The organism is Lysobacter auxotrophicus (genome assembly GCF_027924565.1).
Taxonomy (GTDB): domain Bacteria; phylum Pseudomonadota; class Gammaproteobacteria; order Xanthomonadales; family Xanthomonadaceae; genus Lysobacter_J; species Lysobacter_J auxotrophicus.
Genome location: NZ_AP027041.1, coordinates 3066676 through 3119403, shown reverse-complemented (window position 1 = coordinate 3119403; position 52728 = coordinate 3066676). Strand labels below are relative to the sequence as shown.

General features: G+C 66.2%; 72 protein-coding genes (2 of these 72 cut by a window edge). 50 read left to right on the top strand and 22 right to left on the bottom strand.

Annotation, left to right across the window (positions count from 1 at the left end; all coding sequences use genetic code 11):
* Window positions 1–905, bottom strand: the 5' portion of a protein-coding gene (miaB, locus tag LA521A_RS14190) for a tRNA (N6-isopentenyl adenosine(37)-C2)-methylthiotransferase MiaB (protein ID WP_281782103.1). Its footprint begins 415 nt before the window's first position; only the first 905 of its 1320 coding nucleotides appear in the window; the start codon lies at window positions 903–905; the stop codon falls past the left edge of the window.
* A gap of 255 nt (window positions 906–1160) precedes the next feature.
* Here miaB and LA521A_RS14185 point away from each other — a divergent pair, with 255 nt between their 5' ends.
* The 7 genes from LA521A_RS14185 (at window position 1161) to LA521A_RS14155 (ending at window position 7305) form a co-directional block, all read left to right on the top strand.
* Window positions 1161–1955 carry a lytic transglycosylase domain-containing protein gene (locus tag LA521A_RS14185; RefSeq protein ID WP_425494525.1) on the top strand — a complete coding sequence of 265 codons (795 nt, stop codon included), beginning with the start codon at window positions 1161–1163 and terminating at the stop codon, window positions 1953–1955.
* A gap of 123 nt (window positions 1956–2078) precedes the next feature.
* Entirely contained in the window at window positions 2079–3023 is a 945-nt protein-coding gene (locus LA521A_RS14180) for a lytic transglycosylase domain-containing protein (protein ID WP_281779518.1), read from the top strand.
* 192 nt (window positions 3024–3215) lie between these two features.
* Window positions 3216–3839 (top strand): ubiquinol-cytochrome c reductase iron-sulfur subunit, encoded by a 624-nt coding sequence (gene petA, locus LA521A_RS14175; protein WP_281779517.1) that lies wholly within the window; start codon window positions 3216–3218, stop codon window positions 3837–3839.
* A gap of 3 nt (window positions 3840–3842) precedes the next feature.
* Window positions 3843–5102 (top strand): cytochrome b, encoded by a 1260-nt coding sequence (locus tag LA521A_RS14170; RefSeq protein WP_281779516.1) that lies wholly within the window; start codon window positions 3843–3845, stop codon window positions 5100–5102.
* Window positions 5103–5139: 37 nt separating this feature from the next.
* On the top strand, window positions 5140–5901 hold the full coding sequence (locus LA521A_RS14165; RefSeq protein ID WP_281782102.1) for a cytochrome c1: 762 nt from the start codon (window positions 5140–5142) through the stop codon (window positions 5899–5901).
* Between the two features lie 149 nt (window positions 5902–6050).
* Complete coding sequence (locus LA521A_RS14160) at window positions 6051–6686, top strand: glutathione S-transferase N-terminal domain-containing protein (RefSeq protein ID WP_281779515.1); 636 nt, start codon at window positions 6051–6053, stop codon at window positions 6684–6686.
* Window positions 6687–6834: 148 nt separating this feature from the next.
* Window positions 6835–7305, top strand: a complete 471-nt coding sequence (locus tag LA521A_RS14155; protein ID WP_281779514.1) for a ClpXP protease specificity-enhancing factor — start codon at window positions 6835–6837, stop codon at window positions 7303–7305.
* A 385-nt stretch (window positions 7306–7690) separates the two neighbouring features.
* Here the strand turns inward: LA521A_RS14155 and LA521A_RS14150 are convergent, their stop codons facing one another.
* Window positions 7691–8011 (bottom strand): DUF3301 domain-containing protein, encoded by a 321-nt coding sequence (locus LA521A_RS14150; RefSeq protein WP_281779513.1) that lies wholly within the window; start codon window positions 8009–8011, stop codon window positions 7691–7693.
* Between the two features lie 107 nt (window positions 8012–8118).
* Here LA521A_RS14150 and LA521A_RS14145 point away from each other — a divergent pair, with 107 nt between their 5' ends.
* A complete protein-coding gene (locus LA521A_RS14145; protein ID WP_281779512.1) occupies window positions 8119–8916 on the top strand; it encodes an FHA domain-containing protein in 798 nt (265 codons plus the stop codon).
* Window positions 8917–8936: 20 nt separating this feature from the next.
* Here the strand turns inward: LA521A_RS14145 and nadC are convergent, their stop codons facing one another.
* Complete coding sequence (gene nadC / locus LA521A_RS14140; protein WP_281779511.1) at window positions 8937–9803, bottom strand: carboxylating nicotinate-nucleotide diphosphorylase; 867 nt, start codon at window positions 9801–9803, stop codon at window positions 8937–8939.
* Window positions 9800–10069, bottom strand: coding sequence for a Trm112 family protein (locus tag LA521A_RS14135; RefSeq protein ID WP_281779510.1), 270 nt, complete (start codon window positions 10067–10069; stop codon window positions 9800–9802). The genes nadC and LA521A_RS14135 overlap by 4 nt, the downstream gene beginning before the upstream one ends.
* Before the next feature lie 64 nt (window positions 10070–10133).
* Between LA521A_RS14135 and purE the strand changes: the two genes are divergently transcribed.
* Together purE and LA521A_RS14125 are read left to right on the top strand one after the other, a co-directional pair.
* Window positions 10134–10634, top strand: a complete 501-nt coding sequence (gene purE / locus LA521A_RS14130; protein WP_281779509.1) for a 5-(carboxyamino)imidazole ribonucleotide mutase — start codon at window positions 10134–10136, stop codon at window positions 10632–10634.
* Window positions 10631–11770 (top strand): 5-(carboxyamino)imidazole ribonucleotide synthase, encoded by a 1140-nt coding sequence (locus LA521A_RS14125; protein WP_281779508.1) that lies wholly within the window; start codon window positions 10631–10633, stop codon window positions 11768–11770. The genes purE and LA521A_RS14125 overlap by 4 nt, the downstream gene beginning before the upstream one ends.
* A 215-nt stretch (window positions 11771–11985) precedes the next feature.
* On the opposite strand, the gene LA521A_RS14120 is transcribed toward LA521A_RS14125, so the two are convergent.
* A complete protein-coding gene (locus tag LA521A_RS14120; protein WP_281779507.1) occupies window positions 11986–12564 on the bottom strand; it encodes a superoxide dismutase in 579 nt (192 codons plus the stop codon).
* 158 nt (window positions 12565–12722) lie between these two features.
* Between LA521A_RS14120 and grxD the strand changes: the two genes are divergently transcribed.
* The 5 genes from grxD (at window position 12723) to ppnN (ending at window position 19362) form a co-directional block, all read left to right on the top strand.
* Window positions 12723–13043 carry a Grx4 family monothiol glutaredoxin gene (gene grxD / locus LA521A_RS14115; RefSeq protein WP_115842448.1) on the top strand — a complete coding sequence of 107 codons (321 nt, stop codon included), beginning with the start codon at window positions 12723–12725 and terminating at the stop codon, window positions 13041–13043.
* Entirely contained in the window at window positions 13040–13783 is a 744-nt protein-coding gene (locus LA521A_RS14110) for an SDR family NAD(P)-dependent oxidoreductase (protein ID WP_281779506.1), read from the top strand. Before grxD ends, LA521A_RS14110 begins: the two co-directional genes overlap by 4 nt.
* Window positions 13784–13790: 7 nt before the next feature.
* Window positions 13791–14387, top strand: coding sequence for a YhgN family NAAT transporter (locus tag LA521A_RS14105; protein WP_281779505.1), 597 nt, complete (start codon window positions 13791–13793; stop codon window positions 14385–14387).
* A gap of 290 nt (window positions 14388–14677) precedes the next feature.
* On the top strand, window positions 14678–17863 hold the full coding sequence (locus LA521A_RS14100; protein ID WP_281779504.1) for a TonB-dependent receptor: 3186 nt from the start codon (window positions 14678–14680) through the stop codon (window positions 17861–17863).
* Window positions 17864–17976: 113 nt separating this feature from the next.
* Window positions 17977–19362 (top strand): nucleotide 5'-monophosphate nucleosidase PpnN, encoded by a 1386-nt coding sequence (gene ppnN, locus LA521A_RS14095; RefSeq protein WP_281779503.1) that lies wholly within the window; start codon window positions 17977–17979, stop codon window positions 19360–19362.
* A gap of 69 nt (window positions 19363–19431) precedes the next feature.
* Here ppnN and LA521A_RS14090 read toward each other — a convergent pair whose 3' ends face one another.
* A complete protein-coding gene (locus LA521A_RS14090; RefSeq protein ID WP_281779502.1) occupies window positions 19432–20454 on the bottom strand; it encodes a sensor histidine kinase in 1023 nt (340 codons plus the stop codon).
* Window positions 20455–20671: 217 nt separating this feature from the next.
* Between LA521A_RS14090 and LA521A_RS14085 the strand changes: the two genes are divergently transcribed.
* From LA521A_RS14085 to LA521A_RS14060, 6 genes are read left to right on the top strand one after another with little or no spacing between them, the layout of a single operon-like run.
* Window positions 20672–21208, top strand: a complete 537-nt coding sequence (locus tag LA521A_RS14085) for a GspH/FimT family pseudopilin (RefSeq protein WP_281779501.1) — start codon at window positions 20672–20674, stop codon at window positions 21206–21208.
* A complete protein-coding gene (gene pilV / locus LA521A_RS14080; RefSeq protein ID WP_281779500.1) occupies window positions 21205–21711 on the top strand; it encodes a type IV pilus modification protein PilV in 507 nt (168 codons plus the stop codon). The genes LA521A_RS14085 and pilV overlap by 4 nt, the downstream gene beginning before the upstream one ends.
* A complete protein-coding gene (locus tag LA521A_RS14075) occupies window positions 21708–23003 on the top strand; it encodes a PilW family protein (protein WP_281779499.1) in 1296 nt (431 codons plus the stop codon). The genes pilV and LA521A_RS14075 overlap by 4 nt, the downstream gene beginning before the upstream one ends.
* A 10-nt stretch (window positions 23004–23013) precedes the next feature.
* The gene (locus LA521A_RS14070; protein ID WP_281779498.1) at window positions 23014–23514 is read left to right on the top strand and encodes a pilus assembly PilX family protein; all 501 of its coding nucleotides are present in this window, start codon (window positions 23014–23016) and stop codon (window positions 23512–23514) included.
* A 12-nt stretch (window positions 23515–23526) separates the two neighbouring features.
* Complete coding sequence (locus LA521A_RS14065) at window positions 23527–27303, top strand: pilus assembly protein (protein ID WP_281779497.1); 3777 nt, start codon at window positions 23527–23529, stop codon at window positions 27301–27303.
* Window positions 27300–27752 (top strand): type IV pilin protein, encoded by a 453-nt coding sequence (locus LA521A_RS14060; protein ID WP_281779496.1) that lies wholly within the window; start codon window positions 27300–27302, stop codon window positions 27750–27752. The genes LA521A_RS14065 and LA521A_RS14060 overlap by 4 nt, the downstream gene beginning before the upstream one ends.
* A gap of 406 nt (window positions 27753–28158) precedes the next feature.
* Here LA521A_RS14060 and LA521A_RS14055 read toward each other — a convergent pair whose 3' ends face one another.
* The 6 genes from LA521A_RS14055 to LA521A_RS14030 all read right to left on the bottom strand — a co-directional run bounded on the left by LA521A_RS14055 (window position 28159) and on the right by LA521A_RS14030 (window position 32346).
* Window positions 28159–28419, bottom strand: coding sequence for a hypothetical protein (locus tag LA521A_RS14055; protein WP_281779495.1), 261 nt, complete (start codon window positions 28417–28419; stop codon window positions 28159–28161).
* Between the two features lie 861 nt (window positions 28420–29280).
* A complete protein-coding gene (locus tag LA521A_RS14050; RefSeq protein WP_281779494.1) occupies window positions 29281–29664 on the bottom strand; it encodes a hypothetical protein in 384 nt (127 codons plus the stop codon).
* Window positions 29665–29794: 130 nt separating this feature from the next.
* On the bottom strand, window positions 29795–30775 hold the full coding sequence (locus LA521A_RS14045) for a tyrosine-type recombinase/integrase (RefSeq protein WP_281779493.1): 981 nt from the start codon (window positions 30773–30775) through the stop codon (window positions 29795–29797).
* Window positions 30759–30989, bottom strand: coding sequence for a DUF4224 domain-containing protein (locus LA521A_RS14040; RefSeq protein WP_281779492.1), 231 nt, complete (start codon window positions 30987–30989; stop codon window positions 30759–30761). Before LA521A_RS14040 ends, LA521A_RS14045 begins: the two co-directional genes overlap by 17 nt.
* Window positions 30986–31840 (bottom strand): DNA adenine methylase, encoded by an 855-nt coding sequence (locus LA521A_RS14035; protein ID WP_281779491.1) that lies wholly within the window; start codon window positions 31838–31840, stop codon window positions 30986–30988. The genes LA521A_RS14040 and LA521A_RS14035 overlap by 4 nt, the downstream gene beginning before the upstream one ends.
* Window positions 31837–32346 carry a hypothetical protein gene (locus LA521A_RS14030; RefSeq protein ID WP_281779490.1) on the bottom strand — a complete coding sequence of 170 codons (510 nt, stop codon included), beginning with the start codon at window positions 32344–32346 and terminating at the stop codon, window positions 31837–31839. Before LA521A_RS14030 ends, LA521A_RS14035 begins: the two co-directional genes overlap by 4 nt.
* Before the next feature lie 149 nt (window positions 32347–32495).
* Between LA521A_RS14030 and LA521A_RS14025 the strand changes: the two genes are divergently transcribed.
* The gene (locus tag LA521A_RS14025) at window positions 32496–32717 is read left to right on the top strand and encodes a hypothetical protein (protein WP_281779489.1); all 222 of its coding nucleotides are present in this window, start codon (window positions 32496–32498) and stop codon (window positions 32715–32717) included.
* Between the two features lie 12 nt (window positions 32718–32729).
* Here LA521A_RS14025 and LA521A_RS14020 read toward each other — a convergent pair whose 3' ends face one another.
* The 3 genes from LA521A_RS14020 to LA521A_RS14010 all read right to left on the bottom strand — a co-directional run bounded on the left by LA521A_RS14020 (window position 32730) and on the right by LA521A_RS14010 (window position 33899).
* Window positions 32730–32930 carry a hypothetical protein gene (locus tag LA521A_RS14020; protein WP_281779488.1) on the bottom strand — a complete coding sequence of 67 codons (201 nt, stop codon included), beginning with the start codon at window positions 32928–32930 and terminating at the stop codon, window positions 32730–32732.
* Window positions 32931–33090: 160 nt separating this feature from the next.
* Entirely contained in the window at window positions 33091–33714 is a 624-nt protein-coding gene (locus tag LA521A_RS14015; RefSeq protein WP_281779487.1) for a hypothetical protein, read from the bottom strand.
* Entirely contained in the window at window positions 33711–33899 is a 189-nt protein-coding gene (locus tag LA521A_RS14010; protein ID WP_281779486.1) for a hypothetical protein, read from the bottom strand. Before LA521A_RS14010 ends, LA521A_RS14015 begins: the two co-directional genes overlap by 4 nt.
* Window positions 33900–33976: 77 nt before the next feature.
* On the opposite strand from LA521A_RS14010, the gene LA521A_RS14005 reads away from it, so the two are divergent.
* Complete coding sequence (locus tag LA521A_RS14005) at window positions 33977–34192, top strand: hypothetical protein (protein WP_281779485.1); 216 nt, start codon at window positions 33977–33979, stop codon at window positions 34190–34192.
* A 126-nt stretch (window positions 34193–34318) separates the two neighbouring features.
* Here LA521A_RS14005 and LA521A_RS14000 read toward each other — a convergent pair whose 3' ends face one another.
* The 5 genes from LA521A_RS14000 to LA521A_RS13980 form a co-directional block, all read right to left on the bottom strand.
* On the bottom strand, window positions 34319–34540 hold the full coding sequence (locus LA521A_RS14000; protein WP_281779484.1) for a hypothetical protein: 222 nt from the start codon (window positions 34538–34540) through the stop codon (window positions 34319–34321).
* 121 nt (window positions 34541–34661) lie between these two features.
* The gene (locus LA521A_RS13995) at window positions 34662–34961 is read right to left on the bottom strand and encodes a hypothetical protein (protein WP_281779483.1); all 300 of its coding nucleotides are present in this window, start codon (window positions 34959–34961) and stop codon (window positions 34662–34664) included.
* A gap of 2 nt (window positions 34962–34963) precedes the next feature.
* Window positions 34964–35140: a hypothetical protein gene (locus tag LA521A_RS13990; RefSeq protein WP_281779482.1), complete on the bottom strand. Its 177-nt coding sequence runs from the start codon at window positions 35138–35140 to the stop codon at window positions 34964–34966.
* The gene (locus tag LA521A_RS13985) at window positions 35137–35352 is read right to left on the bottom strand and encodes a hypothetical protein (RefSeq protein WP_281779481.1); all 216 of its coding nucleotides are present in this window, start codon (window positions 35350–35352) and stop codon (window positions 35137–35139) included. The genes LA521A_RS13990 and LA521A_RS13985 overlap by 4 nt, the downstream gene beginning before the upstream one ends.
* Window positions 35349–35723, bottom strand: coding sequence for a hypothetical protein (locus LA521A_RS13980; RefSeq protein WP_281779480.1), 375 nt, complete (start codon window positions 35721–35723; stop codon window positions 35349–35351). The genes LA521A_RS13985 and LA521A_RS13980 overlap by 4 nt, the downstream gene beginning before the upstream one ends.
* A gap of 150 nt (window positions 35724–35873) precedes the next feature.
* Between LA521A_RS13980 and LA521A_RS13975 the strand changes: the two genes are divergently transcribed.
* Entirely contained in the window at window positions 35874–36434 is a 561-nt protein-coding gene (locus LA521A_RS13975; protein WP_281779479.1) for a DUF4410 domain-containing protein, read from the top strand.
* Here LA521A_RS13975 and LA521A_RS13970 read toward each other — a convergent pair whose 3' ends face one another.
* Together LA521A_RS13970 and LA521A_RS13965 are read right to left on the bottom strand one after the other, a co-directional pair.
* Window positions 36435–36776, bottom strand: a complete 342-nt coding sequence (locus LA521A_RS13970; RefSeq protein ID WP_281779478.1) for a hypothetical protein — start codon at window positions 36774–36776, stop codon at window positions 36435–36437. It abuts the gene before it with no gap.
* On the bottom strand, window positions 36745–37341 hold the full coding sequence (locus tag LA521A_RS13965; RefSeq protein WP_281779477.1) for a hypothetical protein: 597 nt from the start codon (window positions 37339–37341) through the stop codon (window positions 36745–36747). Before LA521A_RS13965 ends, LA521A_RS13970 begins: the two co-directional genes overlap by 32 nt.
* Before the next feature lie 116 nt (window positions 37342–37457).
* Between LA521A_RS13965 and LA521A_RS13960 the strand changes: the two genes are divergently transcribed.
* The 26 genes from LA521A_RS13960 to LA521A_RS13840 form a co-directional block, all read left to right on the top strand.
* The gene (locus tag LA521A_RS13960; RefSeq protein ID WP_281779476.1) at window positions 37458–37745 is read left to right on the top strand and encodes a YdaS family helix-turn-helix protein; all 288 of its coding nucleotides are present in this window, start codon (window positions 37458–37460) and stop codon (window positions 37743–37745) included.
* Window positions 37746–37841: 96 nt separating this feature from the next.
* Complete coding sequence (locus LA521A_RS13955; protein WP_281779475.1) at window positions 37842–38027, top strand: hypothetical protein; 186 nt, start codon at window positions 37842–37844, stop codon at window positions 38025–38027.
* Entirely contained in the window at window positions 38024–38467 is a 444-nt protein-coding gene (locus LA521A_RS13950) for a phage regulatory CII family protein (RefSeq protein ID WP_281779474.1), read from the top strand. The genes LA521A_RS13955 and LA521A_RS13950 overlap by 4 nt, the downstream gene beginning before the upstream one ends.
* A 31-nt stretch (window positions 38468–38498) precedes the next feature.
* Window positions 38499–38654, top strand: a complete 156-nt coding sequence (locus LA521A_RS13945; protein WP_281779473.1) for a hypothetical protein — start codon at window positions 38499–38501, stop codon at window positions 38652–38654.
* Window positions 38654–39529: a hypothetical protein gene (locus LA521A_RS13940; protein ID WP_281779472.1), complete on the top strand. Its 876-nt coding sequence runs from the start codon at window positions 38654–38656 to the stop codon at window positions 39527–39529. The genes LA521A_RS13945 and LA521A_RS13940 overlap by 1 nt, the downstream gene beginning before the upstream one ends.
* Window positions 39526–41001 carry a replicative DNA helicase gene (gene dnaB / locus LA521A_RS13935; protein ID WP_281779471.1) on the top strand — a complete coding sequence of 492 codons (1476 nt, stop codon included), beginning with the start codon at window positions 39526–39528 and terminating at the stop codon, window positions 40999–41001. The genes LA521A_RS13940 and dnaB overlap by 4 nt, the downstream gene beginning before the upstream one ends.
* Window positions 40998–41354 (top strand): Ref family recombination enhancement nuclease, encoded by a 357-nt coding sequence (locus LA521A_RS13930; RefSeq protein WP_281779470.1) that lies wholly within the window; start codon window positions 40998–41000, stop codon window positions 41352–41354. The genes dnaB and LA521A_RS13930 overlap by 4 nt, the downstream gene beginning before the upstream one ends.
* Window positions 41351–41656, top strand: a complete 306-nt coding sequence (locus LA521A_RS13925; RefSeq protein WP_281779469.1) for a PDDEXK family nuclease — start codon at window positions 41351–41353, stop codon at window positions 41654–41656. Before LA521A_RS13930 ends, LA521A_RS13925 begins: the two co-directional genes overlap by 4 nt.
* Complete coding sequence (locus LA521A_RS13920; protein WP_281779468.1) at window positions 41653–41898, top strand: hypothetical protein; 246 nt, start codon at window positions 41653–41655, stop codon at window positions 41896–41898. Before LA521A_RS13925 ends, LA521A_RS13920 begins: the two co-directional genes overlap by 4 nt.
* Before the next feature lie 8 nt (window positions 41899–41906).
* On the top strand, window positions 41907–42341 hold the full coding sequence (locus LA521A_RS13915; RefSeq protein ID WP_281779467.1) for a hypothetical protein: 435 nt from the start codon (window positions 41907–41909) through the stop codon (window positions 42339–42341).
* A 35-nt stretch (window positions 42342–42376) separates the two neighbouring features.
* Window positions 42377–43189, top strand: a complete 813-nt coding sequence (locus tag LA521A_RS13910; protein WP_281779466.1) for a DUF6988 family protein — start codon at window positions 42377–42379, stop codon at window positions 43187–43189.
* A 259-nt stretch (window positions 43190–43448) separates the two neighbouring features.
* Entirely contained in the window at window positions 43449–43685 is a 237-nt protein-coding gene (locus LA521A_RS13905) for a holin (protein ID WP_281779465.1), read from the top strand.
* Window positions 43678–44175: a lysozyme gene (locus LA521A_RS13900; RefSeq protein ID WP_281779464.1), complete on the top strand. Its 498-nt coding sequence runs from the start codon at window positions 43678–43680 to the stop codon at window positions 44173–44175. The genes LA521A_RS13905 and LA521A_RS13900 overlap by 8 nt, the downstream gene beginning before the upstream one ends.
* Entirely contained in the window at window positions 44175–44360 is a 186-nt protein-coding gene (locus LA521A_RS13895; protein ID WP_281779463.1) for a hypothetical protein, read from the top strand. Before LA521A_RS13900 ends, LA521A_RS13895 begins: the two co-directional genes overlap by 1 nt.
* Window positions 44357–44899, top strand: coding sequence for a hypothetical protein (locus tag LA521A_RS13890; RefSeq protein WP_281779462.1), 543 nt, complete (start codon window positions 44357–44359; stop codon window positions 44897–44899). The genes LA521A_RS13895 and LA521A_RS13890 overlap by 4 nt, the downstream gene beginning before the upstream one ends.
* Window positions 44896–45210 carry an HNH endonuclease gene (locus tag LA521A_RS13885; protein ID WP_281779461.1) on the top strand — a complete coding sequence of 105 codons (315 nt, stop codon included), beginning with the start codon at window positions 44896–44898 and terminating at the stop codon, window positions 45208–45210. Before LA521A_RS13890 ends, LA521A_RS13885 begins: the two co-directional genes overlap by 4 nt.
* The gene (locus LA521A_RS19035) at window positions 45159–45737 is read left to right on the top strand and encodes an HNH endonuclease signature motif containing protein (protein ID WP_425494524.1); all 579 of its coding nucleotides are present in this window, start codon (window positions 45159–45161) and stop codon (window positions 45735–45737) included. The genes LA521A_RS13885 and LA521A_RS19035 overlap by 52 nt, the downstream gene beginning before the upstream one ends.
* A 220-nt stretch (window positions 45738–45957) precedes the next feature.
* Window positions 45958–46245 carry a hypothetical protein gene (locus LA521A_RS13880; protein WP_281779460.1) on the top strand — a complete coding sequence of 96 codons (288 nt, stop codon included), beginning with the start codon at window positions 45958–45960 and terminating at the stop codon, window positions 46243–46245.
* Between the two features lie 3 nt (window positions 46246–46248).
* The gene (locus LA521A_RS13875) at window positions 46249–47931 is read left to right on the top strand and encodes a terminase large subunit (protein ID WP_281779459.1); all 1683 of its coding nucleotides are present in this window, start codon (window positions 46249–46251) and stop codon (window positions 47929–47931) included.
* A gap of 2 nt (window positions 47932–47933) precedes the next feature.
* On the top strand, window positions 47934–49136 hold the full coding sequence (locus LA521A_RS13870; RefSeq protein WP_281779458.1) for a phage portal protein: 1203 nt from the start codon (window positions 47934–47936) through the stop codon (window positions 49134–49136).
* 7 nt (window positions 49137–49143) lie between these two features.
* Window positions 49144–49839, top strand: coding sequence for an HK97 family phage prohead protease (locus tag LA521A_RS13865; protein ID WP_281779457.1), 696 nt, complete (start codon window positions 49144–49146; stop codon window positions 49837–49839).
* The gene (locus LA521A_RS13860; RefSeq protein ID WP_281779456.1) at window positions 49836–51338 is read left to right on the top strand and encodes a phage major capsid protein; all 1503 of its coding nucleotides are present in this window, start codon (window positions 49836–49838) and stop codon (window positions 51336–51338) included. The genes LA521A_RS13865 and LA521A_RS13860 overlap by 4 nt, the downstream gene beginning before the upstream one ends.
* 68 nt (window positions 51339–51406) lie before the next feature.
* Window positions 51407–51610: a hypothetical protein gene (locus LA521A_RS13855; RefSeq protein WP_281779455.1), complete on the top strand. Its 204-nt coding sequence runs from the start codon at window positions 51407–51409 to the stop codon at window positions 51608–51610.
* 3 nt (window positions 51611–51613) lie between these two features.
* On the top strand, window positions 51614–52171 hold the full coding sequence (locus LA521A_RS13850) for a head-tail connector protein (RefSeq protein WP_281779454.1): 558 nt from the start codon (window positions 51614–51616) through the stop codon (window positions 52169–52171).
* Window positions 52168–52521: a phage head closure protein gene (locus LA521A_RS13845; RefSeq protein WP_281779453.1), complete on the top strand. Its 354-nt coding sequence runs from the start codon at window positions 52168–52170 to the stop codon at window positions 52519–52521. The genes LA521A_RS13850 and LA521A_RS13845 overlap by 4 nt, the downstream gene beginning before the upstream one ends.
* Window positions 52514–52728: the start of an HK97 gp10 family phage protein gene (locus tag LA521A_RS13840; protein WP_281779452.1), read on the top strand. The gene runs 316 nt beyond the window's last position; 215 of the gene's 531 nt are visible here — the first part of the coding sequence; the start codon lies at window positions 52514–52516; its stop codon lies beyond the right edge, outside the window. The genes LA521A_RS13845 and LA521A_RS13840 overlap by 8 nt, the downstream gene beginning before the upstream one ends.

Below are 52728 nucleotides of genomic sequence, written 5' to 3'. Positions count from 1 at the left end.
AAGCCGACGATGAAGTCCGAGCTGACCGAGATGTCCGGACGCACGGCGCGCAGCTTGCGGATCTTCTGCTTGAACTCAAGCGCCGTGTAACCGCGCTTCATCGCCGAGAGAATGCGGTCGCTGCCGGCCTGCACCGGAAGATGCAGGTAGTTGGCGAGCTTGGGTACGTCGCGATACGCCTCGATCAGCGAGTCGGAAAACTCCAGCGGATGCGAGGTGGTGAAGCGGATGCGGCCGATGCCTTCAATTTCGGCGATCGCGCGGATCAGCAGGCCGAGGTCGGCGACTTCGCCGTCACCGCCATCTTCGCCCGGCATGGGCCCGCGATACGCGTTGACGTTCTGGCCGAGCAGGTTGATCTCGCGCACGCCCTGCGCGGCGAGGTCGGCCACTTCCACCAGGACGTCCTCGAACGGACGGCTGATTTCCTCACCGCGCGTGTAGGGCACCACGCAGAACGAGCAGTACTTGCTGCAGCCTTCCATGATCGAGACGAACGCCGAGGGGCCTTCGGCGCGCGGTTCGGGCAGGCGGTCGAACTTCTCGATCTCGGGGAAGGAGATGTCGACCTGCGGCAGGCCGGTGTCGCGACGGGCCTGGATGAGTTCGGGCAGGCGGTGCAGCGTCTGCGGCCCGAAAACCAGGTCCACGAACGGCGCGCGCTTCACGATCGCCTCGCCTTCCTGCGACGCCACGCAGCCGCCGACGCCAATGACGACCGGCTTGTCTCCCTGCTTCAGCGACTTCCAGCGGCCGAGCTGGCTGAACACCTTCTCCTGCGCCTTCTCGCGGATGGAGCAGGTGTTGATCAGGATGACGTCGGCCTCTTCGGCGTTGTCGGTGAGCTCCAGGCCGTCGCTGGCGGCGAGCACGTCGGCCATCTTGGCCGAGTCGTACTCGTTCATCTGGCAACCGTGGGTCTGGATGTAGAGCTTGCGCGGCGCGGTGGCGACGGCAGCATCGGTGCCGCGCTCGGCGACAGGGGGCGTGTTGGTCTGGCTCATCTGGCTCGATCCGGGAGGGGCGGCGGTTATTCCGCGCCGGAGGGGCCGCCATTCTACAGGCCGGGCCTGCGCCAGTCCGGCCGGGCACGGAAACCGCGTTATCTGGTGCGAGGCAGAAGGAGGGCGCGCGGGCCGCGCCGGCAGACCCGAACGTTCGTGAAGTCCCCGAAGGCAGGCTTTGCATCGCTGGGGTTGGTCGGGCTGCTCATCGCGGCGTCGCCCGCGTGGGCGCAATCGCTCGGGCAACCGAGCCGGCCGCCCGCGCCGGTCCGGTCGCTGGGATTCCCCGCCGGTGCCGATGGCGACGCGCCCGGCGCGATCCAGAAAACGCAGGACGACGCCCAGGCAGGCGCCCGGCCGCCGATGCGTGTCGCCACGGGGCAGGTCTACACCTACACCGAAGCCGGCGTCGTCCATTACGCCAGCCAGCGGCCGAGCCCGCGCGCGGGACTCGGGCGCGTCACCCGGGTCACCTACACCTACATGGAATCCTGCTACGCCTGCGCGCTGCAGCCGGGCGTGGACTTCGCGACCATCCGCCTGGACACGCAGGCCTTCCGGGCCGAGATCGCCGCGGCCTCGCGCGACTTCGGGGTCGACGAGGCCGTCGTGCGGGCCATCATCCATGCCGAGTCGGCCTACAACCCCAACGCGATCTCGCGCGTCGGCGCGCAGGGGCTGATGCAGCTGATGCCCGCCACCGCGCGGCGTTTCGGCGTGGTCAACGTGTTCGACATCCGCCAGAACATCCGCGGCGGCGTGCAGTACCTGGCGTGGCTGCTGCAGCGCTTCGACGGGAACCTCGTGCTGGCCGCGGCCGGGTACAACGCCGGCGAGGGCGCCGTGGACCGCTACCGGGGCGTGCCGCCCTTCGACGAGACCCAGCGCTACGTGCAGCGGGTGTCCGTCCTGGCCGAACGCTACCGCTCGGCCACCGCCATGCGGCGCTGAGGGCATCCGGCCGGCGCCTTCCGCGGCGGGGTCGCGGAGCGGGATGCGGGCGCGATCACGTTTCGCGCGGCCAGCGCAATCAAGGACTTGTGAAGGGGAAGGAGACAGGACACACTCGCCGCCATGAGGGGGGGCTCACTGCTGCTGGGGATCGTCTGCCTGCTGGCCACGGCGCCGTCCGTTGCCGGCACCCTGTACCGTTGCGATTCGCCCGATGGCGCACGCAGCTACGTCAGCAAGCGCACGCCCGGCGCGAAGTGCACCATCGTCAGCCAGACGCCGGACCGCCCGGCGCGCAGGTCGGCCGTTTCGACTCCGATCCCGCCGGCGCCTGCCGCTGCCGTCGGCGCGGTGATGTCATCGCCTTCATCGGTCAGTGCGTCGGTCTCCGCGCCCGCGTCGGTGCCTGCGACGATCGCGACCGTCGCCACCTCGGCGCCCATCGCGCCGACGCCGATGCCCACGCCCTCGACCAGCGCGCCGCGCGTGGTGCAGGGGCAGGTGTATTCCTACATCAAGGACGGCGTGCGCCATTACACCAGCCGCAAGCCGCAGAACGTGGCCAACGCGTCGGCGCTACGCACCATCCGCTACAGCTACATCGAGACCTGCTACGCGTGCTCGATGCGGCCCGGCGTCAACTTCGGCACGGTTCGCCTCAACACCGATGCCTATCGCGACGAGATCGCCGCCGCCGCGCGCCAGCACGGCGTCGACGAGGCGATCGTGCGCGCGATCATCCACGCCGAATCGGCCTACAACCCCAACGCACTCTCGCGCGCCGGCGCGCAGGGCCTGATGCAGTTGATGCCCGCGACCGCGCGGCGGTTCGGCGTGAGCAACGCGTTCGACGCGCGGCAGAACATCCAGGGCGGCGTGCAGTACCTGGCGTGGCTGCTCAAGCGCTTCAACAACAACCTGACGCTCGCGGCCGCCGGCTACAACGCGGGCGAGGGCGCGGTCGACAAGTACAACGGCGTCCCGCCCTACAGCGAAACCCAGCGCTATGTCCAGCGCGTGGGCCAGCTGGCCGATCGCTATCGGGGCGCGACCGCCATGATGCGCTGACTTTTTTCCCGTCCCGCGCCCGGCGGGGCGTGGTGCGCGCGTTCGCCCAACAAGCGGACGACTCGCGCAACGTGGAGCGGATTGTCGGTTCATTCATCGTTCCGTTACACTTCCCCGTCTTTTGTGCCGCGAGCTGTCGCCAGTGGCGTCGGCGGTGCGGCGTAACTTCGTTCCAGCTTTGCGGAGTGCCGGATGGCCAACCAAGGGGTCAACGATCCTGTCAACCAGGGCCGCCGTCGGTTCCTGACCGCGACCACTGCTGTGGTCGGCGCGGTCGGTGCCGGATTCGTGGCGGTTCCGTTTATCAAGTCCTGGAATCCGAGCACGCGGGCGAAGCTCGCCGGTGCGCCGGTGACCGCCGACATCAGCGCGCTGGAAGAAGGCCAACGCCTGATCCTGGAATGGCGCGGCCAGCCGATCTGGATCGTCAAGCGTTCCAAGGCGATCCTCGACGCGCTGCCCACGCTGGACGCGCAACTGCGCGATCCCAAGTCCGAGAACAAGGACCAGCAGCCGGCGTACATCACCGGCGAACTGCGTTCGATCAAGCCGGAGATCTCCGTCCTGGTGGGCCTGTGCACCCACCTGGGCTGCTCGCCCGAGATGAAGGCCGAGATCCGTCCGGAGCCGTTCGATCCGGAGTGGAAGGGCGGCTACTTCTGCCCCTGCCACAAGTCGCGCTTCGACATGGCCGGTCGCGTGTTCCAGGGCGTCCCGGCGCCGATCAACCTGCTCGTGCCGCCGCACCATTACGAGAACGACACCACCATCATCATCGGTGTCGATCCGTCGTCCAGCAGCAAGGGAGCGGCGTAAGCCATGGCGAACATCTTCACCAAGACCGCTAACGGCGTGATGGGCTGGGTCAACGAGCGGGCACCGGCGATGATGCCGGCGTACCGCAAGCACATGACCGAGTACTACGCGCCGAAGAACTTCAACTTCTGGTACTACTTCGGTTCGCTCGCGCTGCTGGTGCTGGTCAACCAGATCGTCACCGGCATCTTCCTGACGATGCACTTCAAGCCGTCCGCGGCCGAAGCGTTCTCGTCGGTCGAATACATCATGCGCGACGTGGAGTGGGGCTGGCTGATCCGCTACATGCATTCCACGGGCGCGTCGATGTTCTTCATCGTCGTGTACCTGCACATGTTCCGCGGCCTGATGTACGGCTCGTACCAGAAGCCGCGCGAGCTGGTGTGGATCCTGGGCATGCTGATCTACCTGGTCCTGATGGCCGAGGCCTTCATGGGCTACGTGCTGCCGTGGGGCCAGATGTCGTTCTGGGGCGCCAAGGTGATCATCTCGCTGTTCGGCGCGATCCCGGTCATCGGCAACGGCCTGACCGAGTGGATCATGGGCGACTTCCTGCCCGGCGACGCCACGCTGAACCGCTTCTTCGCGCTGCACGTCATCGCGCTGCCGCTCGTCCTGCTGCTGCTGGTCGTGCTGCACCTGGGCGCGTTGCACGAAGTGGGTTCGAACAACCCCGACGGCGTGGAGATCAAGAAGGGTCCGAAGGGCAACCGCTGGGATCCCAACAAGCCGACCGACGGCATTCCGTTCCATCCGTATTACACGGTGAAGGACCTGTTCGGCGTCGGCTTCTTCCTGATCATCTGCGCGTTCGTGATCTTCTTCGCGCCGGCCTTCGGCGGCTGGTTCCTGGAGCACGACAACTTCACCGAGGCCAACCGCCTGGTGACGCCGGAGCACATCAAGCCGGTGTGGTACTACACGCCGTACTACGCGATGTTGCGCGTCATCCCGCACAAGCTCAGCGGCGTGCTGGTGATGTTCTCGGCGATCGCGGTGCTGTTCTTCGTACCGTGGCTGGACCGCTCGCCGGTGAAGTCGCACCGCTACCGCGGCTGGATCACCAAGGTGATGCTCGGCATCCTGGCCATCTGCTTCCTGTGGCTGGGCAAGATCGGCGCGGGCCCGGGTACCGATCCGGTGGAGACGATCATCGGTCGCGTGCTGACGTTCCTGTACTTCGCCTTCTTCATCACCATGCCGATCTGGACCAAGCTCGACAAAACCAAGCCGGTACCGCAACGGGTGACGATGCATGACTGAGATGACCGCTCGCGCCATCCACCGCCCCGTCCAGAAGATGCGCATCGTGAACAAGTTCGCCACCTTTGCCGCCGGCCTGCTGGTGTCCTTCGCCGCGCTGACGACCAGTGCGTCGGCCGCGGAGGGCGGTCACCTGCTGCAGTCGGGCACCGACCTGGGCGACCGCGCGTCGCTGCAGCGCGGCGCCCAGCTGTTCATGAACTACTGCTCCGGCTGCCACTCGCTGAAGTACCTGCGCTACTCGCGCATGGCCGAGGACCTGGGCCTGACCGAAGACGAGGTGATGAACAACCTCAACTTCACGGGTGCCAAGTTCGGCGAGCAGATCCAGGTCAGCCTGACCCCGGACCACGCCAACCAGTGGTTCGGCAAGATGCCGCCGGACCTGAGCCTGATCGCCCGCGTCCGCGGCAGCGACTGGGTGTACACCTACCTCAAGTCGTTCTACCTCGACGAATCGCGTCCGCTGGGCTGGAACAACAAGCTGTTCCCGAACGCCTCGATGCCCAACCCGCTGTGGGAGCTGCAGGGCCTGCAGCACGCCGAATTCGGCGACGCCGACAAGGCGACGGGCGAGCGCCCGGTCCTCGGCCTGAAGGTCACCCAGCCGGGTCACCAGAACGCCGAGGAGTTCAACCAGTCGGTGCGCGACATCACCGCTTTCCTCGAGTACGCCGGCGAGCCGGCGGCCCTCAAGCGCCAGAGCATCGGCGTGTGGGTCATCCTGTTCCTGGCGATGTTCACCCTGCTGGCCTACCTGCTGAAGCACGAATACTGGCGGGACGTGGACAAGCACTGATCGCATGCTGTATCCCTTTGGAGCCCGTACAGGAATGTGCGGGCTCCTTGGTTTGCAGTGAGGGTGCAGCTGATCGAGGCCGCGACGACTGTCCACACGGGGTGGGCGGCGTCTAACCACCGGCGGATTCCGGTGGCCGGAGAGGTCGAATGGCGGCGAGTCCACGTATGCGCAATGCCCTGACGCTGTTTTCTTCCACCGACTGCGTGCTGTGCCATCGCGTGCGCCTGGTGCTGGCCGCGAAAGGCGTGACCTACGATCTGGTCGCGGTCGACCCGCAGAACCCGCCGGAAGACCTCGTCGACCTCAACCCGTACCACTCGGTGCCGACCCTGGTCGAGCGCGACCTGGTGCTCTACGCGGCCAGCGTGGTCAGCGAGTACCTCGACGAGCGCTATCCGCACCCGCCGCTGATGCCGGTCGACCCGCTGTCCCGCGCGCGCCTGCGCCTGGCGATGCTGCGCCTGGAACACGACTGGGTCCCGCAGGTGCAGGCGATCCAGCTGGGCAACAAGGCCCAGGCCGAAGCCGGCCGCAAACGCCTGAAGGAACTGCTGACCGCGTCGGTCCCGCTGTTCAAGGCGAGCAAGTTCTTCCTGAATCCCGAAATGAGCCTGGCCGACTGCGCGATGGCGCCGATCATCTGGCGCCTGGACGCGCTGGGCGTGCCGCTTCCGAAGGACGGCAAGGCCATCGAGGACTACGGCAACCGCATCTTCCGCAACCCGGGTTTCACCCGCAGCCTGACCGACCAGGAACGCAAGCTGCGCGAGATGCCGGCCTGAACGCATCGACGTGCCGCGCGAACCGACGGGCCTTCGGGCCCGTTCGTTTTTTCGCGACCGGCGGCCTGTGTGCCCTGACCATTGCGTGTATCGGTCGGCGAGCGCCCGGCGCTACACTCCGGCCATGAGTCAGGAAAGCAATTCTCCGATGACCAGCCATCGCCCGTACCTGCTGCGGGCGCTGTACGAGTGGATCGCCGACAACGGCATGACTCCGCATCTGCTGGTCGACGCCACGCGCCATGGCGTGCAGGTCCCCACCCACGCGGTGAAGGACGGCAAGATCGTGCTCAACATCGCCGAGCGCGCCGTGTCGCGCCTGGAAATGGCCAACGACGCGATCCGTTTCAGCGCCCGCTTCGGCGGCGTGAGCTACCCGGTGACCGTGCCCGTGCAGGCGGTCCTGGCGATCTACGCCCGCGAGACCGGGCAGGGCATGGCGTTGCCGGAGGACATCCATGCCGCAGCGGACGAAGGCGAAGTGGAAGTCGAACTCGCCGACGAGACGCCCATCAGTCCGCTGAGCGCCGTGCCCAGCGAGCCGTCGCCCGACGGCGACGACCAGGGCCCGCAAACGCCGACGCCGCGCCGCGGCGCCCACCTGCGCATCGTGAAGTGACGCATCGGCGCGCTCGCGAAGCGAGCGCCTTTGCCGATGCGTCATCCCGGCGCAGGCCGGGATCCAGGTGATTGTTCGCTCGCAAGGCGAGCGCCTTGCCGATGCGTCATCCCGGCGCAGGCCGGGATCCAGGTGATTGTTCGCTCGCGCGAAGCGAGCGCCCTTACCGATGCGTCGTCCAGGCGCAGGCCGGGATCCAGGTGATTGTTCGCGCTCGCGAAGCGAGCGCTTTGCCGATGCGTCACCCCGACACAGGCCCGGATCCAGGTCGATCGCGCATCAGCCCGTTGGGCGTTTGTAGCCCGGGTAAGCGAAGCGCACCCGGGATAGACGCCCGCAACCCCGGCGCGCTTCGCTGACCCGGACTACAAGAGCCGACGACGGCTCAATGCAACGCCGACGGCTCCCGTGTCACCGGTCCGGTAAACGCCACCAGCCGATCGCCGCGCAGCACCAGCTTGCCGACGTGCCGGTCTTCGCCGTTGATCGAATAGTCGAAGCGGAACGTGCGCTCGAAGCCGAGCCAGCCGCTCTCCTGGCGGTACGGGCGCAGGCCGATCGCGTGCACGCTCTGGTCCAGCCACTGCACGCCGGCAGCGCGGCATGCATCGCGTCCGACGGCCTCGGCGCGTTCGGCGGCGGCGCGGCTTGCGCTCCAGAATGCGAACGCCATCGCAGCGACGATCATCAAGATCAGTAGAGTCATGCCGTTACTGTGGCGACGCGCCGTGTTGCCCGCAAGGTCGGGACGCCGTCAAAAGGCCCGTCGGGCTCAATCGAACGAAGGGAACCGCTGCAGGGGGCAGATCCCGCTTGAAACTCGTCTTTCCGGGTGGCGAACACCCACAGGTATTGCTTGGCCACGGCGTCAACCGGGTCGGTTCCGACCCCGAATCCACCATCGTCATCGACCGCCCGGGCGTGCTGCCGCAGCACTGCCAGCTGCACGTCACCGCGCAGGGCGTGATGCTCGACGTCCCCGCCGGCACGGCGGTCAGCGTGAACGGCCGGCAGGTGCAGGGCCTCATCGCCCTGCGTCCGGGCGACAGCGTCGGTTTCGATCAGGTGCAGGCCAAGCTCGCCGCGCTTGGTCCGCCGCCGGTAGTCGCGCGCCAGTCTGTGCCGGGGCCGGATCTCATGTCCGCCAACGACGACCCCGGCGTCACCGCCGTGCGGCCGGTGTTGCCGCGCTTCTTCCTGCGCAGCGTGTCGGCGGAACTGGGCAGCCGCAGCGACGCGCTGGTCGGCGTGCTGACCATCGGGCGCGGCCCGGACTGCAACCTGCGCTTCGATGCGCCGGGGCTGTCGCGCGCGCATGCACGGCTGATTCCCACCGACAACGGCGTCCAGGTCGAAGACCTGGGTTCCAGCAACGGCACGTTCCTCAACGGCAAGCGCATCCTGCGCGGCGAGGCGAAGGTCGGCGACGAGCTCGCCTTCGACGTGCTGCGTTTCCGTGTGGCCGGGACGTCGGTCGCCGAACCGGTGCAGGTCGTGCCGACCTCGATGCGCAAGGCCCCCGACAAGCGCAAGCGTTCGGCGTGGCCGTGGGTCGCGCTGGTGCTCGTTCTGGCGGCGGCCGGTGCCGCCGCGGTCGTGTTGATGCCGTAACGGCGCCGGGATGCGCCGCCTCAGGCGGGCGGCGGTCCGAGCTTCAGCGACAGGTCGATCGCGCGGACGTGCTTGGTCAGTCCGCCGATCGAAATGCAATCCACGCCGTCCTCGGCGATGGACCGCAGCGTCTGCATGTCGACCCCGCCGGACACTTCCAGCGGGATGCGCCGCTCGACGGGCAACTCGTGCGCGATGCGCACCGCTTCGCGGCGCATCGACTCGTCGAAGTCGTCGATGAGGATGCGATCGCAGCCTTCCTGCAGCGCTTCGCGCAGTTGCGCGATCGATTCGACTTCCACGATCAGCGGCAGCGACGGATGCATCGTGCGCGCGGCGCGGATCGCGGCGGTGATCGAGCCGGCGGCACGCACGTGGTTTTCCTTGAGCATCACCGCGTCGAACAGGCCGATGCGGTGATTGACGCCACCGCCGACGCGCACGGCGTACTTCTGTGCCTGGCGCAGCCCGGGAAGGGTCTTGCGCGTGTCGAGGATCTTCGCGGCCGTGCCGCGCACCGCATCGACGTAGGCAGCGGTCGTCGTCGCCGTCGCCGACAGCGTCTGCATGAAGTTGAGCGATGCGCGCTCGGCGCTCACCAGCGCACGCGCCCGGCCGTGCAGCGTCACCAGCACCGTGCCGGCCTTCACCCGATCGCCTTCGGCCACGCGCCAGTCGATTTGCACCTGCGGATCGAGCGCGCGATGGCAGGCGTCGAACCACGGGCGGCCGCAGACAACCGCGTCTTCCTTGCACAGCAGGTAGGCGTCGTCCGCGACGTCCGGCAGCAGCGCCGAGGTGACGTCGCCATCGCCCAGGTCTTCGGCCAGTGCAAGCGCGACGTCGCGCTCGACGACTTCCGCCGGCGGCGGCGCGAGGGTGCTCATGCCCCCGGGAAGGCCGGAATCTGCGCGGTCGCGATGGCCTCTTCGGCCAGCAGCACCGGGATGCCGTCGTCGACGCGGTAGACGGTCTTGCGATCCCGCGTGACGAGCGCCTCGTGCAGCGTGTCGGTCTGGGCGCTGCCGTCGGCGCGTTGCAGGCCGCCGCCCTCGATCGCGGCGTTCAGCGCCGTGAGGCCCCGGCCGTCCAGGAGTTGCAACGGCTGGCGCGTGGTGGGGCAGACGAGCAGGTCGAGCAGCTTGCGGTCCATGGATGCGGTGCCGGGGGAATCGAACAGGGGGTTAGAATACGTCTTTGCACAGGGCCTTAGGACCATGTCAGGACAACAAGCGCCGCTGGTCGGCATCGTGATGGGGTCGCGCTCCGACTGGGAGACGATGCAGCATGCCGCGGCGAAGCTGGAGGCCCTGGGCGTCCCGCACGAGGTCCGCGTCGTCTCGGCGCATCGCACGCCGGACGTGCTGTTCGACTATGCCGCGACGGCGAAGGCGCGCGGCCTGCGCGCTATCATCGCCGGCGCCGGCGGCGCGGCGCACCTGCCGGGCATGCTCGCGTCGAAGACGGCGGTTCCGGTGCTCGGCGTTCCGGTGCAGAGCAAGGCACTCAACGGCATGGATTCGCTGTTGTCGATCGTGCAGATGCCGGCGGGCATTCCCGTTGCCACGTTCGCCATCGGCAACGCCGGCGCGGCCAACGCGGCGCTGTTCGCCGCAGCGCTGCTGGCGAACGACCAGCCGGCGATCGGCGACGCACTCGACGCCTTCCGTACCCGCCAGACCGACGACGTGCTGGCCAACGACGATCCGCGGCGATGACGACGGTCGGCATCCTCGGCGGCGGCCAGCTCGCGCGCATGCTCGCGCTGTCGGGCGCACCGCTCGGCCTGCGCTTCCTGGTGATGGACAACGTCGCCGACGCGTGCGCGGGGCAGTTCGCGCCGATGGTCGTGGGCGACTACCGCGATGACGCCACGCTCACCGAGTTCGCATCGCGCGTGGACGTGGCGACGTTCGATTTCGAGAACGTGCCGGCCGAATCGGCGCAGTGGCTGAGCGAGCGCGTGCCGGTGTTCCCGAACCCGGGCGCGCTGGCGACCGCGCAGGATCGCCTGGCCGAGAAGACGCTGTTCCGCGAACTGGGCATCCCGGTGCCGCCGTTCGCGCCGATCGACACGCGCGATCAGCTCGACGCCGCGCTGGCCGAGATCGGCACGCCGTGCATCCTCAAGACGCGCCGCCTGGGCTACGACGGCAAGGGCCAGTTCCGCATCAAGACGCTGGCCGATGCCGATGCCGCGTGGGACGCGCTCGGTGCGCAGGCGCCGAAGGTCGGGCTGATCCTGGAAGGCTTCGTGCACTTCCAGCGGGAGCTGTCGGTGGTTGCCGTGCGCGGCCGCGACGGCGAATTCCGCGCATGGCCGCTCACCGAGAACTGGCACGTCGATGGCGTGCTCTCGGCGAGTCTTGCGCCGGCGCGCGTGGACACCGCGCTCGGCGAGATCGCCTACGACTACGCGCGCCGCCTGGCCGACGCGATGGATTACGTCGGGGTGTTCGCGCTCGAACTGTTCTGCCGCGATGGCGAACTGCTCGCCAACGAGCTTGCGCCGCGCGTGCACAACTCCGGCCACTGGACGATCGAAGGCAGCGAGACGAGCCAGTTCCAGAACCACCTGCGCGCAGTGCTCGGCCTGCCGCTCGGCGACACGCGCATGGTCGGGCTGGCGTGCATGCTCAACTGGATCGGGCAGATGCCCGACGCGCTGCCGATGCTGCGCGAACCCGGCGGCCACTGGCACGACTACGGCAAGCTGCCGCGCGCCGGCCGCAAGGTCGGCCACGCCACGCTGCGCGCCGACGAGGCGGGTGCGCTCGCGATGTCGCTGGAGCGCGTGGGTGCCGCCCTGGGGCGCGAGGCGCAGGTGGCGCCGGTGATCGCGGCGCTGCGCTGAGGCGGCGGCGTCTCCTGATTCGCGCCATCGCCGGATGACGATCGCCCGCTGTTGTAGCCCGGGTAAGCGCAGCGCACCCGGGGCACGTTCCAGCGTCGATACACGTCGATCCCGGGTGCGCTGCGCTTACCCGGGCTACAAAGGCCGGCACCGCGCGAAAACAAAAAACGGCCGGGTCTCCCCGGCCGTTTCCGTATCGCACACGCAACGCGAACTTACTTCAGGTTCGACGCCACGAAGTCCCAGTTGACCAGGTTCCAGAACGCCTCGACGTACTTCGGACGGGCGTTGCGGTAGTCGATGTAGTACGCGTGTTCCCACACGTCGCAGGTCAGCAGCGGGGTGTCCTCGCCGGTGATCGGGGTGTTGGCGTTGGACGTGCTCACCAGGCCGAGCGAACCGTCCGGACGCTGCACCAGCCAGCCCCAGCCCGAACCGAAGGTGGCGATGGAGAGCTTGGAGAACTCGTCCTTGAACTTGGCGAAGTCGCCGAACGCCTTGTTGATCAGCTCGGCCAGCTTGCCGGTCGGCTCGCCGCCGCCCTTGGGCGAGAGGCAGTTCCAGTAGAAGGTGTGGTTCCACACCTGCGCGGCGTTGTTGAACATGCCGCCCTGCGCCTTGCGGATGATCTCGACCAGCGACAGCTGCTCGAATTCGGTGCCCTCGATCATCTTGTTGAGGTTGTCCACGTAGGCCTTGTGGTGCTTGCCGTGGTGGTAATCCAGCGTCTCGGCGGAGATGTGCGGCTCCAGCGCGGTGCGGTCGTAGGGCAGGGGGGGCAGTTCGATGGCCATTGCGGGCTCCTGGGGGCTGGCTAGGGGAGTGCCGGGCGGCCACCGGTGAACTCGGCGCGTCCGCGGCTTCGGAAGGCTTACAATTGGACATTCTATCCCCACGTTCCGTTGCCGTGCCGTCAACCGGCGGGCAACGCACCATTGCAGGAGTTGTCGCCATGTCCGTGATGGAGCGGATCCAGGCCGAAGTCGAAAGCCATCCCATCGTCCTTTTCATGAAGGGCACCGCGCAGTTCCCGATGTGCGGCTTTTCCAGCCGCGCGGTACAGGCCCTCAAGGCCGCCGGCGCGACGCAGCTGCACACGGTCAACGTGCTGGAGGATCCGGAGATCCGCGCGAACCTGCCGCGCTATTCGAACTGGCCGACGTTCCCGCAGCTTTTCATCCACGGTGAACTGATCGGCGGTTGCGACATCACGCTGGAGCTGTTCGAGTCGGGCGAACTGGCGCGGATGATCAGCGAGACGCACAACCAGTGAGTCCGCTCGAAGGACGCGTCGTCCTGATCACCGGCGCCCACGGCGGCCTGGGCGCCGCAGCCGCGCAGGCGTGCGCGCGCGCAGGCGCGACGGTCGTGTTGCTCGGCCGCAAGGTGCCGAAGTTGAACCGCGTGTACGACGCGCTGGCACAGGTCGGGCCGGAGCCGCTGCTGTATCCGCTCGACCTGGAAGGCGCGAGCGCCGACGACTACGCCGAGCTCGCGCAACGCATCGAAGCCGAACTCGGACGCCTCGACGGCGTGCTGCATTGCGCCGCGGATTTCGCCGGCCTGACTCCGCTGGCGCAGACCGATCCGGCGGTGTTCGCGCGCGCGCTGCATGTGAACCTCACCGCGCCGTGGTGGCTCACGCAGGCGTGCCTGCCGCTGCTCGCCAGATCGGACGATGCCGCGGTGGTGTTCGTCGTGGACGATGCGGAGCGCGTCGGCAACGCGTACTGGGGCGGCTATGGCTTGGCGCAGCAGGGCCTTGAAGGCCTGGTGCGCATGCTGCATGCCGAACTGTCCAATTCCACCGTGCGCGTCGCGGGCCTGCGACCGGGGCCGATGCGCACCGCGCTTCGCGCCAAGGCGTACGTGGAAGAGAACGATCGCGCCGCACTCGACCCCACCGCGTACGCCGCGTCTTGCGTGACGCTACTTTCGCCCGCCGGCGCGACCCGTCGCGGACAGGTGTGGGCGCCGGCGCCCGCCGCCGTCGGCCTGACCCAGCTGCAATGACGAATCCATGACCATCGCGTCCGCAGCGCTGCTGCTGTTTTTGATCCTCGACCCGCTCGGCAACGTGCCGGTCTTCCTGAGCCTGCTGCGCGGCCTACCGCCGCAACGACAGCGCGTCGTGCTCGCGCGCGAACTGCTGATCGCGCTCGCCGTGCTGATGATGTTCCTGTGGGGCGGCAAGTACGCGCTGGAGCTGATGCACCTTCGCCAGGAGTCGGTGTCGATCGCCGGCGGCATCGTGCTGTTCCTGATCGGCATCCGCATGATCTTTCCGCCGCCGGAAGGGCTGATGGGCGAGATTCCCGATGGCGAGCCATTCATCGTGCCGATGGCCATCCCGCTGGTCGCCGGCCCGTCGGGCATGGCCGCGGTGATGCTCATGGGCAGCAACGAGCCCGAGCGCCTCAACGAGTGGAGCCTCGCGCTGCTCATCGCCTGGGGCGCAACGGCGGCGATCCTGTTCTCCGCGACGCTGCTCTACAAGCTGCTCGGCCGCCGCGCGCTGACCGCCATCGAGCGCCTGATGGGCATGTTGCTGGTGGCGATCTCGGTGCAGATGTTCCTGGACGGCCTGGGGACCTACCTCAAGATCGCGCCCCCTTAAGGCTCGCGCTGCGCAGGACGACGCCCGATCCGGTTTTGCCGGGTCGGGCGTTTTGCGTTCAGGGCCGTCGCGCCGCGGCGGGAGCCGACCTGGGCGCGGTTGGCGCTTTGTGGCCGTTAGTGACCGCCGTCACGGCCCTGTCACAGAGGGCTTCTAGCCTGTTAAACTGACGTTAACCGGCGGGCTCCGGCCCGGCGCCCCAGGGGGCGGAACCAAACACCTTTCTGCACAGGCACGACCGGGGTCGTGCCTGGCTTCCCTCTTGTGAACCACGTTTCGAGGCCATCGTAATGACCCATCCGAACCGCGTCCGTCTGTCCAAGCTCACGCTTGGCCTGCTCGCCGCCCTCGCCACCGCGCCTGTGTTCGCGCAGTCCACGTCCGCCGGTGTCGGCGGTACGGTGACCAGCACGAATGGCCAGCCCGTCGCCGGCGCCGAAGTCACGATCACCCACGTCGAGTCGGGCACGGTGAGCCGCGCCACGACGGACGCCAGCGGTCGTTACACCGCGCGCGGCCTGCGCGTCGGTGGTCCGTACTCGGTGACCATCACCAAGGCGGGCGAAGGCACCAAGACGGAAGACAACGTCTACCTCGACCTCAACAAGACGAACACGATCAACGCCGCGCTGACCGGCGATGTGACGACGCTGGACTCGGTGACTGCCGTAGCGGTCGGCGGCTCGGACGTTTTCAGCGCCACCAAGATGGGCGCCGGTACCGCCGTCACGCGCCAGACCATCGAAGCGCTGCCGAGCAATGGCGGCAACATCCAGGACTACATGCGCCTTGACCCGCGCGTGGCGTTCGTCGATCGCGCATCGGGCAGCATCAGCGCCGGCGGCCAGAATCCGCGCTACAACGCGATCCGCATCGACGGCGTGTCGGCCTCCGACACCTTCGGCCTGGAAGGCAACAACATGCCGACCCGCCGCCAGCCGGTGTCGATGGAAGCCATCGAAGCGATCAACGTCGACCTGGCCAACTACGACGTCACCATCACCGGCGCCACCGGCGCGGTGGTCGACGCAGTGACCAAGTCGGGTACCAACGAGTTCCACGGCTCGGTGTACGGCTACTACCGCGACGGCGACTGGTTCGGCGACGACCCGACCGGTGCACCGTTCAACGGCTTCACGAAGGAAGAAACCTACGGCCTGACCCTTGGCGGTCCGCTGCTCAAGGACAAGCTGTTCTTCTTCGCCAACTACGAGAAGTTCAAGCAGGCCGCACCGGGTGCGGACATCGCGAACAGCCCGCTCGGCCTGGGCATCATCCCGTCCGACGATCCGGCTGAGGCGCGCGATATCGCGCTGGCCGGTAACGGCAATTTCGCTCCGTTCGATGCGGGCGACCTGACCAGCGATGGCGACACGGATCTCGAGGAATACGCGATCAAGCTGGACTGGAACATCAGCGACAACCATCGCGCCGATTTCCGTTACAGCAAGCTCGAGCAGAGCAAGCTGCGCCTCAACGGCTTCTTTACCGGCAGCACGGGTGCCGCCTCGCTGAGTTCCTACTGGTACCAGCACGACAAGACCATCGAAAACTACGTCGCCCAGCTCTTCAGCGACTGGACCGACGTCTTCTCGACCGAGTTCAAGGTCTCGTACCGCGACTATTCGGCCATCCGCAACACTCCGACGCAGGGCACGCCGGCGATCGAACTGACCTACGGCGCCCCGAACCGCGACGGCGTGGGCCAGCGTCCGCAGCTGTACCTCGGCACCGAGACGAACTCGCAGTACAACGACCTCTTCACGAAGACCTGGAACTACTTCGGCGCCGGCACGCTCACCCTGGGCGACCATGACGTCAAGTTCGGTGCCGACTATTCGACGAACGAGATCTTCAATCTCTACGCGCCGTACGTCGACGGTTACTACACCTACAACAGCATGGCCGACTTCCGTGCCGGTCGCTGGAGCTACCGCCAGTTCCGTACCCCGGTCGGCGGCGACGTCAACAACATGGCGTCCGACTACACGTACAAGGCGATGGGCGTCTTCGTGCAGGACCAGTGGTACGTCAGCCCGAACCTGACGCTGACCTTCGGCGTGCGCGGTGACCGCTTCAAGATCGACGACATTCCGGAGTACAACGCGCTGGCGCAGCAGGTGTACGGCTACGACAACAGCGATGTCGGCGGCGACGAGTGGCTGTGGCAGCCGCGCTTCGGTTTCAACTACACCTTCGACACCGAGCGCCCGACGCAGCTGCGTGGCGGCCTGGGCCTGTTCCAGGGCGATTCCCCGCAGGTCTGGCTGTCCAATGCCTACAACACCACGGGCCTGAACTACACGCAGACCGAAGAGTACGCACGTCCGGGCGTCACGCCGGCCACGCCGCGCCAGAACGTCAACTTCATCTCGCCGGACTTCGAAGCGCCGTCGGTGTGGAAGGCCAACCTCGCGTTCGATCACGAGCTGCCGTGGTATGGCATGGTCGGTTCGGCCGAGCTGCTGCTCACGAGCGTCAAGACCGGCCTGTTCTACAAGCGCCTGGATCTTGGCGCCCCGAACGATGCTGCCGACGTCGGCCCGACCACCGGTCAGGATGGCCGTGCGCTGTATTGGGGCAACTCGAACACCTTCGCGACGGCCCGCGGCAACCGCGATCCGCGTTTCGGTGACGTGCTGCTGCTCGATACCACCGACAAGGGCGAGAGCCAGCAGTTCACGGTCAGCCTGAGCAAGCCGTGGACCGAGTCGAGCGACTGGTCCTGGTCGCTGGCCTACACGTACACCAATGCGACCGAAGTCAGCGGCCTGACCAGCTCGACCGCGACCTCGGGCTGGAACTACAACTACGTGTTCCAGGCCAACGAGGAAGTCGCCTCGACCGCGCGTTACGAGATCAAGGACCGCATCTCGGGCCAGTTGAACTGGAAGCACAAGTTCTTCGGCGACAACAACACCAACATCGGCCTGTTCTACGAAGGCCGCAGCGGTCGTCCGTTCAGCTACGTCTTCACCAACGACATGAACGGCGACAGCCGCACCAACGATCTGTTCTACGTGCCCAATGGCCCGGGCGACGTGATCTTCAGCGGCGGCGCAGCGATGGAAGCCCAGTTCTTCGACTGGCTCGCGCAGAACCCGGAACTGGCCCGCTACGCCGGCCAGGTCACTCCGGCCAACGCTGGCCGTGCGGATTGGGTGAACACCTTCGACATCCGCATCAGCCAGGAACTGCCGGGCTTCTTCGAAGGCCACAAGTCTGAAATCTGGCTCGACATCATCAATGTCGGCAACCTGATCAACAAGGATTGGGGCCACATCTACGACTACGGCTTCTTCGCCGACCAGACGGTGCTGCGCGTCAACGGCATCGACCCGGCGACCGGGAAGTACATCTACAACTTCTCGCCGAGCGCGGTCGAAGCGCCTGCCGTCGCCAACGCGGACGCCGACGGCTTCAACCAGGGCGTGTCGCAGTGGTCGCTGCAGGTCGGCTTCCGCTACAAGTTCTAAGCGTCATCGCCAAAGCGGTACCGAAAACGGCCGGGGAAACCCGGCCGTTTTCTTTTTATGGGGCAGGGGGCTAGAGTCGCAGGGCTGAAGAACGAGAACGAATGAAGAACCACATGAGCACCGCCATCCCCCTTGAAACCACGCTTCCCACCGTCAACGCCCGCATCTACCCGAAGGGCGGGCTGGACGTCCTGTCGCACAACGAAGTCGCCCGCCTGCGCGATGTCTCCACCGGCATGCACGACCTGCTGCGCCGCTGCGCGCTGGCCGTGCTGACCAGCGGCAGCGCGTCCGACGACCCGCGCGCCGCGCGCGAGCTGTATCCCGAGTTCGACATCGAGGTGCACCAGCAGGATCGCGGCATGCGCATCGACCTGCACAACGCGCCGGCGATGGCGTTCGTCGATGGCGAGATCATCCGCGGCGTGGCCGAACTGCTGTTCGCCGTGGTGCGCGATCTTGCGTACACCGCGATGGACCTCGGCCCGGATTCGCCGCGCGACCTGGACACCACCGACGGCATCACCGACGCCGTGTTCGGCCTGCTGCGCAACGCGCGCATCCTGCATCCGACCGATCCGAACCTGGTCGTGTGCTGGGGCGGCCATTCCATTTCGCGCGACGAGTACGTCTACACCAAGCAGGTCGGGTACGAACTGGGCCTGCGCGGCCTCGACATCTGCACGGGATGCGGCCCTGGCGCAATGAAGGGACCGATGAAGGGCGCGACGATCGCGCATGCCAAGCAGCGCCGCTTCAAGACGCGCTACATCGGCATCACCGAGCCGGGCATCATCGCGGCCGAATCGCCCAACCCGATCGTCAACCACCTGGTGATCATGCCGGACATCGAGAAGCGCCTGGAGGCCTTCGTCCGCATGGGCCACGGCATCATCGTCTTCCCCGGCGGCGTGGGCACGGCGGAGGAAATCCTCTACCTGCTGGGCATCCTGCTGCGCGAGGAGAACGCGAACCTGCCGTTCCCGCTGATCTTCACCGGCCCGGCCTCGGCGGCGCCGTACTTCGAGCAGATCGACAAGTTCATCCGCCTCACGCTCGGCGATGACGCCACCAAGCGCTACGAGATCATCGTCGGCGACCCGGACCAGGTCGCCAAGCGCATGTCCGCCGGCATCCGCAAGGTACGCGAGCATCGCATCGCGCAGAAGGACTCGTTCTTCTTCAACTGGTCGATCGACATCCCGCTGACGTTCCAGCGTCCGTTCGTGCCGACGCACGAGGCGATGGCCGTGCTCGACCTGCACCACGGCCGCAAGCCGCACGAACTCGCCGCCGACCTGCGCCGCGCGTTCTCGGGCATCGTCGCCGGCAACGTGAAGGAAGACGGCATGCGCCGCATCGAGGAATTCGGCCCGTTCGAGATCCACGGCGATGCGGACATGATGCAGTCGCTCGACGCCCTGCTGCGCGCGTTCGTCGAACAGCGCCGCATGAAGATCGCGGGCGAGTACAAGCCCTGCTATCGCGTGGTGGCGTAAGGCGTCATCGAAGGCCGGTGCGATTCGCGCCGGCTTTCGCCGGGCGGCGGTGGTCAGGCCCGCCGGTGATCAGGCATTCGTCGGCAGGCGCACCGTCGCGATGAAACGCCGGCCTTCCTGCTGCGTCAGCACGCTGCCACGACCGCCGGTCAACGCTTCGATACGCACCTGCGAGGCGTTCAGCCCGACCTGATGGCCGGGGCGGTTCTCGCCGCCGGTCGCGAGCGGGTTGATGATCCGCACCACGACGGTGTCCGGCATCGTCGATACCGCGATCTCGAGCTCGCCGCCTTCGGGGCGGCGTTCGATGCCGTGGCGGATCGCGTTTTCCACCAGCGGCTGGATCGACAGCGACGGCACCATGACGCGCGGGATGTCGCGCGGCAGTTTCCATTCGATGCGCAGGCGTTCGCCGAAGCGCAGCGATTCGATTTCGAGGTAACGACGCGCGAGCGCCAGCTCGTCTTCCAGCGTGATGTCGCGCGGGCCGGCGAGAGCGGCGCGGAACAGGTCGGCCAGATCGAGCAGCAAACGCTCCACTTCCTCCGGGCGGCGATGCACGAGCGCCGCGCCGGTGTTGAGCGTGTTGAACAGGAAGTGCGGCCGGATGCGGGCCTGCAGGGCTTCCAGCTCCAGTTGCTTGGCGCGCAACGCGAGCTGCCGCGCGCGCCACTGGCTCTGGAACACCGCGATGCCGAGCGCGCCGATCGTCATGACCATGCCGATCAGGCGCCACTGCGTCCAATGCCAGTCGCCCAGGTCCATGCCCCAGCCTTCGCGGAAGAAGAAGCCGATGGCGGCGGTGATCACCCACGTGCTCACCAGCAGCATCGCCAGCACGACGTACGCGATGCGATGCGGTGGCAGCGAGCGCAGGGGCCGGCGCACCAGGTACAGCGAGGCGATGCTCCACAGCAGCACCCACTGGATCGCCACCGACATCAGCCCGAAATAGCGCAGGCGCTGCTCGTCCAGTCCGGGCGCGAGCGCGAGCAGCAGCGCCAGCGCCTCGCCGGACAGCATCGTCCAGACGATCGCCGTGGGCTGCCACAAGGCGTCCAGCGGACTGTGTGCGGGTTGCGAACTGGGCATTGGAGCACTGCACTGGAGCGGCCGCCGGGCCACCATATTGCCTGCCGGCCCGTGGCGGGGGCCATAGCCGGCAGGCCGCGGGGGGAAGGCCATGCGGGATGCGCGTCACAGCGCCCGCCACGCCCATCGGCCGATCCGACCGCTCGTCCCCGGTGCGCTTGTCCGGGAGCGGCGGTCAGGGAACCATGCCCCCGGGGTGTAAGGGGATTTCCAACTCATGACCAGTTCCGCGAGCCGGGGGTTCACCCTCATCGAGCTCATGACCACGATCGCCGTGCTCGCCATCGGCAGTGCGCTGGCGTATCCGTCGTTCTCGAACGTGATCAAGTCCAACCGCGTCGCGACGTCGACCAACAACGTCATCGCGGCGTTCAATCTCGCGCGCAGCGAAGCGATCCGCAGCAACCGCGGCGGCGGCGTCTGCCCGTCGGCGGACGGCCTCGCCTGCGAGGGCACCGACTGGAACAAGGGCTTCATCGCCTTCACCGACCAGGACGGTGGCGGCACGTGGTCGCCGGGCGACAAGGTGATCCGCTTCTTCGAGCCCAACGACGCGCTGGCGTTTTCCGCCGTGCCGCTGGGCGCCGCGGGCACGACGGTGGAGGTCATCCCCTTCGACCGCACCGGTCGACCGAAGACGCGCGCGCAGCTCACCGTCAAGGCCGCCACCTGCAAGACCGGGCAGGAGTACGTGCGCGTGATCGAACTCGGCCCTGCCGGCCAGACCCGGATGAAAAAGGATACCTGCGCATGACCAGGCGCCCCGCATCCCGCCGCGCACAAGGCGGCTTCTCGCTCATCGAAGTGCTCATCGCGCTGCTGGTGCTCGCGCTCGGCCTGCTTGGCCTGGCCTTCCTCCAGGTGTTGAACGTGCGTTACACGAGCAGCGCCGAGCACCGCACGATGGCGACGAACCTGGCGTCGGAAGTCGTCGACATGATGCGCTCGAACCCGCGCCATCTCGTCGTCTACAACCGCCTGGACAAGGCCTCCTTCGCGAACGTCGCCGTGCCGGCCACCGGCTGCAGCAAGGCGGGCGACAGCGAGGCGACCGCGCAGAACAACGTGGCGCGCTGGCGCTGCGACGTGGTGACGCAGCTGCCCGGCGGCGTCGGCAACGTGGTCGTGGCCGGCAACGATGCCGTCGGCTACACCGCCACGGTCGACCTGGAATGGACCGACGACGTGGGCGCGAAGGACAACGCCGACGCCGTGCGCGGCAAGACCGCCAGTTTCCGAGTGGTGACCACGCTATGAAGACCCTGCACCCTTCGATCGCGCGCAAGGCCGCCGGCCTTTCGCTCATCGAGCTGATGATCGCGATGGTCATCGGCCTGATCCTGCTGATGGGCCTGGTGCAGGTGATGAGCGCCTCGCGCGCCGCCTACCAGCTTTCCACCGGCGTCGCGCGCACGCAGGAAAACGCCCGCTTCGCGGTGGATTTCCTGCAGCGCGACCTGCGCATGGCCGGCCACATGGGCTGCGTCAACGACCAGTCGCACATGGCGCCCGAAAGCCCCGGCTCCACCGATGCGAGCCGCCAGGGCATGAACCTGTGGTTCCTGACCAAGGCCCAGCGCGACGCGCGCACCTTCACCGCGCTGAGCGGCACCAGCTACCCGTTGCGTTTCGACATGGGCGTGCAGGGCTTCGAGGCGCAGGGCACCAGCCCGCAGGACACGGTCACCCTGACCGATGGCACGCCGGTGGCGGGCAACGCCAACCAGTGGGTGCCGGCCCTGCCCACGGCGATCGCCGACCTCAAGCCGGTCCCGGGCAGCGACATCGTGGTGATCCGCTTCCTCTCGCGCGATGGCGTGCCGGCGACGCTGGCGTCCACCTCGGCGACCAACTACACCGTCACGCCCGAGGCTTACGGCACCAGTGTGTCGACCACCGACTCGACCGGCCTGTTCGCGCTGGCCGATTGCCAGCAGGTCAGCATCTTCGCCGCCGACGCGATCAGCGCCGCCGGCGTCATCACCGTTTCCAACACGGGCCTCAACAAGAGCGGCCTGGTCGGCGACGAGTGGAGCTTCGAGAGCACGCAGAACAAGCCCGTGCTCTACCGCGCCGAAACGGTCGTCTATTTCGTCGGCGTCGGCGAGGGCACGAACGTGGACGGCACCAAGCCCCCGTCGCTGTGGCGCGCGCGTGCCATCGCGACCGCCGGCGCGGTCAAGTTCGAGAAGGAAGAGCTGGTCGAAGGCGTCGATTCGCTGCAGCTGCTCTACGGCATGGACGAGAACCTGCCGGTCGCGCTGCCGCGCGGCAACATCGAACGCGTGCGCACCGCCGCCGCGGTCAACACGGCGCCCACCAACAATCCGACCAACGCGCAGGCGGACGAATGGCGTCGCGTCGGCACGGTCCAGATCGGCCTGCTGATGCGCAGCTCGGACCGCTCCGCGTCCGAGCAGGCCGCCGTCACCCCGATCCTGCTCGGCGTGAAGATGCAGCGCGGCGCCAACGATTCCCGCTCCGATGGCCACTACCGCTCCGTCTACGAGACGACGGTGGTGATGCGCAACCGCCTGTTCGGCAACTGAGGCCGCCCCCATGCATCGTGTTCCTTACCGTTCCCCACGCCAGCAGCGCGGTGCCGTGCTGTATGTCGCGCTGATCTTCCTCGTGCTGCTGTCGCTGCTGGGCATTGTCGGCATGCAGGTGGCGGCGCTGCAGGAGCGCATGGCATCCAACTACCGCGCGGTGAACCTCGCCTTCCAGCGCGCCGAAGGGCTCGCGCGCACCGTCGAGGTGCAGGTCAACGCCGACAGCCGTTTCACTCCGCGCCCCGGCGAACGCGACGAGGAGCGTCGTTGCGACGACCCGTCCCCCGTGCGCGGCAGCGCGTGGGCCGTGCTGCGTTCCAACGACGACGATCCGGATACCGCGCTCGTCGCCACGCGCCTGAACGAATGCACCCCCGGTTACTCCATCGCGCAGGGCACCTCGCCGGTGAACGAGAAACCGATGATCTGGCAAGTCTCCTCATTCTCGACCGACCAGGCGGCGTCCCCGACGTCCGATGCCGCGGTCGAAACCGTCTTCATGCCTTAAGGGCTGCACTCCATGAAACTCGAACGATTGCTGATCGTTTCCGCCTGTCTCGCGGGCACCGCGGGCCTGCTGGCCCTGGGCTACGTGGATGCCAACGCCACGCGCCAGGGCGACGGCACGCTCTCGCAGGAGCCGATGCACCTGGGTGCCACGGTGTCGCCGAACTTCATCATGGCCATCGACGATTCCGGCTCGATGACGTTCCAGACGATGTTCCCCGGCAAGGACGGCGAAGGCTGCTGGAGCACGAGCGCGAAGAGCTTCTTCGACGGCACCGCGCTGCGCAAGAGCGGCACCTGCGACTACCTCTACGTGCTGCCCGGCCCGCGCATCAACGATTACTACGGCATCCCGCCGTTCGACATCTACGGTTTCGCGCGATCGCCGGCGTACAACCCGACCTACTTCAACCCCGACGTCACGTACGAGCCGTGGATCCAGCAGACGCTGGTGCCGTACGCCAACGCGGGCGTCGATGAAACGCTGATCGATCCGCGCAAGACGACCAAGGTGAAGCTGTTCGCGGCGCGCTACGAGAAGGTCGTCGGCGAGAGCTTCTTCATGCAGGACGGCATGGTGCTGCCGGACGGCACCAAGTACACGACGTTCAAGTGCGACCGCTGGGACAACAACGGCCGGTGCAACCGCTGGAACGGCGGCGTCGACAAGAGCGAGGAAGTGAAGGGCGGCGCCTACACCTGGAACAAGGGCGCGCAGCCGATCGCCATCGAACACACGCCGGCCGTGGTGTACCTCAAGGAAAGCCGCACCATCGCCGGCTACAGCGCGGCGTTGGAGGTCAAGGACGCGTGCGGCAAGGACTGCTCGCTGTACAAGTACACCCCCGTATCGACCGAGGCCAAGCAGAACTTCGCGAACTGGTTCAGCTTCTACGGCAACCGCAACCGCGCTATGGTCGCCGGCCTGACGCGTTCGCTGAAGGACACCGAAAAGCTGCGCGTGGGCTACTTCACGATCAACTCCACGCTCAAGGACCTGACCATGCGCGACATGGACGTGGTCGCTGACAAGCAGGCGTTGTACGGAGAGGTGATCAAGCTCGATGCCAATGGCAGCACGCCCAACCGCAAGGCGGTCGCGCACATCGGCAACCAGTTCAACAACAATCCCAACATCATCCAGAACGCGTGCCAGAAGAATGCCGGCATGCTGTTCACAGACGGCTACAGCAACCAGGGCGGCCCGACCAATGCCCTGCTTCCCGACGGCAAGGACGGCGATGCGTACGGCAATGCCGACAACGGGATGGGTACGCCCTTCAACGACGGCCACAGCAACACGATGGCCGACATCACCGCGTACTTCTACAACACGCGCCTGCGCGCGAGCTCGCTCGCAGCCGGCAAGGTGCCCACGTCGAATCCGACCCTGTGCGAAGGCACGGGCGACAAGCGGATGCTCGACTGCAACACCAACCTGCACATGAACTTCTACGGCATCACGCTGGGCGCCAAGGGCAAGCTGTTCGGCGTGACCTACGGCGTGCGGGCCGACGGCAGCAACAACGGCGCGCTGGCCACCACCCAGGCGATGGCGCTGGCCTCGTCCCCGGCGTGGGAGCAGCGCACCGACGACAACGAGAACACCGTCGACGAGATCTGGCACGCGACCATGAACGCGCGCGGCCAGTACATCAATGCGCAGACGCCGGCCGACATCACCAACGCGATGCGCAACGTGCTTGCGTCGGTGGGCGTGGGCGGCGGCGTCTCGGGCAGCCTGGCGATCACCGGCTCGCGACTGGGCGACAGCTCGCTGTCGGTCACGCCGCGCTTCAATCGCAACGGCGTGGACTGGTACGGCGACGTCGTCGCGTCCAAGCCCGCCAGTTCGACCGATGCCGATGGCAAGGTGACCTTCACCTACACCACGACCTGGAGCGCGAGCCAGAAGGTGCCGGCGGCGGCGAACCGCACGCTGTACTACGGCACCACCACCGACGACAGCACCCCGGCCGTCGCGAACTTCTACACCGCCGGCCCGAGCACGCTCGCGGCGCTGTGCGCGAACTACGCCAGCGGCACCTGCGGTCCGCTGGGCGGCGCCGACATCAACGCACTGGGCGTGACCGCCACGCAGGCGGTGCAGTACCTCGCCGGCGACGACTCGCTGGAAGGCACCAAGCTTCGCGATCGCACAACGGTTATCGGCGACATCATCAACTCCACGCCGATCGTGGCGGCGCCGACCGACGATTACGGTTACGCGCTGATCCGCAAGGACGATGGCAGCTTCGAGTACGACCCGTACGCCTACACGAAGTACCTGGACGCCAAGAAGACGCGCAAGCGCACGGTGTTCGTCGGCGCCAACGACGGCATGCTGCACGCATTCCATGGCGACACCGGCGTGGAGCTGTTCGGCTACATCCCGTCGGCAGCGGTCGGCTACATGGGCAACCTGCTGTTCCCGTCGAGCCCGAACTTCGAGCACCGTTACTACGTCGATGGTCCGGTCGTCGTGTCGGACGCCCGCCTGGGCACGACGTGGAAGACCGTCCTCGTCGGCACCGCAGGCGCGGGCGCGCGCAGCGTGTTCGGCCTCGATGTGACCAACCCGTCGGGCTTCTCGGCCAGCAACGTGCTGTGGGAAGTCAACGACAAGATCCCGGGCGACATCGGCAACCGCATCGGCTACGTGCTGGGCAAGCCGGTCATCGTCCCCGTCCGCGGCACCGACGGCAGGCCGGTGTGGAAGGCGATCTTCGGCGGCGGCTACGGCAACAAGCTCAACGACGCCGGTACCGCTGCCGACGGCACGCGCGGCACCGTGACGCTGTTCGTGGTCGACATGGCCACCGGCAGCGTCGATTACATCGACGCGAAGGAAAGCAACTACAACCTCGCCAACGGCCTGGGCAACATCGTGGCGATCGACCGCTACCAGTACAACAGCACCGCGAAGGGCTACGTGCTGGGTTCCGACGGCATGGTCGACACCGTGTACGGCGGCGACCTGCAGGGCAACGTGTGGCGTTTCGAGCTGACCTCCAACACCGTGGGCCTGGGCGGCAAGCCGCTGTTCCGCGCGACCAACGGCACGACGCGACAGGCGATCACCGGCGGCTTCGAAGCGGCGGTCGGTCCGCGCGGCGGCGTGATGGTGCTGTTCGGCACCGGCAGCTTCTCGTTCAACTCCGACAAGCTCAACACCGATGTGCAGACCATGTACGGCGTGCTGGACATGCCGAACGAGACGATCAGCCGTCCGCTCACCCGCACCAACCTGCAGGCGCAGACGATGAACGACAAGTTCGTCATCACCTCCACCGACGTGAACTACTACACGCAGCGCGGCTGGTACCTGGACCTCGGCGTCACCAAGACCGACGGCACGTTGGACAAGGCCGGCGAGCGCATGGTCGGCTATCCGAAGATCGAAGGCGGCATCCTGTACTTCACGACCTACGCGCCCAGTGCCGGCGATGCCTGCACCGGCGGCGGCTCGAACTACCTGTACGGTCTGTCGACCCTCAGCGGCGGCGGCGCACTCGGCATCGTGAAGGTGGGTTCGCCCACTGCGACCGGCCTGGGCGAAGGCACCGGCCGCCTGACGCTGGCGACCGACGGTTCGGCACCGGTGAAGGACGTGAGCGTGTTCACCACCGGCAAGCAGGGCGGCCTGACCGGTAATCCGGACGACGCCGCGATCGCCAAGTACGACGCCCAGGGCGACCAGTACTGCATGGCCATCGTGTCCGTCGCCGGTTCGCAGCCGCTGTACCGTGTGCGACCCTGCGGTCGTCAATCCTGGAGACAGATCCGATGAGCAAGGTTGCACCCGGCCGTAATGGCAAGAAGATGCGCGGTTTCACCCTGATCGAGTTGATGATCGTGGTGGCCGTGGTCGCCATCCTCGCGGGCATCGCGTACCCGATGTACAACGACGCGATTCGAAAGAGTCGCCGCGGCCAGGCGAAGGCGGACCTGATCGAACTGACGCAGCTGGCCGAGCGCTATCGCTCGGTCAACGGCACCTACAAGGATTTCGGCAAGCCCGGTGGCGACGGCACGCTGGCGGACGCGTGGGGCAAGTCGCCGCGCACCGGCACGCAGTACTACGTCGTCAAGGCGACCACGCACACGGTCGATACGCTGGTCCTCGAAGCGCAGCCTGTCGCGGGACAGGGCCAGGACAAGGACAAGTGCAAGACGCTGACGATCGACGCGACCGGCAAGAAAAGTTCGACAGGCAGCGATCCGATCAGCTGCTGGTGAACCGGAAGGGCCGCGTGAGAACGCGGCCCTTCGCATTTCCGGCGCCATGGGGCCAGGACAGAAAGGCCGGATGCTTCTGCAACACAACGCAGAACGGGCGCAGGAAGCGCAAGGCGCACGCAAAGAAAAAGGGCTGCGATTTCTCGCAGCCCTTTCTTGAATCTGGCGCCCGAAGTTGGACTCGAACCAACGACCCCCTGATTAACAGTCTCAGGTTGCCTAATGGCTGCGCGCCCTGCGAAATAAGGGCTAGACGGTTAGAGCGCCGTCCAATATTCGCGCAGCCCGGGTCGCATCAGATGGCTGTTTTTAAGCATCCGTCCCTTCAGTTTTGGACGCTTTCGACTGCCCATTTATCGGATCACCCGAACGTCCGCTATCGGCCAGGAGCGGATGCTCTGCTTACCTACAGCTTCCAGACTTTGCTGCCTACCGGGATTTCATCCTCGTGGCTCTCGGCCAGAAACAAGACCAACTTGTAGCCAACGAGTCGGAAGTGGACGAGGCGAACGCGGGCTTTGGCAGTAAGCGACGAACCGTCGGGACGCTCGACAAGTACGGAATAGCTCTCCCCATCTTCCGAGTGGGGTCGCGAAAGATCAGGAGTCAGTGCCAAGCCCTGACCCGCGAGAGCGAAACGATCCTCAATCTCCAGAAGAAGGTCCATTCGTGGCTGCGCCCATGTCCGCATACGGTCGGAAGCGGACATTAGCATCGCCTCGACCGCCCCAGCGACCTCAATGTCCGCTATCGGCCAGAAGCGGACGTTCGCCAACACCTGAATGAAACCGAGCCGCGAAGCGGCTTCGGCTTAAATTAATCGTTAGCCCTTGCCGATCAACTTGACCGGGGAGAGCAGACTCGGATCTTTGACGGTGCAGCGCTGCCAGCCAAAGAAGCAGCGCCAGCGAATGTTTCCACAACCGCAGGACGTCCAGTAGATGAGCCTGCGGGGGATCGCGGATGGGGATGCGGTGCCGCAACCGCTACAAAGAACGTACCCGCCAAGGTGGGCGGACCAAGTGTTTGCACCCCAGGGGTGCACAACGAACAAGGAATTTAGTTCTTCTGCTCGGAGCAGGGGGAGTTTGTGGCGCAGCCACCGCTCTCTCTTAATGCCCAAGCGATAGTGATCGGCCCATTGGTCGTCACCGGGTTTGGCCGGATTTGCCTGGCGGAGCGATGCATGCAGAGTTGCGGACTCCCTAGCGACCTCAGCTTTCCCCAGTGCTTTTAGCTGACGCCGACGATCTCTATCCATAGGGGCAAACTTCCTGATAGCGGACCCGTTGGTCCGGATATACATCTGGCGCCACACCCGCCCCGAATGTGGCTCATCCCCTGATCTGGCGCGAGATTGCGGAAATCTGGGGCCGGCCAACAAACTGGCTTGTGCAACTGGGCCCCAGCCGGGCGAGTTAGACGGCCTAGTCGATGACCGCTTTGGGTCGAAAGCGGACATTAGCATCAGTCTGAGCGCCCGCCCGTCCCCGATGTCCGCTATAGGCCAAGAGCGGACGCCCGCGTATCAGCGCCTGCACGCACCAGAACTTTTTCGATCACCCTCGATCTCGAAGGCATCAACGTCTAGCCAGCGATCCCGCCCATCGGGTGTTTGCCGGTAAGTACCGCAAACGGTCACGGCAACTGATTGACGATGCTGAACGTTCGACTTCAACGCCGCGGAGTAAAGCAATGATCGTTGGCTTGCCTTGAGCGAATCCGACTGGAACACCACCAACCTCTGGCTTCCGGATTCGCAGGACGCCAGGGTCAGACCGTGTTGGTTTGCATCAAGGCAGCCCCGAAGGACGACCTGTTGCCCGTTGAATGATCGGCCGTCGGCAATGACAGCCCCGATGTCGACGCGCTGCGGTTCCACCGAATGATTGCACGCCGCGATGCTCGTCATGAGCACTACCAGCGCAGAAGCCCTCAGTCCGTGCATAGCCCCCCCCAACTGCCGCCCAGTTGCATCGGATGTCCGCTTCGGGTCGAAAGCGGACATTAGCACCTGGGAGGCAGGCCGTACTGGCACATGGCTATCGGACAGGCTTCACGCGCTCCGGCTTCGCCCGATAGTGCTTCCGGGTGACCTTCGCGTCGCCGTGCGCGAGCAGGCGCGTCGCCTCGGCCTCCTCGACGTCGCTGCCGGCCTTCCGGCGCAGGTCGTGCAGCCGCACGTCCGCTACCCCTGAGCGCATGCGTACGGGTCGCCAGAGCGCGCGCAGGCCGCTGGTGGTGTAGGGGCCCGGCCCGCGCTTCGCGTTCTTCCCGCGCGGCCTGCTCTCGAACAGGTACTCGCGCCCGAATCGACGCCACAAGCGCTTCGCCTCGTCGACCACGGCGCGCAGATCGTCGGACCACTCGATGACGACGCGCGCACCGGTCTTGCCGCTGGTGTAGTGGATGCCCTCATCGTCGAGGTCGACCAGGCGCACGCGCAGCACGTCGCCCTGGCGCATGCCGGTCAGGTACGAGAAGCGCAGGATGCAGGCCAGCTTCGGCGACGCCTCCGCGATCAGCTTGTCCAGCTCGTCGTCGGTGACGTAGCGCTGGCGCGGCTTCTCCTCGTTGCGGAACTGCAGACCCTTCGCCGGATCCTCGCCCTTGAATGCGCCGATGCGCCTGGCGTGCGAGTAGGTCGCCGACAGCAGCGCCTTGTCGCGGTTCGCTTGGACGTTGCCCTTGCGCGTGAGGTACTCGAACACGTGGTGCGGCTCGACGGCGTTCAGCGCCATGTGGCCGAAGACCTCGGCGAGGTTCTTCGCGCTGTGGCGATAGCCCTCCAGCGTCGCCGGCTTGAGCCGCTTCGCCGAAGATTCGAGGTAGTGCGTCACCGCTTCGGCGACGGTCTTCACCGTCGGCCGCTCACCGACGATCGCGGCGTACTTGATGAGCGCCGGCCCGTATTCCTTGCCGAGGTTGATCCACGGCTGGTCGCCGCGCACGTAGAAGTAGGTGCCGCGGCGCTGCAGCATGCCGCGCGGAAGGTGCTTGTTGTGCTTACGCGGCCTTCCCATTCAATCCTTCCCAGTTCGGCCCGCGCGTGTTGCCCTTGGCCGGCGCCTTCGTGCTGTTGAGAACGGCCGCGCGCTCAACCAGCGGCCGGCCGGCGCCATTCGGGCGGAACGGCACGCCCATCGCCGCGAGCTTGCGGCACTGAGCCTTCCAGCTGTTCGGGCGCAGGCCGGTCAGTTCACCGACCTCGTCGGGGGAGAGCCAGGTATCGCTCATGCTGCCTCCGTTGCCGCGAGTGATAGACGCGGCTGGCTGGCCAGCCCTTGGGCCGCCGGGTTGATCCACAGGCATTCGGTGCGCATCGCCGTGCCGCGACCGGCGCTGATCCGGGCGCGCTTCTCGTGCGTTGCCCAGCCCGCCAAGCGCTCGTCGTACATCGGCGTCCGGTAGCCGGAGAGGACGACCATGCCTTCCAGCTCGAGCAAGCAGTCGAGCAGTTCGGCGTGCGCAGCCTCGTCCATCTCGTGCCGGTAGTAGCCCGCTTTCCCGGCGTCGAGCACGCGGGTGCTGTGCACGTACGGCGGATCCACGTAGTGCAGCGTGTCCGGACCGTCGTGCTGGCGCATTACGTCGATTGCCGGCCGGTTCTCGACTAGCACGCCGACGAAGCGCTCGGCCACTTGAGCAAGGCCCGGAGGGAACTCCGCCCAGAGGTGCTGCGCGGTGCCGTACGCGCGCTTGCTGTCGATGCGGAACCCGGTCTTGCCCTTCGTTGCCCCGGCGCTGCCGAAACCCATCTGGGCGCGAATCAGGAGGCGACGAGCTCGTTCCACGGGTTCGTCAGTCGGCTCCCACGCTAGGTCGAACTCCGCGCGCGCATACGGGGTGAGGGTGCATCGCCGAACGAGTTGCTCGAGCTGGAACTCGGACTGGAGCACGCGGAACAGATTGACCACGTCACCGTCGAGGTCGTTGTAGACCTCGGCATAGCTACGCGCCTTCTGGAGCAGCACGCCGGCAGCGCCGCCGAACGGCTCGACGTAGGTCTGATGGGGCGGAAGGTGGCTCAGCACCCATGGCGCCAGCCGGAACTTGCCGCCGTGGTAGCGGAACGCCGGCGACTTCATGCTGCCCTCCGGGGCTGCTCATTCCAGATCGATTGATCGCGGGTCCATGCCCAGATCCATTTCCGGCGGCCGCGGCGACCGGTGCGGCTATCCGTTCCGGAACTGCTGAACGCAACGCGCTTCCAGCCGTCGAAGCGGTACGTGTTGCCCGTGTGCAGGCCCGCGTCCTGATAGCTGATCGCCACGTCGTAGCCGGTGCCGGGGAACACGGCCTCGCGCCACAGCCGCAGCGCGACGCGGCACGCCCACGGCTCCCGTGCGCACAGCCTGCTCAGCTCGATGGTGTTCGCGCGCGTCAGGAAGTCCAAGCCCCCGCCCACATGCTCACGAATCAGACTGCTACTGGTGGCCAACGCAACCGGCTCACCGTGCACAAAGAGCGCATGGCAATGCAACGCCGCGCTATTCCCGCGCTCCAGTGGGCCCATTCGATGGCCCCACGCGATCAGAAGAGCTTGCGCCCTCGCGAGGGTGATGCTGTCGAAGGTGGCAACCGGGAACATCACGCGAACAGTCCTCTTTGTTTCGGCTCACGCGCCATCGCCGCGGCGCACCGACGCGCGTTCTGCGCCCATGCGAATAGCGACCAGTACAAGTCGCGGCTGGGCCAGTGACGGCGCCGGCGCGCGCACTCGGCGAGGTGTACCCTCGCAACGTGGATCTGGAACTCGCGCTCATTCATGCGCGGCACCTGTCGGAGGTTGCCATGTGGATCTGCATTCGCTGCAAGGCGGAAGTCACGCCCGACGACTCCCTGCCAGTGATCGACGACTTCGGCGTGTGCTTCATTTGCCCGCAGTGCGGGCGCCGGAATCGGCTCAAGAACATCGGCGAGAACGCGGAAATCGTGCTGATGCAAATCGATCCGCCGGAGTAGCCGTGCGAGCTGTCACCCATTGGCTGCGTCCTCGGGGTGCACGCGGTACAGATGGGCCGGGCAGGTGAACGCCGGCGCTTTACCCTTCGGGGTGATATCTACCCAGTGGCCATCGGCGGAGCTGTCGGTGTAGCCGCGCAGGCGCCACACCTGGATGCGCGCGCCAGAGGCGTGCGCCGCGCGGAGGGTTGCGTACGGGTCGATCTGGTTCATGCGGCTCTCCGGAGTAGGCGGCGCCACCACGGGCGCCGGAGGTGTTCGATTTCCCGCGCTTGCCGCTCGATCGTTTCGGCGGCATCGCGGAGTTGGTTTCGCAGCTGGTCTTTGCGCGGCTGCTTCATTCGTCGCGGCGGGCGAGGGAAGAGGTGCTGGGTCATGCCGCCTTCCTCGCGCTGTTGTTGAAATTGATGAAGCCCAGAGGCTTTGAGACGGCGCCGATGGGCAGCACCTGCGGCGTCTTGCCGGTGCGCGCCATCCATTGCTCGACCGACTCCCGCGGAACCTCCTTCTTGGGCGCCGCCGGCGGCGCGAGCCTGACGACGACGTGCGGCTTCGCCTTGCGGTCGTGCAGGGGCTTCGCAACAGCGGCACGCGCACCGGCTCTTTTCGCGCGCTCCGCAGCGCGCTGCTCTCGCCGAAGGGCGACGTCGCGTTCGTACTGCGCCCGCCGCTCGGCAGCGGCCCGGCGGCGTTCCTCAAGCCACTGCGCACGGGTCCTACCGCCCTTGGCGCGATAGCGCTCTCGCTGTCGCTGTCGAGCGCGTTCGGCCAGCTGTGCCGCGGTGGCTTTGCGAGGCGGCGCCTTCTCGGTGAGGCTGTAGAGTCGACGCACGCCGTCGCGCTTTCGCACCAGCCATCCATCGCGCAGCATGTTGCCGAGCACGACAGTGAACGCGCGCGAGCTCTTGGCTCCAATGCCTGCGGCGATTTCGCCAGGCGTGCGTGGTCCGTCCTGCGTGCCAAGCCATTGCCTGATCATCTGGTAGCGCGAGGTCATGCCTGGCCACCTGCGCGCGCAGCATGCTTTTCCGCCTGCTCTTCGTAGTAGCGCGCACGCTCTTCGCAGCGGTCCGGCGTTTCGAATGGGCTACGGCGCGCGGCGTCGGCGGCTTTACGGAATGCTTCGGCCAGGCCGGCGTCGCTGTGGCGAATCAGGTCCAGTTGGGTATCGTCGTACTTCATGCTCGGGTCTCCGAGCCGTCTTGAAAATGCGGGGCGGACGACGCAGGCTCTTGTTCACCTGACGACTGGGATCGGTTATGGAAGACGTGCGGCATTACACAAAGCAGGGCACCTGGTACGGGCGAAACTTCACCGTCATCGTCTGGGTTAACCGCCCCGGCGAAGCGCGAGTGAGCGAGGTGATAATCGACGGCATGGGGACGTACAAAGACCCAGTGCCCGAGAACTTCGATACCGCGCAGCAAGCCATCGACGCTGGCTTCCGTTTTGCGTGTGGCGAGATTGATAACTGACGCTGTCATCGTTAATTCGGCGGTAATCGGAGAAGGTGATTGGCAAAGTGGCGCCCGGCTGCGGACGGGCGGGGCGGGGTAGTTCCTGCGAGGGGAGCGCAGGGGCGCCGCAGCACGCCTGGGGAATCAGTGCACGACTCCGAGGGAGCGGAGGACGCGACGGACGCGGTTGTGGGTGAAGGGGTTGAAGGTCACGACCACGGGCGGCGTCGCGTCTTCGACGTGCTGGCACACACCACGGCCGAGCACCGGGTCGCGAGTGCCCCATTCGATGGGTTTGAGCACCACGGGATCGCGCGGGCGGTTCCAAAGCTCCTGCTGCGCGTCATCGGTGCGCACGAGGCGCATGGCAGTCTTCCGGGCCATCACTCGGCCCTCCCGTCAGCGCGCTCGGCCCACGAGCACGCGCACGCGCCGTCGACGATCAGCAGCACGACGATGGCCACGACGAAGATGACGTCCACCGCGTTCATGCCTGGACCCGTTCGGTGATGAGGCGCAGCGCGGCCTTCCAGTCCGCAACGACACGCGCCGGGCTGCGGGTGCCGTTGAGGTAGTCCTGCTTCGCTTCCTTCGCATACCTGAGCGCGATGTGCGGCTTCACTCCCATGCGGCGCGCGGCGATGTTGACCTGAGCGAACACGCCGTCGGCCTTCGCTGCAGGAGAGCGGCATGCTGCCTGGAAGAGGTTCACGACGTTGCAGGCACTGGCGATGACCTGCACGGGCGCGATCGCCGGCGCGATGCGCAGTTGGATCACGTTCGACATGTTCAGAGCTCCTTTCCTGCGCGGTTGGGCAGGTGGGGAATGGGAGAGGCCTCGCGCGCCGACGTGGTCGCCTGCGGCTGGTGTGAGGGGAGGGTTTCGCCGGCGCGCTGTTCGTCGTCGGAGAGGCCCAGTCGCGCCATGTCGGCGGCGAGGCGGGAGAAGATCGGGCAGGCGCTCATGCGACTGCTCCCAAGATGCGATCGAGGATGGCTTCGGCGTCCGCGCGGCGGCGCTCATGCCGCGCACGGTCAGCCTTCATGCCGTCGTTCGCGCCGCGGTACTTGCGCAAGCGGGACAGCTCACCGTCGGCGTTCCGCTTGATGCGGTACGCCTCGCGCGCCTGAGCGAGCAGCGCCACGGGATCGTCATTGGCGGCGTCGAGCTGGTTCACGCGACCTGCCTCTCGGTGAAGGTGCCGAGGGCGCGCGAGAGGTCGGTGTCGGTGCGGGACTCGTGGAGGAGCGAGGCGGCGCAGATCAGCTGAGCATCGGCTTCCCGGAGGCGCTGGGCGCAGTCGTGCAGTCCGGCGTCCTCGGCGGCCTGCTGGAGGCGCACGATCTCGTAGTCGGCGACACGCAGGTCCTTGAGGAAAGCGCGGGCCTGCGCTGCTGGGCCGGTGACGACCGTGGTGCCCGGCGGCAAGCGGTACAGGCGGAACTCCAGCGCCGCGGCGGCGCGGGCGTTCTCTTCGGAGTCGGCCTCGATCGTGACGGAGCGCCCGGTGGGCAGGGTCACAAAATGGGGGATGAGCGGCTTACACATGGCCCGTCGTCCTTCGGACTAGCCCCGGCAGTGGGGCGACGGCATGAAAATAGCATGGCTAGTCTTCCGGTCAATAGCCCAGCTATTAGGCTCCGACGAACGGTAGCGCTCTAATGGGTCTGCCCAGGGGTGGGCTCTTGGAGAGGGGAGATGAAGGGAATTCGTGTAACCGTCGCCGCGATCGCGCTGGCGGCACTTTCGGCGTGCTCGACCACCAGCGTCATGCACGCGGGCTACCGCGTTGCGGAAGCGCAAACGTTCTCTTACGAAATCACGAACACAAGCGAGATGAGCGTCGCGGGCCTGGCGCTTCTGCGTGACAGCCTCGACCAGCAGCTGAGCGATCGCCGGCTACTCGCAGTCAACGGCGACCCGGAGGCACTCAAAGTCGACGTCCGGATCAACAACTACTACATGCGCAACGGCGCCGCGCGCTTCCTCGTAGGCATCATGGCTGGACGCGACAACATCCGTAGCACGGTCAAAGTGCTGCGCGCTGATGGCCAGCAGATGGGGCATTTCGAGGTCGAGTCCTACAACGCCACCGCATTGGGTACCTCGTCGGGCCTTGTCGAAAAGCACGCTAAGGAAATCGTCGATCGCGTCGCGGCACTCAAGTCGGCGAGCGCTACGGCACCTGCACTCGGAGCAGTGCCTGCAGTAACTCAGCCTCCCAACGGCGGGATGAAGTGGAAGCCCAAGGGCTTCTGATCACGCGCGAGAACGCACGAGACCAGCATCGTCGAAGCTGACTCCTTCGACGATGCATTCGCGCGCGCGCTCCATGTCCTGAAGCAGGGCGCTCAGCTCGCCATCCTCGAGCAGCTCGATGCCGGGCACGTGGAAGGTTTCTTGCCGCACCAGCCAGCCCAGCTGATACATGCGCTGTAGGTCGCGGATGCGCTGCGTCATTGCCTCGCGCGTAACGCTGTCCATGCCGGGCTCCGGCGGCGGCATGAAAGGCACAACCTTCAGTTCGGGACGCGGAGACTGGACCCGGACAACGCGCTGATCCAGCAGATCAACCAGCTCCCGCAGCTTCCCTTCGTTCATCCCCATTATCGGTTTCCTTCAACCTCGTCGCGAGCTGTCGTTTGAATGCGATGACGTTCGTGAGCGTGAGGGGTTCGGCGCGCTCCACCACCAGGTCTAATGCGGCTTTCACCAGCACCGGATCTGGGAGGTTTTCGACAGGTTCCCCTTTGTCCTCCAGGTAAGCCCGGATGACGATCATCGCGTCGGCGACTGTAGAGAGCGCGATTCCCACATGCTGAGACGGGCCGAGGTCCGGCGCTGGTTCATACCCGGACGTGGGCATGGGGCCGCGGTAGTGATGCGGAGCCTCATCGATCCAAGCGCTCGCCTTCGCCCAGAACCGGCGATGCTCCGTGCTGATCTTGTCGGGCGTTGTGCCGACAGCCCTGGCTGCGTCGGCCGCTCTGTTCGCCGGGATCGCGAGTCTGCGATTGGCCCACTGCCAAACGGTGCCTTGGCTGACGCCGGACCCGATCTCGGCTGCGACCTGCTCCTGCGTCTTCTTCGAGGCGATCAGGCAGCGCTTGAACTCGTCAGAAGCCGCGACGTCGTCTGGGTCAGTTAGGAGGCGGGGGCGGCTCATGCGTAGCGAAGCTACGGATAGCCGTCTGTCGGGACAACGAGCCGAGCTATTGAAAGACGTCAATAGCATGGCTAGTATCCCGGCCTATGAGCAAACCGACACCCCTTGAGCAGGCAGTGAAGGCCATTGGCGGCCAAGCCGCGACGGCGAAGGCGTTGCACCTCACCGCCGGCATGGTCTGGCAATGGGTTAACGGTAAGCGGCCGCTGCCGCCCGAGCATTGCCCGAAGCTCGAAGAGCTCAGCGGCATCCGGTGCGAGCACCTCCGCCCGGACATCGTTTGGACGCGAGACCAGGCGGGGCAGATCACCGGCTACCACGTTCCGCTCGGGAGTGACTCCAACGGCCGCCACGCGGCGAACGATGAGGAGGAATCCCCATCGCACCGACCTAGGGCGGCCTGAGGGGGCGACCGCCATGAAGTCCACCGACCTATACCCGCAAGCCGCCGCGCTCGAAAGAGCGATCGCGCGCCTTTGGACGGCGCCAAGGCGACGCCCATGAGCAACGGCCGACAGGGGGAGGCGGTCGATGGCCTGGCAACGCTCACCGACAACAAACGCGCCACGCGCGCTCGCCCGGCACCACTGCCGGGCATTTCTCCGATCAATTCGTCGCTGCCTGTTCATGACGCCATCGTGCGTCGCATCCGCTGCGACAACCACGTTCAGGTAATCCCCCGATGAACATCATCGACGCCGCGTATCAGACGGTCCACGACTACCCCGGTGGCTCCGAGTCGCTCGCACCGCGCATCGGCATGTCGCCCGCCGTGCTGCGCAACAAGGTCAACCCGAACAACGACACGCACCATCTGACCGTTCGCGAAGCCAACATGATCATGGCGTTCACGAAGGACTATCGGATGCTGCACGCCCTGAGCGCCGAACATGGGTTCGTGCTCCAGAAGGCGGAGGACGCGGCCGAAGGCACCGTCTTCCAGCTGCTGCTGCGTGCGAACGCGGCGGAAGGCGACCTCGACAAAGAGCTCAACGACGCGCTGGCCGATGGCCGCCTGACGCAGAACGAGCTAAAGCGGGTGCTGGCGAAGAACATGGCCCAGGCTTCGGCGCAGATGGCGCTGATGCGGAAGCTGTGCGAGATCGTCGAGCAGGGGAGGGCGTGAGATGCCCAGCCGAGCCCACTGCGAGGAAGTGATGCGCAGGGAACGCGAGATGCTCGCGCGCGGCACGATGACGGCCGACGAGGAGCGCGAGTTCGAGATTTCGAAGGCTTTCGAAATGCACCGCGCCGAGCTGCGCCGAAACCCTGAGGCAATCGCGCCGGAGCTGCCGCTACAGAGGGCCGCCTGATGGCCCGAATTCGCACGATCAAACCGGAGTTCTTCCGTCACGAGGCGCTGCAGGACCTGGAAGCGGAGAACCCGGGCAGCTACGTGATGCTCGTATTCGCGGCACTGTGGGGCCACTGCGACAAGGCCGGCCGCTTCGAATGGAAGCCGCGCTCGCTGAAGCTCGACATCCTGCCGTTCCTGCCCTTCGACATGGCCGCGACGCTGGCGCTGCTGGCGCGCGCTGGGCTGTTGGAGCGCTACACCGTCGACGGGAAGGATTACGGGGTCGTCCCCTCGTTCACCACGCACCAGCGCATCGGCGGGAAGGAAGCGCAGGAGAAACCGAAGTACCCGGGAATGGATGGTGAAGCATCGCCCGTGGACGGGGAAAAGTCGGGAAGCGATGGGGAAGCGACGGGGAAGCGTTCGGGATTGCAGGAAGGGAAGGGAAGGGAAGAGGAAAGGGAAGAGGAAGAGGAAGGGAAAGAACAACTTCCCCCCATACCCCCCGCAAGCGGGGGGCGATCCCCGGGAAAGGGACGTAGCCCGAAGATCACCTTCCGTGCCTTCGCTGACGAGTGCCGCGCCGCGGGCGAGAAGCTCATCCCACCGACGGACCCGGTGTTCGTCCATGCGACTGACATGGGTATCCCGGTGGAGTTCGTGCAGCTCGCCTGGCGCGCCTTCGCGCACAAGTACCGCGACACCGACCGTCGCCAGAAGGATTGGCGCGCGCACTTCCGGAGCGCCGTACGCGGCAACTGGGCGAACGTCTGGTTCTGCCGGCCGGATGGCACGTGCGAGCTCACCACCGTCGGCGTGCAGCTGAAGCGCGAGCGCGACGCGGAGGCCGAACGTAAGGCGCAGCAGGAAGTGGAGGACCAGGCCGCATGACCGCACTCGACCACGAGGCAGGGCGCCTACGGGTGCCGCCGCAATCGATCGAGGCTGAGCAGGCGGTCCTAGGTGGGCTGATGCTCGTTGCCGAGGCGCTCGACGAAGTAGCGGACATCCTGCACCCCGAGATGTTCTATCGGCGCGACCACCGGCTGATCTACAGCGCGATCCTCGCGGCAAAGCAGAAGGGCCGCGGATTCGATGCAGTCGTGCTGGGCGATTGGTTCGAGGCAAAGGGCCTAAGCGAGCACGTCGCCGGCGGCGCGTACCTGATCGAGCTCGCGAACACGACGCCGTCAGCGGCAAACATCCGTGCGTATGCCGAGATCGTCGCGGACAAGGCGCTGCTGCGGCAGTACATCGAGATCGGTACCGGCATGGTCAACAGCGGTTTCCAGCCCGATGGGCGGGAATCGCACGAGCTGATCGCCGAAGCGGCTTCCCGGCTGAGCGAGATCGGCGTGGCGCGAGCGAGCGAAGGCCCGCGGTACGTACGCACAGAGCTCAGCAACGCCTTTGACGACATCGTGGCGCGCTATCGCGGCGAGTCCGCGCCGGCGCTGGTCCCGCCGTGGTCGAACGTCGCGGCGATCCTTCCGGGTCTCGAAGACACGGACCTGATGATCCTCGCGGCGCGCCCAGGCATGGGCAAGACGGCTGCCGCGCTGGAGTTCTGTGACGCCGCGGCGCGCGCTGGCCGGCACGTCGCGCTGTTCTCGCTGGAGATGTCGCGCCGGCAGATGACCCTGCGCCTGATCAGCAACCGCTCCGGTATCGACAACGGGAAGTTGCGCCGGAAGGACGGGCTGGAGGATGAGGACTGGACGGCCCTCACCGATGCGATGCGAGACCTGAAGGAACTCCCGATCGCGATCGACGACCAAGCCGCCATGAACATCGCCGCGCTGTCGGCGCGCGCACGGCGAATGGACGCGCGGCTGAAGGCCGACGGCGAGAAGGGCCTCGGCCTGATCGTGGTCGACTACATCCAGTTGATGAATGGCACCGGACGGGGTGACAAGCGCCACGAGGAGTTGTCGGAGATCTCGCGCGGCCTGAAGCTGCTGGCGAAGGAACTGCACTGCCCGGTGATCGGCCTGTCGCAGTTGAACCGCTCGCTCGAGGCGCGAAGCGACAAGCGCCCGACCATGGCCGATCTGCGTGAGTCCGGGGCGCTGGAGCAGGATGCGGACGTCGTCGCTTTCCTGTACCGCGACGACTACTACACGAAGGACCAGTCGAACGCGCCTGGCATCACCGAGTTCATCGTAGGCAAGCAGCGCAGCGGCCCGACCGATACGGCGTACCTGCGGCACGAGCTGTCCTGCTTTCGGTTCTACGACCACGTCGGATCGAAGCCGTACTACGGGAAGGCCAAGTCCGCGCTGGCGAGCAACGACGGGTTCGACGACGTTGAGATCCCGCGGCGCAGGTCGGTCGCACGCGGAAAGGACGCGGCCAGCCGATGAAGACAGGACGCTCCACGAGTGCTCCCACCATCGCGCAGGCGCACCGATTCGCACTCATCAAGGAGATCGGCTGCATCTGCTGCTGGATCAAGGGCGTGCCGAACGTGCCGGCAGAGATCCATCACCTGACGATCGGCGGCAAGCACGGGCAGAAGCGGCGAGGCCACGACTGCACCATCGGCCTGTGCCAATGGCACCACCGCGGCGTGCTGCCGTACATCGGCGCGCAGCTGGCGGCAGGTCTGGGACCGTCGTACGCGCTGGAGCCGCGCCGCTTCCGAGAGGAGTTCGGCGCAGACGATCTGCTGCTCGACTTCCAGAATCAGGCGATCGCGATGGCGGTGGCCGCATGAAGCGGGGGCATAGCAGGCGTGACGCGAACCATGCGGCGCTCGCGAAGCGATTTGAGGACCTCGGCTGCACGGTGCAGGACCTGTCGCACGTGGGAGTAGCAGGGTGGCCTGACGTGGTGGTGGGCTGCATCGGCCGAAACCACCTTGTCGAATTCAAGAACCCCGAGACGGCATACGGTCGCGCCGGTCTCAGCTCGAACCAGCGCGAATTCGCGCAGCGGTGGCGGGGCGGACAGATGTACGCGGTGAGCACGCCCGAAGAGGTTGACGTGTTGGTGCAGAACTGGAGGAAGGCAGCGTGAGCGAAACACTGGAAGTTCAGATTGAGAAGGCGTGGGACATGCTGCTGAAGATGCCGCCGCGCCGGCGCCGCACCCTGTACTTGACCACCGCCCGCCGTGTCGTCTGGTCGAGCAACGACGTGCGCGCGAGCCACCTAATGGAGGTCGGCACCTATGACCGGAGCATCACGCTGGAGCACCTCCGCGCCGACGTGTTCCACGTGAACGATCAGTACACGAAGCAATTCAAGAAGGTGGCATAGGAGCGGGCATGGCACATCAGGTGGACACGTTTGGCGTGTACGTGCGGGACCGCCTCGAGGAGTGGGGGCGTGAGTTCGCGCTGCATCGCGATTGCGAGTACCTCGGGCACCGATCCAAGGACATGCTGCAAGTGCTGGTCGAACATCGCGGGGAGATGCCGCCCAAGGTGGTCGGCTTCAAGCCGTTGGAGATCCCGCCGATGCCCCAGCAAATTGAGGACATCGTGTGCGACATCGCGCGATACAACCTCGCGCGGGCCGTAGTGCTCCGCGCGTACTACTGTGGCCGAGGGCGCAGGGGCGTGGAGCGGTTTGAGACCGCAAATGAGCTGGCCATGGGGCACGGTATTCCGCGGATCCCGCGCTCCCGTTACTACAATGAGCACGACCTCGGGTTCGCTGAGGTCCGGGGGGTTCTCATGGGCATCTCTCGGGCGGCATGAGCATCGCTTGGTCAGTGGTCTGGCAGAATCAATGGATGAGCGAAGAGCTGACTGACTCCATTCGCGCTGCCTTGGACTGGGCCCGGAGGCAGCCGCCGACATCCATGACAGCCGACCAACTGGCTACGGATGGTCGCCTCGCGCTTGTTTACGTAGAAGTTGCGATGAAGGCCTGCTCAGAGGTATGCGCGCCGGCTCGCGATGAGCGTGAGTTCGTGACACTGCAGCTCCTACGCGCATCCTGCGATCACGCTCGAGCCTTGACGTACTTGTTGGCCAATAACCCACTCGACCTCGCAGGATCTGCGTTGGCGCTGCACCGGTCCCAGATCGAGCAGTTCCTGCGAGCCGTGTTCGTGTGCGACATCGCGTCACCCGACGAGTTGGAGGACTTTCTCGTTGTTGACAAAGGCCCTCGGAGAAAGACTGCCAAGGAGAAGTGGGCCGCGATTTCCACTGTCGATCTGGCTGCGGAGGTACAGGCCAAGATGATCGAGGCAGATGGAGTGGAGTGGGAGTCGCCGAAGCTCGCCAGCATGGTCGCAATGGCATGGGACCCGCTCTGTGGGATGGTCCATGGTGGCCGCTCCGTGCGCGTTATGTACTCGAATTCTTCGCGTCAGATTGGTTGCGCGGTGCCATGGCGCGTATGCACGCAAGCGACGATCAATGCTGTGGCCATCACAAACTTCTGCCTTGCCCAGACCGCGCGCATGGCCCGTTTGGACGAGGCGCAGCTCCATGCGCAGCTGTCCCCCGCGATCGATGCCTTCCGAAATTACCTGCGAGAGCGCAAGACGTACCTCGAGGGTCTAGGAGTTCGCTTCGTGGGGCACATCATCGAGTAGCCCTGTTCTCTGAAATCCCGTTGACAGTCCGGACAGAACACCTACCATTTCAGACACGATGCGATAGAAGCCCTCGGCGAAAGCCGGGGGCTTTTTCGTTTCCGTCATCCACGCCCGGCCGCGGCTCCTCGTCGCCGTCGTTGCGCTCCGCTCGCGGGGTCGCCGGGCACCACTTCCGGTCAGCGCTGCCCGTCGATTCGGGGGAGTCGGCGCGCGCGGCGCTGGCCGGATTCCATGTAAGCAATGCTGGGGAACGTCCTTGAAGAGTGAAGCCGCAGAAGCGACGGCCGCCGCCATTGCGAGCAAGGCAACCCAAGCTGGCGCCGGCACCGCCGTGTTTGGCGGCCTGACCGCAAACGAGTTCGCTGCTTTCGGAGGCTTGCTCGTCGCGGTCATAGGCCTGCTGGTGCAGGCGTACTACAAGCGCAAGGCCGACAAGCGCCATGCGGAGGAGCACGAGCTTCGGATGGCGAATCTGAGGAACGGGCATGAATAAGGGTTCTGTCGTCGCCGGTATCGCTGCTGGCGCGCTCGCGCTCGCAGCTGGCGTCGTGATGAAGTGGGAGGGCTACAAGGCCGATCCATACATCGACGCTGTCGGCGTGCTCACCGTCTGCTACGGCACAACCACGGACGTCCAGCGCCGCCAGTACAGCCGCGCGGAGTGCGAATCGTTCCTCGCACGTGATCTCGAAGAGGCGCGCGAGGTGGTGCATGCATGCGTGAAGGCGCCGATGCTGCCGCACCAGGAGGCCGCGCTGATCTCGTTCGCGTACAACGTCGGCCCGGGCCATCCCGGCGTGCGCGACGGCCTGTGCTGGCTGAAGAGCGGCAACCAGCCTCGGATTCGCATTAAGGCCAACGCGGGCGATTGGGTTGGCGCCTGTGCGGAACTGTCGAACTGGACGCGTGCCGGCGGTCGCAGGCTCCTTGGGCTTGAGAGGCGCCGTGCAGACGAGCGCCGGCTGTGCGAGGGCCGCATCTGATGGACACGCGCTTCGCCAGCCGCAAGTTCATCCTCACCTGCGTGCTGATCTTCATGGCCGCCACCGCGTTCGCGTTCGGCCAGATCACCAGCGACCAGCTGCTCGAGTACACGAAGTGGCTCCTCGGGCTCTACATGGCCGGGAACGTCGGCGACACGTTCGTCACGAAGGAGCCGCGCCATTGAACCCGTATCCGACCCTGATGCGCTGGGGTGCGGCGCTGGTCCTGCTCGCGCTGCTCGCGGGTGGCCTCGTGAAGTGCGGCTACGACAAGGGCGCGGCCGCGCTGGATCAGGAGCGCCGCGACCATGCCGTCACCAAGGGCTACTACGCGCAGATCCTCGGCGACCTGGCCGAGAAGACCCGCGTTGCAGCCGACAACGCAAAGGCCGCCAGCGAGCAGGCCAAGGTCGACCGCGCCGCGGCCGACGCCCGTTACCAGGAGGCGAAGTCCGATGCGAAGCGTGCCCGTGCTGATCTCGTTGCTGGCCTGCGCGGTGGCGCTGTCAGCCTGCACCCGTGGTGGTCCTGTGGTGCGCCCGGACCCTCCGACCGTGACGCTGCCGCCGATCCCACACGACAAGATGGCTACGCCGACCTTCGGGCAACAGGCGCGGCGGACCTTGTTGCAGGAGCCGATGCGGCCGACGCCTGGATCCAGTGGCTCCAAGCTGAACTGATCAGCACCGATAACGCATGTGGCGTGGTGCGGAGCAAGCGGTGAAGCTCACCACGCTCCGTCCCAAAGTGGCCACGCTGCGCAGCAGGGTGCAGAACGTGCCCACCGCCAGCGACCGCCGTATCACCGGGCGCACGCTGCAGAACCGCAGGCTGCGCATCTGGTCGAAGGACCCGCACTGCGCGAAGTGCGGTCGGCTCGTGGCGTATCCGCATGGCTTCGAGCTCGATCACGTTGTTGCCCTGTCGCAGGGAGGCTTGGACGTGGACGCGAACTGCCAAGTGCTGTGTATCGGCACCGATGGATGCCACGAGGCGAAGACCAGAGCCGACCTCGGGCAGCGACGGAGCCGGTGATGAAGGAGATACCTGGCTTTGAGGGGTACTGGGCAAGCGAAGAAGGACTCATCTACTCCGCTCGGAGTGGTTCGCTGAACCTCCTCTCATCGCAGCCCGACAAGCACGGGTACCAGCGGGTAACACTGAAAGGAAGCACCGGAAGGGACAGGCAGCCTGTCCATCGTCTCGTACTGCTTGCGTTCGCTGGGCTTCCGAAACCGGGCAGCGTGTGCCGCCACATGGACGGTGACAAGGCGAACAACCGTCCGGCCAACCTGCAGTGGGGAACGCACGCTGAGAATGCGGCTGATGCAATCCGACACGGCACGCTGGGTCATAGCATGAAGGCGCGACATCGCAGGCTGAGTGCGGCCCAGGTGCTGGACATCCGACTAAGGGCGGCGGCGGGCGAGCCGAGCAGATGTCTCGCCAATGAGTTCCATGTCCACCCTAGCTATATCCCTCGCCTCATTCGAGGGCGCAACTGGCCGGCGGCCAACGAGGGGGAGGGGGGCGTCAAATCTTCGCCGTCGCTCGCCGCGTAAACCGCCTGTCCTCCCATGCAGAGATTTTTTTCCCCCTACGAACTCTCTCGGTAATCAGCAAATGGCAGGCGTTAAGGGACTAAGCGGCGGGCCGCGCAAAAACGCAGGCGGCGCAAGGCCCGGAGCGGGCCGCAAGCCCAAGGCGCGAGTCCCCGCGAAGGCTCCGAAATCAGCAAATGCAGCGGCGCGGAAATCAGCAAATGGCAAGCCGCCAACGGCGGTGAAAACTGCGCTCGAAGGGCAGCCGCATGGCGGCGCGCTGAAGCGGACCAAGTCGACGCCGGTGCCGATCGAAGGTCGAGACATGCTCCAGCTCTTGCAGGACGTCGCCCTCGGCGTGGTCGATGCCACCGGCCTGCAGGTAAAGGCGGCCATCGCGGCGGTGCAGTACACCCATGCGAAGAAGGGCGAGGGTGGGAAGAAGGAAGAGAAGAAGGCAGCGGCAGGCGCTGTTGCCGGCGGTCGCTTCGCTCCAACGGCGCCGCCTCCGCGGACACGGGCGAACTGATCCATGGAATGGTCGACCGCGTGCCCTGACTGGGAAGACCGGCTGCGGGCGCATCAGCCCATCATCCCGCCGCCGATCTTCCCGGACCAGGCGGCGATCGCGCTGCGGGTCTTCAAGGAGCTGCGGATCGTCGATGCGCCTGGCAGCCCGACCTTCGGGGAGGCATGCGATCAGTGGGTCTTCGATCTCGTCGCGTCGATCTTCGGCGCCTACGACGCCTCGACGGGTCGCCGGCTGATCACGGAATGGTTCGTGCTGTTGCCGAAGAAGAACTCGAAGTCCACGGTCGCCGCCGGGATCATGATGACGGCGCTGATCTTGAACTGGCGGCAGTCCGCCGAGTTCGCGATCCTCGCGCCCACGATCGAAATCGCGAACAACAGCTTCGCTCCGGCACGCGACATGTGCCAGGAGCGCGTTGACGAAGACCTCGCGACGCTGATGCACCCGCAAAACCACGTGAAGACGATCACGCACCGCGAGAGCGGCGCGAGCCTGAAGGTGGTCGCGGCCGACAACAACACCGTCGGCGGCAAGAAGTCAGTCGGTACGCTGGTCGATGAGCTCTGGCTGTTCGGCAAGCAGGCCGATGCCGAGAACATGCTGCGCGAAGCGATCGGTGGCCTCGCATCACGCCCGGAAGGGTTCGTGATCTACCTGACCACGCAGTCGGATGATCCGCCCGCCGGCGTCTTCCGGCAGAAGCTGCAGTACGCGCGCGACGTGCGCGACGGGAAGATCGTGGACAAGCGCTTCGTCCCGATCATCTACGAGTTCCCGGCCGACGTGATCGCCAAGAAGGGGCATCTCGATCCGGAAAACTTCGGGATGGTGAACCCGAACCTCGGGTACTCCGTGGACAGGGAATTCCTCGAGCGGGAGCTGCGGAAGGCTCAGACCGCCGGCGAGGAATCGGTGCGCGGCTTCCTCGCAAAGCACTTGAACGTCGAGATCGGGCTGGCTCTTCGGTCGGACCGTTGGGCGGGCGCGGATTTCTGGGAAGCGCAGGGTGATTCGACCCTGACGCTCGACTCGCTGATCGAGCGAAGCGAGGTCGTGACCGTCGGAATCGACGGCGGTGGCCTGGACGACTTGCTCGGTCTCGTGGTGGTCGGCCGGGAGCGCGATACGCGCCGGTGGCTTCACTGGGCCCATGCGTGGGCCCATCGAATCGTTCTCGAGCGGCGGAAGGACATCGCGCCGAAGCTGCTCGACCTGGAAAAGGTCGGCGACCTGACCATAGTCGAACTCCCCGGGCAGGACGTGCTGCAAGTTGCCGACATCGTGTCGCGCTTACGGGAAGCGGACCTGGTGCCAGACGAGAACGCGATCGGCGTAGATGCCGCAGGCATCAACGACATCGTGGACGAACTCACCACCGAGGAACGCGGATTCACCGCGGGCCCCGGCGGGCAGATCGTTGCGATTTCGCAGGGCTACAAGCTCAACGGTGCGATCAAGTCGACTGAGCGAGTAGTCGCCGGCGGCGAGCTGGTGCACGGCGCGCAGCCTCTGATGGCGTGGTGCGTCGGTAACGCAAAGGTAGAGCCGAAGGGCAACGCGATCACGATCACGAAGCAGGCGAGCGGTTCCGCAAAGATCGACCCGCTGATGGCGACATTCAACGCGGTGTCGCTCATGGGACTTAACCCGGCCGCGCAGGGCGGCTCATTCTGGGACGAATAGACTTGAAGATTCTCGACCGACTGCTGGGCCGAAAAGCCGCACAGCTCACCTACGACCAGGTCGCAGATCTGATCGACGGGACTGGCGGCGGCCGCGTGGCCGGCTTTGCCGTCACCGACAAGACCGCGCTGCAGGTCACGACGGTGCTCGCTTGCGTCAAGGCGATCGCTGACGGATGCGCGACGCCTGACCTGCACGTGTACCGCGAGAAGGCGGATGGCACGCGCGAGAAGGCGACCAACATCCCCGAATACCGGCTTCTCAGCCGTCGCCCGAATGAGTGGCAGACGTCGTTCGAATGGCGCCGGCAGATGACCTTGCATGCCGCACTGACCGGTACCGGGCTGTCTCTGAAGGTTCGCGGGGATAACCGTCGCGTGCGTGAGCTGATCCCCGTGATGCCGGGGCGCTGGGACGTGCGTAAGGTGGCGCGTTACGAAGTGCGCTACCGATGCTGGGATGAGTTCGGCCTCATCGGTGAATTCACGCCCGACGAGGTCTTCGTTCTGAACGGCGTGCAGTGGGATTGGATGAACAGCCTCAACGCTGTCGTGCTCGCTCGTCATGCAATCGGCCTCGCCATGGCCACAGAGCGGAGCCAGGAGGCGATGCACGCGAACGGCCTTCGGCCGAGCGGTACGTACTCCGTCGAGGGCAACCTGTCGACGGAACAGCATGCGCGTTTGACCGCATGGCTGAAGAAGTCCGCCGGCGCAGAGAACAACGGCATTCCGCTGGTACTCGACCGGGCTGCGAAATGGTTCAGCACTGCGATGACGGGCGTGGATGCACAGCACGTGGAGACGCGGCGCCTGCAGATCGAGGAGATCTGCCGTGGCTATGGCGTGTTCCCGATCATGGTCGGCCACTCCGATAAGTCGGCGACGTTTGCAAGCTCCGAAGCGTTCTTCGGCGCACACACGAAGCACACGCTGGCGCCTTGGCACCGTGCCTGGACGCAGCGACTTGACGAGACGCTGCTCGATGGTTCGGGCCCGTTGTTCACAGAGTTCGACACGCGCTACCTGATGGCGGGTTCCATGAAGGACCGCGCGATGTGGGCGCGCACGATGGCCGAAATGGGCATCTACACCCGCAATGAAATCCGCGACGAGGAAGGCAAAGACCCGCTGCCTGGCCTCGACGACCCGCTGACGCCTTTGAACATGTCCGGCAGCAAGCCGACAGGGGATGACGATGAATAACCGACCGATGCTCGAGCTGCGCGAAGCTCGCGGTGGCCGCGAGGTGCGCTCCTACGTTCTGGAGCTTCGCGCGACCGGCGATGACGGCAGCATCGAGGGCTACGGCTCCGTTTTCGGCGTACGCGACAACTACGACGACGTCATCGCTCCAGGCGCTTTCGCTGCCTCGCTGTCCGAGCACAAAGCCGAGGGGACGATGCCGGCGATGCTGTGGCAGCACAACCCAGACGAGCCGATCGGCGTCTGGACTGAAATGGTCGAGGACTCGAAGGGTCTTCGCATCAAGGGCAAGCTCGCACTCGACACCAGCCGAGGCAAAGAGGCGCACGCGCTGCTGAAGCTGGGCGCGCTCAACGGCCTGTCCATCGGCTTCGTATCGAAGCAGTGGACCTACGATCGCGAAACCGACGTTCGCACGCTCACCGAGATCGATCTCTGGGAGGTCTCGCTGGTGACGTTCCCAGCGAACGAGAAGGCGCGGGTGACGAACGTGAAGGCTGCCGACGGCATGGCAGCCCCGAAAGATGCTGAGCGAATCCTGCGTGATGCCGGATTCAGCAAGGCCGACGCAACGGCATTCGTGTCGCGCGTCATGCGGATGGGAGAAGAGCGGAGTGAGTCCGCAGATTCGACCGCCCAGGCAATGAGGGCAGCCCAGCGGCTGCTCGACACCCTCCAATCCCAAGCAAGGAACACCCCATGAAGATTTCCCAGATCCTCGCGATCGCAGTAGTGATCGCGCTCGTTCTCACCGTCGGCCATGCCTCGGCCGATCCGCTGATGCTGGCCGCGTGCGTCGTCGCAGTACCGGCCGACGGCATGACCCGTGACTTCGCGGCGTTCCGCGCACGCCTCGCGCAGGCGGTTGCCGTGGGTCTCTACGAGAAGCGCGAAGAGCCGACCATCAAGTCGGTCGCCGATGCGCTGGACAAGATCGCCACCGCGTTCGACGAGTACAAGAAGACCAACGACGAGCGCATCGACGCGATCAAGAAGGGTCAGTCGACCACCGACCTGGACGCGAAGCTGGCCAAGATGGACAGCCACATCGACGCGCTGAACGAGGCGAAGTCGCGCCTGGAGAAAGTCGAAACCAAGCTCGCACGCCCCGGTTCGCAGGGCGGGGACCGCAGCGAGAAGCAGAGCCCGGAAGCCGATGCCTACAAGTCGGCGTTTCTTTCGTGGGTCCGCAATCCCCACGATCCGGAGCGTCGCACGGCGCTGCAGCAGCGCGCCAAGGCACTGCGTGCCATCGAGGCCAAGGCGTTCGGCGATGACGACGGCTTCGAAACCCGCGCAACGCAGACCGTCACCTCCACCGGCTCGGCCGGTGGCTTCGCGCTGCCCGAAGTGATCGAGCGTGCGATCGCGCGCCTGTCGGTGGACATTTCGCCGATCCGCCAGATCGCCACGGTGCGCACTGTCGGCAGCCCGGACTACAAGGAGCTGTTCGACATCAACGGCGCCGCGTTCGAGTGGGTGGGCGAAACCGGAGCGCGCTCCCAGACCAACACTCCGAACCTCGCGGAAGTGGCGCCGACCTTCGGCATGGCTTCGGCCAAGCCGCAGGCCTCGGAGGAGTCGCTGGACGACCTGTTCTTCGACGTCGAAGGCTGGCTCGTGTCCTCGGCCTCCGAAGCGATCGCGGCGGGCGAGGGTCTGGCGTACATCAGCGGTGATGGCACCAATAAGCCGACCGGCATCCTGGCGGGCCCGGCGCCGGTCACCACCGCGGACGCCGCGCGGGCCTTCGGCACGTTGCAGTACATCGCGTCCGGCCAGGCTGCGGCGATGCCCACCAGTGCGGACATCTTCCTCGACATGGTCTACTCGCTGCGCGCGCGCTATCGCAACAACGCCCGCTGGCTGACCTCGAAGCTGGTCCTGTCGGCCCTGCGCAAGTACAAGGACAGCCAGAACCAGTACCTGTGGCAGCCGTCGTTGCAGGTGGGCACCCCGGCGACCTTCCTGGGGTACGCGGTCACCGAGGCGGAAGACATGCCGGCGGTCGCCGCGAACGCGTTCCCGCTCGCCTTCGGCGACTTCAAGGAGGGTTACCTGATCGCCGATCGCGTGGGCATGCGCATGACCCGCGACGAGATCACCACCCCGGGCTTCGTGAAGTTCTACGTGCGCAAGCGCACCGGCGGCAAGCTGCGCAACACGCAGGCGATCAAGCTGCTGAAGATCGCGGCGACCTGATCGCGCAGCGCGGAAGCCACCCCCCACAGAAGGGCCCCATACCGGGGCCCTTCGCTTTGGAGAGCACCATGAAGCTGAAGGCAACGAAGAATTTCTCCTGGGCGCACCGCGGCGTCGAGATTGAGCATTTCGAAGCGGGCCAGGTCATCGAAACGGACGACGCCGATCTCATCCGCGTCGCGAAGGCCGAGGGCTGGGCCAAGCCAGCGGGCAAGGATGACGGCGGCGCGCCGGAAGACAAGTCGAACGGCAACGCGCCCGAGAACAAGTAAGCCATGGGCCTGCGCCGGACAACTGAGCCCGGCGTCGAGCCGGTAACGCTGGCCGAGGCGAAGCTGCACCTCCGCGTCGACAGCGATGCAGAGGACGCGAAGATCGTGGGCCTCATCAAGACGGCGCGCACCGATTGCGAATTCCGCATCGGGCGCACCCTCATCACGAGCGGGTGGACGCTGACGCTCGATTGCTTTGCGCAGCTCGCCGAGTTGCCGATGCCGCCGGCGATTTCGATCACCTCGCTCAAGTACACGGACACGAGCGGCGCCGAGCAGACACTTGCGCCCAGCGCATATCGCGTCGACCTGTCGAGCGATCCGGCGCGTGTTGAGCCCGTCGGCGGATGGCCAGCAACCGCATCAGTGCAGGCAGCAGTCCGTGTGGTGTTTACAGCAGGGTACGGTGAATCACCCGACGCCGTCCCCAGCGCGGCGAAGGACTGGATCCTGCTGGCGGTGGGCGACCTGTACGCGAACCGCGAGCGCTCGAGCGAGAAGGTGAAAGTGCCCATGGACTTCGCCGACGCGCTGCTGGACCCACTTCGCATCTGGGGATGACGATGCAAGCCGGAGCCCTGAACCGCCGCATCCGCATCGAGCGCAGGCTCGAAGGCGAGGACGCTGCTGGCCAGCCACAAGAGGCTTGGGATCCGACGCCGGTCGCTGAGGTCTGGGCGAACGTGAAGGGTGCCACCGGCATGGCTTCGATCCGGCAGACCAGTCCGCAGGACAACGTCGCCGCGTCGGTGAACAGCTACAGCATCCGCATCCGCTATCGCGAAGGCATCGACGACGGCATGCGCGTGGTGCTCAGCGGCGTGCCGTTCGACATCAAGCAGGTGCGCATGGACTACGCGGGCCGCGAATGGACCGACCTGGTCTGCGAGCAGGGCGGCAACGATGGCTAAGGGCTCGTCCTTCGACGCGAGCGAATGGCTCACCGGCTTGGCCAAGCTGGCGGACCCGAAGCTGCGCGAAAGCCTGGCGCGTTCGATGGCTGTCGCCGGCGGCAAGGTGCTCCGCGACGAGGCGAAGCTGCAGGCGCCGGTCAAGGACGGTGTGCTGCGCTCGGCAATCTATCTCGCGTTCAAAGATCAGCGCTCGAACGACGCGCA

Coding starts and splice junctions, on each gene's coding strand:
- LA521A_RS14180 (WP_281779518.1), top strand. CDS start 2,079: ATGAGGGGGGGCTCACTGCTGCTGGGGATCGTCTGCCTGCTGGCCACG.
- petA (WP_281779517.1), top strand. CDS start 3,216: ATGGCCAACCAAGGGGTCAACGATCCTGTCAACCAGGGCCGCCGTCGG.
- LA521A_RS14170 (WP_281779516.1), top strand. CDS start 3,843: ATGGCGAACATCTTCACCAAGACCGCTAACGGCGTGATGGGCTGGGTC.
- LA521A_RS14165 (WP_281782102.1), top strand. CDS start 5,140: ATGCGCATCGTGAACAAGTTCGCCACCTTTGCCGCCGGCCTGCTGGTG.
- LA521A_RS14160 (WP_281779515.1), top strand. CDS start 6,051: ATGGCGGCGAGTCCACGTATGCGCAATGCCCTGACGCTGTTTTCTTCC.
- LA521A_RS14155 (WP_281779514.1), top strand. CDS start 6,835: ATGACCAGCCATCGCCCGTACCTGCTGCGGGCGCTGTACGAGTGGATC.
- LA521A_RS14150 (WP_281779513.1), bottom strand. CDS start 8,011: ATGACTCTACTGATCTTGATGATCGTCGCTGCGATGGCGTTCGCATTC.
- nadC (WP_281779511.1), bottom strand. CDS start 9,803: ATGAGCACCCTCGCGCCGCCGCCGGCGGAAGTCGTCGAGCGCGACGTC.
- LA521A_RS14135 (WP_281779510.1), bottom strand. CDS start 10,069: ATGGACCGCAAGCTGCTCGACCTGCTCGTCTGCCCCACCACGCGCCAG.
- purE (WP_281779509.1), top strand. CDS start 10,134: ATGTCAGGACAACAAGCGCCGCTGGTCGGCATCGTGATGGGGTCGCGC.
- LA521A_RS14125 (WP_281779508.1), top strand. CDS start 10,631: ATGACGACGGTCGGCATCCTCGGCGGCGGCCAGCTCGCGCGCATGCTC.
- LA521A_RS14120 (WP_281779507.1), bottom strand. CDS start 12,564: ATGGCCATCGAACTGCCCCCCCTGCCCTACGACCGCACCGCGCTGGAG.
- grxD (WP_115842448.1), top strand. CDS start 12,723: ATGTCCGTGATGGAGCGGATCCAGGCCGAAGTCGAAAGCCATCCCATC.
- LA521A_RS14105 (WP_281779505.1), top strand. CDS start 13,791: ATGACCATCGCGTCCGCAGCGCTGCTGCTGTTTTTGATCCTCGACCCG.
- LA521A_RS14100 (WP_281779504.1), top strand. CDS start 14,678: ATGACCCATCCGAACCGCGTCCGTCTGTCCAAGCTCACGCTTGGCCTG.
- ppnN (WP_281779503.1), top strand. CDS start 17,977: ATGAGCACCGCCATCCCCCTTGAAACCACGCTTCCCACCGTCAACGCC.
- LA521A_RS14090 (WP_281779502.1), bottom strand. CDS start 20,454: ATGCCCAGTTCGCAACCCGCACACAGTCCGCTGGACGCCTTGTGGCAG.
- LA521A_RS14085 (WP_281779501.1), top strand. CDS start 20,672: ATGACCAGTTCCGCGAGCCGGGGGTTCACCCTCATCGAGCTCATGACC.
- pilV (WP_281779500.1), top strand. CDS start 21,205: ATGACCAGGCGCCCCGCATCCCGCCGCGCACAAGGCGGCTTCTCGCTC.
- LA521A_RS14075 (WP_281779499.1), top strand. CDS start 21,708: ATGAAGACCCTGCACCCTTCGATCGCGCGCAAGGCCGCCGGCCTTTCG.
- LA521A_RS14070 (WP_281779498.1), top strand. CDS start 23,014: ATGCATCGTGTTCCTTACCGTTCCCCACGCCAGCAGCGCGGTGCCGTG.
- LA521A_RS14065 (WP_281779497.1), top strand. CDS start 23,527: ATGAAACTCGAACGATTGCTGATCGTTTCCGCCTGTCTCGCGGGCACC.
- LA521A_RS14060 (WP_281779496.1), top strand. CDS start 27,300: ATGAGCAAGGTTGCACCCGGCCGTAATGGCAAGAAGATGCGCGGTTTC.
- LA521A_RS14055 (WP_281779495.1), bottom strand. CDS start 28,419: ATGGACCTTCTTCTGGAGATTGAGGATCGTTTCGCTCTCGCGGGTCAG.
- LA521A_RS14050 (WP_281779494.1), bottom strand. CDS start 29,664: ATGACGAGCATCGCGGCGTGCAATCATTCGGTGGAACCGCAGCGCGTC.
- LA521A_RS14045 (WP_281779493.1), bottom strand. CDS start 30,775: ATGGGAAGGCCGCGTAAGCACAACAAGCACCTTCCGCGCGGCATGCTG.
- LA521A_RS14040 (WP_281779492.1), bottom strand. CDS start 30,989: ATGAGCGATACCTGGCTCTCCCCCGACGAGGTCGGTGAACTGACCGGC.
- LA521A_RS14035 (WP_281779491.1), bottom strand. CDS start 31,840: ATGAAGTCGCCGGCGTTCCGCTACCACGGCGGCAAGTTCCGGCTGGCG.
- LA521A_RS14020 (WP_281779488.1), bottom strand. CDS start 32,930: ATGAACCAGATCGACCCGTACGCAACCCTCCGCGCGGCGCACGCCTCT.
- LA521A_RS14015 (WP_281779487.1), bottom strand. CDS start 33,714: ATGACCTCGCGCTACCAGATGATCAGGCAATGGCTTGGCACGCAGGAC.
- LA521A_RS14010 (WP_281779486.1), bottom strand. CDS start 33,899: ATGAAGTACGACGATACCCAACTGGACCTGATTCGCCACAGCGACGCC.
- LA521A_RS14005 (WP_281779485.1), top strand. CDS start 33,977: ATGGAAGACGTGCGGCATTACACAAAGCAGGGCACCTGGTACGGGCGA.
- LA521A_RS14000 (WP_281779484.1), bottom strand. CDS start 34,540: ATGCGCCTCGTGCGCACCGATGACGCGCAGCAGGAGCTTTGGAACCGC.
- LA521A_RS13995 (WP_281779483.1), bottom strand. CDS start 34,961: ATGTCGAACGTGATCCAACTGCGCATCGCGCCGGCGATCGCGCCCGTG.
- LA521A_RS13990 (WP_281779482.1), bottom strand. CDS start 35,140: ATGAGCGCCTGCCCGATCTTCTCCCGCCTCGCCGCCGACATGGCGCGA.
- LA521A_RS13980 (WP_281779480.1), bottom strand. CDS start 35,723: ATGTGTAAGCCGCTCATCCCCCATTTTGTGACCCTGCCCACCGGGCGC.
- LA521A_RS13975 (WP_281779479.1), top strand. CDS start 35,874: ATGAAGGGAATTCGTGTAACCGTCGCCGCGATCGCGCTGGCGGCACTT.
- LA521A_RS13970 (WP_281779478.1), bottom strand. CDS start 36,776: ATGAACGAAGGGAAGCTGCGGGAGCTGGTTGATCTGCTGGATCAGCGC.
- LA521A_RS13965 (WP_281779477.1), bottom strand. CDS start 37,341: ATGAGCCGCCCCCGCCTCCTAACTGACCCAGACGACGTCGCGGCTTCT.
- LA521A_RS13955 (WP_281779475.1), top strand. CDS start 37,842: ATGAGCAACGGCCGACAGGGGGAGGCGGTCGATGGCCTGGCAACGCTC.
- LA521A_RS13950 (WP_281779474.1), top strand. CDS start 38,024: ATGAACATCATCGACGCCGCGTATCAGACGGTCCACGACTACCCCGGT.
- LA521A_RS13945 (WP_281779473.1), top strand. CDS start 38,499: ATGCGCAGGGAACGCGAGATGCTCGCGCGCGGCACGATGACGGCCGAC.
- LA521A_RS13940 (WP_281779472.1), top strand. CDS start 38,654: ATGGCCCGAATTCGCACGATCAAACCGGAGTTCTTCCGTCACGAGGCG.
- dnaB (WP_281779471.1), top strand. CDS start 39,526: ATGACCGCACTCGACCACGAGGCAGGGCGCCTACGGGTGCCGCCGCAA.
- LA521A_RS13930 (WP_281779470.1), top strand. CDS start 40,998: ATGAAGACAGGACGCTCCACGAGTGCTCCCACCATCGCGCAGGCGCAC.
- LA521A_RS13925 (WP_281779469.1), top strand. CDS start 41,351: ATGAAGCGGGGGCATAGCAGGCGTGACGCGAACCATGCGGCGCTCGCG.
- LA521A_RS13915 (WP_281779467.1), top strand. CDS start 41,907: ATGGCACATCAGGTGGACACGTTTGGCGTGTACGTGCGGGACCGCCTC.
- LA521A_RS13910 (WP_281779466.1), top strand. CDS start 42,377: ATGAGCGAAGAGCTGACTGACTCCATTCGCGCTGCCTTGGACTGGGCC.
- LA521A_RS13900 (WP_281779464.1), top strand. CDS start 43,678: ATGAATAAGGGTTCTGTCGTCGCCGGTATCGCTGCTGGCGCGCTCGCG.
- LA521A_RS13895 (WP_281779463.1), top strand. CDS start 44,175: ATGGACACGCGCTTCGCCAGCCGCAAGTTCATCCTCACCTGCGTGCTG.
- LA521A_RS19035 (WP_425494524.1), top strand. CDS start 45,159: ATGCCACGAGGCGAAGACCAGAGCCGACCTCGGGCAGCGACGGAGCCG.
- LA521A_RS13875 (WP_281779459.1), top strand. CDS start 46,249: ATGGAATGGTCGACCGCGTGCCCTGACTGGGAAGACCGGCTGCGGGCG.
- LA521A_RS13865 (WP_281779457.1), top strand. CDS start 49,144: ATGCTCGAGCTGCGCGAAGCTCGCGGTGGCCGCGAGGTGCGCTCCTAC.
- LA521A_RS13860 (WP_281779456.1), top strand. CDS start 49,836: ATGAAGATTTCCCAGATCCTCGCGATCGCAGTAGTGATCGCGCTCGTT.
- LA521A_RS13855 (WP_281779455.1), top strand. CDS start 51,407: ATGAAGCTGAAGGCAACGAAGAATTTCTCCTGGGCGCACCGCGGCGTC.
- LA521A_RS13850 (WP_281779454.1), top strand. CDS start 51,614: ATGGGCCTGCGCCGGACAACTGAGCCCGGCGTCGAGCCGGTAACGCTG.
- LA521A_RS13845 (WP_281779453.1), top strand. CDS start 52,168: ATGACGATGCAAGCCGGAGCCCTGAACCGCCGCATCCGCATCGAGCGC.